This window comes from Actinomadura kijaniata NBRC 14229, from assembly GCF_001552175.1.
Taxonomy (GTDB): Bacteria; Actinomycetota; Actinomycetes; order Streptosporangiales; family Streptosporangiaceae; genus Spirillospora; species Spirillospora kijaniata.
The window spans coordinates 1-49,899 of record NZ_BCQR01000084.1; the positions used below are offsets into that span (position 1 = coordinate 1).

Annotated in this window: 48 protein-coding genes and 1 tRNA gene; 28 read left to right on the top strand and 21 right to left on the bottom strand. The window is 73.8% G+C overall.

Annotated features, from left to right (window positions below):
- Nucleotides 1-399, bottom strand: a 399-nt coding sequence (locus AKI01S_RS25620; RefSeq protein ID WP_281186143.1) for a nucleic acid/nucleotide deaminase domain-containing protein, incomplete at its 3' end; no start/stop codon positions are given.
- Nucleotides 400-530: 131 nt separating this feature from the next.
- On the opposite strand from AKI01S_RS25620, the gene AKI01S_RS25625 reads away from it, so the two are divergent.
- Nucleotides 531-1,481 (top strand): alpha/beta fold hydrolase, encoded by a 951-nt coding sequence (locus tag AKI01S_RS25625; protein WP_067823182.1) that lies wholly within the window; start codon nucleotides 531-533, stop codon nucleotides 1,479-1,481.
- Here AKI01S_RS25625 and AKI01S_RS25630 read toward each other — a convergent pair whose 3' ends face one another.
- Entirely contained in the window at nucleotides 1,482-3,104 is a 1,623-nt protein-coding gene (locus AKI01S_RS25630; RefSeq protein WP_067823185.1) for a protein kinase domain-containing protein, read from the bottom strand.
- 163 nt (nucleotides 3,105-3,267) lie between these two features.
- Here AKI01S_RS25630 and AKI01S_RS25635 point away from each other — a divergent pair, with 163 nt between their 5' ends.
- The gene (locus AKI01S_RS25635) at nucleotides 3,268-3,972 is read left to right on the top strand and encodes a helix-turn-helix transcriptional regulator (protein ID WP_067823309.1); all 705 of its coding nucleotides are present in this window, start codon (nucleotides 3,268-3,270) and stop codon (nucleotides 3,970-3,972) included.
- A 77-nt stretch (nucleotides 3,973-4,049) separates the two neighbouring features.
- Nucleotides 4,050-4,430 carry a VOC family protein gene (locus tag AKI01S_RS25640; protein WP_067823188.1) on the top strand — a complete coding sequence of 127 codons (381 nt, stop codon included), beginning with the start codon at nucleotides 4,050-4,052 and terminating at the stop codon, nucleotides 4,428-4,430.
- Between the two features lie 49 nt (nucleotides 4,431-4,479).
- Here AKI01S_RS25640 and AKI01S_RS25645 read toward each other — a convergent pair whose 3' ends face one another.
- Nucleotides 4,480-4,860, bottom strand: a complete 381-nt coding sequence (locus tag AKI01S_RS25645) for a hypothetical protein (protein ID WP_067823191.1) — start codon at nucleotides 4,858-4,860, stop codon at nucleotides 4,480-4,482.
- Nucleotides 4,857-5,435: a TetR/AcrR family transcriptional regulator gene (locus tag AKI01S_RS25650; RefSeq protein ID WP_067823194.1), complete on the bottom strand. Its 579-nt coding sequence runs from the start codon at nucleotides 5,433-5,435 to the stop codon at nucleotides 4,857-4,859. Before AKI01S_RS25650 ends, AKI01S_RS25645 begins: the two co-directional genes overlap by 4 nt.
- A gap of 85 nt (nucleotides 5,436-5,520) precedes the next feature.
- Between AKI01S_RS25650 and AKI01S_RS25655 the strand changes: the two genes are divergently transcribed.
- The gene (locus AKI01S_RS25655; RefSeq protein ID WP_067823197.1) at nucleotides 5,521-5,970 is read left to right on the top strand and encodes a nuclear transport factor 2 family protein; all 450 of its coding nucleotides are present in this window, start codon (nucleotides 5,521-5,523) and stop codon (nucleotides 5,968-5,970) included.
- A 329-nt stretch (nucleotides 5,971-6,299) separates the two neighbouring features.
- On the opposite strand, the gene aceE is transcribed toward AKI01S_RS25655, so the two are convergent.
- Nucleotides 6,300-9,080, bottom strand: coding sequence for a pyruvate dehydrogenase (acetyl-transferring), homodimeric type (aceE, locus tag AKI01S_RS25660; RefSeq protein WP_067823200.1), 2,781 nt, complete (start codon nucleotides 9,078-9,080; stop codon nucleotides 6,300-6,302).
- A gap of 277 nt (nucleotides 9,081-9,357) precedes the next feature.
- Here aceE and AKI01S_RS25665 point away from each other — a divergent pair, with 277 nt between their 5' ends.
- The 6 genes from AKI01S_RS25665 (at nucleotide 9,358) to AKI01S_RS25690 (ending at nucleotide 12,958) form a co-directional block, all read left to right on the top strand.
- Complete coding sequence (locus tag AKI01S_RS25665; RefSeq protein WP_067823203.1) at nucleotides 9,358-9,567, top strand: DUF1918 domain-containing protein; 210 nt, start codon at nucleotides 9,358-9,360, stop codon at nucleotides 9,565-9,567.
- Nucleotides 9,568-9,595: 28 nt separating this feature from the next.
- The gene (locus AKI01S_RS25670) at nucleotides 9,596-10,015 is read left to right on the top strand and encodes a secondary thiamine-phosphate synthase enzyme YjbQ (RefSeq protein ID WP_067823312.1); all 420 of its coding nucleotides are present in this window, start codon (nucleotides 9,596-9,598) and stop codon (nucleotides 10,013-10,015) included.
- A gap of 217 nt (nucleotides 10,016-10,232) precedes the next feature.
- Entirely contained in the window at nucleotides 10,233-10,661 is a 429-nt protein-coding gene (locus tag AKI01S_RS25675) for a DUF3052 domain-containing protein (RefSeq protein ID WP_067823205.1), read from the top strand.
- A 130-nt stretch (nucleotides 10,662-10,791) separates the two neighbouring features.
- On the top strand, nucleotides 10,792-11,253 hold the full coding sequence (locus AKI01S_RS25680; protein ID WP_067823208.1) for a peroxiredoxin: 462 nt from the start codon (nucleotides 10,792-10,794) through the stop codon (nucleotides 11,251-11,253).
- Nucleotides 11,254-11,311: 58 nt separating this feature from the next.
- Entirely contained in the window at nucleotides 11,312-11,662 is a 351-nt protein-coding gene (locus AKI01S_RS25685) for a hypothetical protein (RefSeq protein ID WP_067823211.1), read from the top strand.
- 204 nt (nucleotides 11,663-11,866) lie between these two features.
- Nucleotides 11,867-12,958, top strand: coding sequence for a potassium channel family protein (locus AKI01S_RS25690; RefSeq protein ID WP_067823215.1), 1,092 nt, complete (start codon nucleotides 11,867-11,869; stop codon nucleotides 12,956-12,958).
- Nucleotides 12,959-13,085: 127 nt separating this feature from the next.
- Here the strand turns inward: AKI01S_RS25690 and AKI01S_RS25695 are convergent, their stop codons facing one another.
- Nucleotides 13,086-14,054: a phosphoribulokinase gene (locus AKI01S_RS25695; RefSeq protein WP_067823218.1), complete on the bottom strand. Its 969-nt coding sequence runs from the start codon at nucleotides 14,052-14,054 to the stop codon at nucleotides 13,086-13,088.
- Nucleotides 14,055-14,211: 157 nt separating this feature from the next.
- Between AKI01S_RS25695 and AKI01S_RS25700 the strand changes: the two genes are divergently transcribed.
- Both AKI01S_RS25700 and AKI01S_RS25705 read left to right on the top strand, forming a co-directional pair.
- A complete protein-coding gene (locus AKI01S_RS25700; RefSeq protein WP_067823221.1) occupies nucleotides 14,212-14,868 on the top strand; it encodes a response regulator in 657 nt (218 codons plus the stop codon).
- Nucleotides 14,865-16,004 carry a GAF domain-containing sensor histidine kinase gene (locus AKI01S_RS25705; RefSeq protein ID WP_067823225.1) on the top strand — a complete coding sequence of 380 codons (1,140 nt, stop codon included), beginning with the start codon at nucleotides 14,865-14,867 and terminating at the stop codon, nucleotides 16,002-16,004. Before AKI01S_RS25700 ends, AKI01S_RS25705 begins: the two co-directional genes overlap by 4 nt.
- Here AKI01S_RS25705 and AKI01S_RS25710 read toward each other — a convergent pair.
- Both AKI01S_RS25710 and AKI01S_RS25715 read right to left on the bottom strand, forming a co-directional pair.
- Entirely contained in the window at nucleotides 15,979-17,151 is a 1,173-nt protein-coding gene (locus AKI01S_RS25710; RefSeq protein ID WP_067823228.1) for a saccharopine dehydrogenase family protein, read from the bottom strand. The genes AKI01S_RS25705 and AKI01S_RS25710 overlap by 26 nt on opposite strands.
- A 135-nt stretch (nucleotides 17,152-17,286) precedes the next feature.
- Complete coding sequence (locus AKI01S_RS25715) at nucleotides 17,287-18,156, bottom strand: LysR substrate-binding domain-containing protein (RefSeq protein WP_067823316.1); 870 nt, start codon at nucleotides 18,154-18,156, stop codon at nucleotides 17,287-17,289.
- Nucleotides 18,157-18,273: 117 nt separating this feature from the next.
- Here AKI01S_RS25715 and AKI01S_RS25720 point away from each other — a divergent pair, with 117 nt between their 5' ends.
- The 5 genes from AKI01S_RS25720 to AKI01S_RS25740 all read left to right on the top strand — a co-directional run bounded on the left by AKI01S_RS25720 (nucleotide 18,274) and on the right by AKI01S_RS25740 (nucleotide 22,396).
- Nucleotides 18,274-19,707 carry a form I ribulose bisphosphate carboxylase large subunit gene (locus AKI01S_RS25720; protein WP_067823232.1) on the top strand — a complete coding sequence of 478 codons (1,434 nt, stop codon included), beginning with the start codon at nucleotides 18,274-18,276 and terminating at the stop codon, nucleotides 19,705-19,707.
- Nucleotides 19,707-20,126 (top strand): ribulose bisphosphate carboxylase small subunit, encoded by a 420-nt coding sequence (locus AKI01S_RS25725; RefSeq protein WP_067823234.1) that lies wholly within the window; start codon nucleotides 19,707-19,709, stop codon nucleotides 20,124-20,126. Before AKI01S_RS25720 ends, AKI01S_RS25725 begins: the two co-directional genes overlap by 1 nt.
- A gap of 198 nt (nucleotides 20,127-20,324) precedes the next feature.
- Nucleotides 20,325-21,263: a CbbX protein gene (cbbX, locus tag AKI01S_RS25730; protein WP_067823237.1), complete on the top strand. Its 939-nt coding sequence runs from the start codon at nucleotides 20,325-20,327 to the stop codon at nucleotides 21,261-21,263.
- Nucleotides 21,264-21,327: 64 nt separating this feature from the next.
- The gene (locus tag AKI01S_RS25735; protein WP_067823239.1) at nucleotides 21,328-22,254 is read left to right on the top strand and encodes a proteasome assembly chaperone family protein; all 927 of its coding nucleotides are present in this window, start codon (nucleotides 21,328-21,330) and stop codon (nucleotides 22,252-22,254) included.
- 67 nt (nucleotides 22,255-22,321) lie between these two features.
- Nucleotides 22,322-22,396 (top strand) — tRNA-Val (locus AKI01S_RS25740).
- Nucleotides 22,397-22,553: 157 nt separating this feature from the next.
- Here the strand turns inward: AKI01S_RS25740 and AKI01S_RS25745 are convergent.
- From AKI01S_RS25745 to AKI01S_RS25750, 3 genes are all read right to left on the bottom strand, one after another.
- Nucleotides 22,554-23,258, bottom strand: coding sequence for an HAD family hydrolase (locus AKI01S_RS25745; protein WP_369688740.1), 705 nt, complete (start codon nucleotides 23,256-23,258; stop codon nucleotides 22,554-22,556).
- Nucleotides 23,259-23,321: 63 nt separating this feature from the next.
- Complete coding sequence (locus AKI01S_RS49445; RefSeq protein WP_084000243.1) at nucleotides 23,322-23,618, bottom strand: hypothetical protein; 297 nt, start codon at nucleotides 23,616-23,618, stop codon at nucleotides 23,322-23,324.
- Between the two features lie 681 nt (nucleotides 23,619-24,299).
- The gene (locus AKI01S_RS25750) at nucleotides 24,300-25,742 is read right to left on the bottom strand and encodes an aminotransferase-like domain-containing protein (RefSeq protein ID WP_067823245.1); all 1,443 of its coding nucleotides are present in this window, start codon (nucleotides 25,740-25,742) and stop codon (nucleotides 24,300-24,302) included.
- Nucleotides 25,743-25,851: 109 nt separating this feature from the next.
- Here AKI01S_RS25750 and AKI01S_RS25755 point away from each other — a divergent pair, with 109 nt between their 5' ends.
- On the top strand, nucleotides 25,852-26,205 hold the full coding sequence (locus AKI01S_RS25755) for a cupin domain-containing protein (protein WP_067823248.1): 354 nt from the start codon (nucleotides 25,852-25,854) through the stop codon (nucleotides 26,203-26,205).
- A gap of 302 nt (nucleotides 26,206-26,507) precedes the next feature.
- On the opposite strand, the gene AKI01S_RS25760 is transcribed toward AKI01S_RS25755, so the two are convergent.
- The gene (locus AKI01S_RS25760) at nucleotides 26,508-27,038 is read right to left on the bottom strand and encodes a hypothetical protein (protein ID WP_067823251.1); all 531 of its coding nucleotides are present in this window, start codon (nucleotides 27,036-27,038) and stop codon (nucleotides 26,508-26,510) included.
- A gap of 65 nt (nucleotides 27,039-27,103) precedes the next feature.
- On the opposite strand from AKI01S_RS25760, the gene AKI01S_RS25765 reads away from it, so the two are divergent.
- Nucleotides 27,104-27,433 (top strand): hypothetical protein, encoded by a 330-nt coding sequence (locus tag AKI01S_RS25765; protein WP_067823254.1) that lies wholly within the window; start codon nucleotides 27,104-27,106, stop codon nucleotides 27,431-27,433.
- Nucleotides 27,434-27,436: 3 nt separating this feature from the next.
- Here AKI01S_RS25765 and AKI01S_RS52530 read toward each other — a convergent pair whose 3' ends face one another.
- Nucleotides 27,437-27,817, bottom strand: a complete 381-nt coding sequence (locus AKI01S_RS52530) for a hypothetical protein (protein ID WP_174567417.1) — start codon at nucleotides 27,815-27,817, stop codon at nucleotides 27,437-27,439.
- A gap of 381 nt (nucleotides 27,818-28,198) precedes the next feature.
- Complete coding sequence (locus AKI01S_RS25775) at nucleotides 28,199-28,474, bottom strand: DUF5313 family protein (protein ID WP_067823260.1); 276 nt, start codon at nucleotides 28,472-28,474, stop codon at nucleotides 28,199-28,201.
- A 114-nt stretch (nucleotides 28,475-28,588) separates the two neighbouring features.
- Between AKI01S_RS25775 and AKI01S_RS25780 the strand changes: the two genes are divergently transcribed.
- Entirely contained in the window at nucleotides 28,589-29,425 is an 837-nt protein-coding gene (locus tag AKI01S_RS25780) for an NAD(P)H-binding protein (protein ID WP_067823263.1), read from the top strand.
- A gap of 8 nt (nucleotides 29,426-29,433) precedes the next feature.
- Here AKI01S_RS25780 and AKI01S_RS25785 read toward each other — a convergent pair whose 3' ends face one another.
- Nucleotides 29,434-29,847 carry an SRPBCC family protein gene (locus AKI01S_RS25785; protein ID WP_067823266.1) on the bottom strand — a complete coding sequence of 138 codons (414 nt, stop codon included), beginning with the start codon at nucleotides 29,845-29,847 and terminating at the stop codon, nucleotides 29,434-29,436.
- Between the two features lie 172 nt (nucleotides 29,848-30,019).
- On the opposite strand from AKI01S_RS25785, the gene AKI01S_RS25790 reads away from it, so the two are divergent.
- Both AKI01S_RS25790 and AKI01S_RS25795 read left to right on the top strand, forming a co-directional pair.
- Nucleotides 30,020-31,525: a trypsin-like serine peptidase gene (locus AKI01S_RS25790; protein WP_067823269.1), complete on the top strand. Its 1,506-nt coding sequence runs from the start codon at nucleotides 30,020-30,022 to the stop codon at nucleotides 31,523-31,525.
- Nucleotides 31,526-31,539: 14 nt separating this feature from the next.
- Entirely contained in the window at nucleotides 31,540-32,202 is a 663-nt protein-coding gene (locus AKI01S_RS25795; protein WP_067823273.1) for a hypothetical protein, read from the top strand.
- A 92-nt stretch (nucleotides 32,203-32,294) separates the two neighbouring features.
- Here the strand turns inward: AKI01S_RS25795 and AKI01S_RS52900 are convergent, their stop codons facing one another.
- Entirely contained in the window at nucleotides 32,295-32,936 is a 642-nt protein-coding gene (locus tag AKI01S_RS52900) for a hypothetical protein (protein ID WP_218009802.1), read from the bottom strand.
- Nucleotides 32,937-33,211: 275 nt separating this feature from the next.
- Between AKI01S_RS52900 and AKI01S_RS25805 the strand changes: the two genes are divergently transcribed.
- A complete protein-coding gene (locus tag AKI01S_RS25805; RefSeq protein WP_067823278.1) occupies nucleotides 33,212-33,721 on the top strand; it encodes a heme-binding protein in 510 nt (169 codons plus the stop codon).
- 27 nt (nucleotides 33,722-33,748) lie between these two features.
- On the opposite strand, the gene AKI01S_RS25810 is transcribed toward AKI01S_RS25805, so the two are convergent.
- A complete protein-coding gene (locus tag AKI01S_RS25810) occupies nucleotides 33,749-35,299 on the bottom strand; it encodes an SMI1/KNR4 family protein (protein WP_067823281.1) in 1,551 nt (516 codons plus the stop codon).
- A gap of 752 nt (nucleotides 35,300-36,051) precedes the next feature.
- Between AKI01S_RS25810 and AKI01S_RS25820 the strand changes: the two genes are divergently transcribed.
- Together AKI01S_RS25820 and glnII are read left to right on the top strand one after the other, a co-directional pair.
- Nucleotides 36,052-36,816 (top strand): aminotransferase class IV, encoded by a 765-nt coding sequence (locus AKI01S_RS25820; RefSeq protein WP_067823285.1) that lies wholly within the window; start codon nucleotides 36,052-36,054, stop codon nucleotides 36,814-36,816.
- Between the two features lie 174 nt (nucleotides 36,817-36,990).
- Nucleotides 36,991-38,010 carry a glutamine synthetase GlnII gene (gene glnII, locus AKI01S_RS25825; RefSeq protein WP_067823288.1) on the top strand — a complete coding sequence of 340 codons (1,020 nt, stop codon included), beginning with the start codon at nucleotides 36,991-36,993 and terminating at the stop codon, nucleotides 38,008-38,010.
- Nucleotides 38,011-38,092: 82 nt separating this feature from the next.
- Here glnII and AKI01S_RS25830 read toward each other — a convergent pair whose 3' ends face one another.
- Complete coding sequence (locus tag AKI01S_RS25830; RefSeq protein ID WP_218009803.1) at nucleotides 38,093-38,407, bottom strand: helix-turn-helix domain-containing protein; 315 nt, start codon at nucleotides 38,405-38,407, stop codon at nucleotides 38,093-38,095.
- A gap of 158 nt (nucleotides 38,408-38,565) precedes the next feature.
- Nucleotides 38,566-39,696: a serine hydrolase gene (locus tag AKI01S_RS25835; RefSeq protein WP_067823291.1), complete on the bottom strand. Its 1,131-nt coding sequence runs from the start codon at nucleotides 39,694-39,696 to the stop codon at nucleotides 38,566-38,568.
- A gap of 140 nt (nucleotides 39,697-39,836) precedes the next feature.
- On the opposite strand from AKI01S_RS25835, the gene AKI01S_RS25840 reads away from it, so the two are divergent.
- Nucleotides 39,837-40,424, top strand: a complete 588-nt coding sequence (locus AKI01S_RS25840; protein WP_067823293.1) for a DUF6069 family protein — start codon at nucleotides 39,837-39,839, stop codon at nucleotides 40,422-40,424.
- Here AKI01S_RS25840 and AKI01S_RS25845 read toward each other — a convergent pair.
- The gene (locus AKI01S_RS25845; protein ID WP_067823296.1) at nucleotides 40,421-41,191 is read right to left on the bottom strand and encodes a hypothetical protein; all 771 of its coding nucleotides are present in this window, start codon (nucleotides 41,189-41,191) and stop codon (nucleotides 40,421-40,423) included. The genes AKI01S_RS25840 and AKI01S_RS25845 overlap by 4 nt on opposite strands.
- Before the next feature lie 48 nt (nucleotides 41,192-41,239).
- Nucleotides 41,240-42,928, bottom strand: a complete 1,689-nt coding sequence (locus tag AKI01S_RS25850; RefSeq protein ID WP_245681775.1) for a RelA/SpoT family protein — start codon at nucleotides 42,926-42,928, stop codon at nucleotides 41,240-41,242.
- A 328-nt stretch (nucleotides 42,929-43,256) separates the two neighbouring features.
- Between AKI01S_RS25850 and AKI01S_RS25855 the strand changes: the two genes are divergently transcribed.
- A complete protein-coding gene (locus tag AKI01S_RS25855; RefSeq protein ID WP_067823305.1) occupies nucleotides 43,257-44,360 on the top strand; it encodes an alpha/beta hydrolase in 1,104 nt (367 codons plus the stop codon).
- A 291-nt stretch (nucleotides 44,361-44,651) separates the two neighbouring features.
- The coding region (locus AKI01S_RS25860) for a type I polyketide synthase (protein ID WP_157420139.1) at nucleotides 44,652-49,899 on the top strand (5,248 nt) is incomplete at its 3' end.

Sequence of the window (49,899 nt, forward strand, 5' to 3'; positions counted from 1 at the left end):
GGGCTCGGGCGGCGGCGGCTGCCCGGCGGCCAGCGCGGTCCGCGCGGCGTACCGGGCGACGGTGGCGACGGCGGCGGCCCGTTCGGCGCGGGTGGCGCCGTAGTCCTCGCTGTGGCTGAACTCGGCGTCGGGCGGGGCGATCCGCGCCAGGACCGCCTCGCAGTAGCAGCCGGGCAGGCGGCAGAACGCCAGCTCCGAGTGGACCGCGAGCACCGCCTCCGAGGGGACGCCGAGGCGTTCGAACTCCTCCCAGACCTGCCAGAACGGCGGCGGCATCCCCGGTCCCGACAGCCTGGCGAGGAACGCCTCGCCGCCGTCCGGCGTCCGGTACCGGACGGCCATGGAGTTGCCGGGGCCGACGACCGGCTCCCCCGCCGGAGCGTGGCCGCGCTGCTGCATCCGTTCCGCCTCTCACCTCGGGTGACGTTCTCCGGAGAAGTCTGGCAGGTACCCGCGTGCCGCGCGGACCGGAGCGGGGTGTTCGCTGGGACCGGACAACCCCTGCGCGGCGACTTCCGGGAGGACGACCGATGACCGACATCACGCACCGTTTCGTGGAGTCCGCGAGCGGGCTGCGCATGCACGTGGCCGAGGCGGGCGAGGGTCCGCTGGTGCTGCTGCTGCACGGCTTCCCCGAGTGCTGGTACTCCTGGCGGCACCAGCTTCGGGCGCTGGCCGAGGCCGGGTTCCACGCCGTCGCGCCCGACCAGCGCGGCTACGCCCGCACCGGCGGCCCGGCGGAGGTGGACCAGTACACGCTCCTGCACCTGGCCGGGGACGCGGTCGGCCTGATCGACGCGCTCGGCGAGGAACGGGCGGTGGTCGTGGGGCACGACTGGGGCGCGCCGGTCGCATGGGCGGTGGCGCAGCTGCGGCCGGACCGGGTGCGGGGCGTGGCGGGCCTGTCGGTGCCGCACCGGCCGCGGTCGTCGCGGCCGCCGGTCGAGACGATGCGCGAGCTGTTCGGCGACGGCTTCTACATGGTGCACTTCCAGCAGCCGGACGTGCCCGAGGCCGAGCTCGGCCGCGCCCCGGAGGCGACGTTCCGGGGGATGCTGTACGCGGCCTCCGGCGACGCGCCCGGCTTCCTGCCGGTCGTCCCCGAGGGCGGCGGCTTCCTGGACGTCTGCCCGCAGCCGGAGGAGCTGCCCGCCTGGCTGACCGAGGAGGACATCGCGACCTACGCCGCCGAGTACGCGGACTCGGGCTTCGCCGGGCCGGTCAACTGGTACCGCAACCTCGACCGCAACTGGGACCTCACCGCCGCCTGGCACCGCGCCCCGGTCACCCCGCCCGCCCTGTTCGTCGCCGGGGACCGCGACGTGGTGGCGGCCGGGGCCCGCGACGTCATCGACCGGATGCGCGACTTCGTGCCCGACCTGCGCGACACGGTCTGGCTTCCCGGCTGCGGCCACTGGACCCAGCAGGAACGCCCCGCCGAGGTGAACGAGGCCCTGCTGGGCTTCCTGCGCTCGCTGTGATCAGACCCGCCAGGTGACGGTGATCGGGGTCCCGCGCCGGGCCCGCTCCCCGGCGGCGGGCCGCTGCGTGTCGACCCGGCCGCCCTCGCTGGCGGTGTCGGGCAGCACCAGCCCGGCCCGCAGGGCGAGCCGACGCGCCTCGGTCTCGGTGAGCCCGACCAGGCTGGGCACGGTGACCTGCCCGTCGGAGGAGGGGGCGCCGGAGGGGGAGACGGAGCCGGACGGGGAACGGGGCGGCGGGACGGCCGCGGGACCGGTGGAGATCACCAGCAGGACGGGTGTCCCCTCGGGCACCTCGGACCCGCTGGTGGGGGTCATCGCGATGACCTGGCCCGCCGGCCGGTCCGACGTCCGTCGCCGCACGGAGTGGCCCAGGCCCTCGGACTTCAGGATCGCGACCGCGTCGCCCTCGGGGGTTCCGATGAGCTCGGGCACCCGCACCTTCGTCCGCTCCGCGGCGCCGGGGGTGGCGCCGGTTCCGGTCCCGGTGCCGTCGCGCAGGTTCAGGTAGCCGAGGTAGCCGCCTCCGCCGAGCAGGCCGATCAGGACGGCGGCCGCAAGCCCCTTGCGGGCCCGCCCGCCCGAGCGCCGTGGCAGGGGAGCCTGCGTCCTGTCGGTCGGCGGCGCGTCGTCGGGACGGGACGCGGGAACGCGCGGGGCAGTGGTCTGCGGGGCGGCCACGGTGGCCGGCGACGAGACGGGCGCGGCGGGCGAGGCGGGTGCGGCGTGGGCGCTGCCCTGTTCGAGGAGGCCCTCCTCCGGCCGGGAGGGGGCGGCGGCCCGCTCCGTGTCCGGCTCCGCCGCGGCGGGGGCGTCCTGGCCGAGCAGGTGGTGCAGCAGGCCCATGGCGGTGGGGCGCTCGGCGGGGTCCTTGGCCAGCGCCCGCGCCACCAGGTCGCGCAGCGGCCCCTCCAGCGCGCCCAGGTCCGGCTCGGCGTTCAGGATGCGGCCGATCACCGCCGGGATGCTGTCCTGGCCGAACGGCGGGGCGCCGCTGGCGGCGAAGCAGAGCGTCGCGCCCCAGGCGAAGACGTCGGCGGCGGGGCCGACCGGCGTCCCGCCGCCCATCTGCTCGGGGGCCATGTACGCCGGGGTGCCCACCACCCCGCTGGTCACCGTGGCCGCCGCGTCCAGGGCCTTGGCGATCCCGAAGTCGATCACGCGCGGGCCGTCGCCGCCCAGCAGCACGTTGTGCGGCTTGAAGTCGCGGTGGACCAGGCCCGCGCGGTGGATCGCGACCAGCGCGGTGGCGGTGCCGATCGCCAGCCGCTCCAGCGCTCCGTCGCTCAGCGGGCCGTTGTCGGCGACCGCCCGGTTCAGCGGCGTGCCCTCGACGTACTCGCTGACGATGTAGGGGCGGTCCCCGGCCATGTCGGCGTCCAGCACCTGGGCCGTGCAGAAGCGCGCGACCCGCTTGGCGGCGGCCAGCTCCTGGACGAACCGCCTGCGCCCCACCGAGTCCTGCTCGGGCTGGGTGTGCAGCAGCTTCACCGCCACCCGCCCGCCGTCGGCGTCCTCGCCCAGCAGCACCACGCCCTGGCCGCCCTGGCCGAGCCTGCCGAGCATCCGGTACGCGCCCAGCCGCTCGGGGTCCTCCGGGCGCAGGGGGGAGGGAGTCGTCAAGGATGGCTCCTGGGGGCGAGCGTGTCCCGTCCGGGGCCGGCGCCGGCCGGCCGGACGGTGCCGATCGACATCGGCGGTCCGAATTATGCCTTCCGCTGGGCCGGAACCGGAGCCACCGGGCGGACCAACGGGAATGTCGGAGGCGGGGCGTACGGTCGGCGGGGTGAACCGTACCGACCGGCTGTACGCACTGGTGGAGGAGTTGCGGGCCTGCGCGCCGCGCCGTCGCACCGCCCGCGAGCTGGCCGCGCGCTTCGAGGTCAGCGTCCGCACCGTCGAACGCGACATCGGCGCGCTCCAGCAGGCGGGCGTTCCCGTCTACGCCGACGTGGGCCGGGGCGGCGGGTACACGCTGGACAGGAGCCGCACCCTGCCGCCGCTGAACTTCACCCCCGCCGAGGCCGTCGCGGTCGCGATCACGCTGGGGCGGGCGGAGGGGTCGCCGTTCGCGCGCAGCGCCCGCACCGCCCTGCACAAGATCGTCACCGCGATGTCGGCCGCCGACGGCGAGGCCGCCCGCGAGCTGGCGGGCCGCATCCACTTCCTCACCGCCCCGGACGCCGCGGCCCCGGCCTCGGTCCCGGCGGTCCTGGAGGAGGCGATGGCGGCCCGCCGGGTGGTGCGCATCGGCTACGTGGACGCGGCGGGCGCCGAGACCGAGCGCGACGTGGAGCCGGTGGCGTTCACCTCCGGGGCCGGGGGCTGGTACCTGATCGGCTGGTGCCGGCTGCGCGGCAGGGCCCGCGTCTTCCGCACCGACCGCGTCCGCCGCGCCGCCCTGCTGGAGGAGGCGGTCCCCGACCGGGACTTCGACGGCTTCGGGGACCTGCCGGACTGGCTGGAGGCGCGCGCCCTGGAACTCCTCTGAAAACACCGACACAGGGTTGTCGTACAGGTGTTCGAGTATTCCGGGGACGTCAGGAACCGACCCAAGGAGCGACACCCATGAGCACTCCCGCCTTCAACTCGGTCGCGTGGTTCGAGATCGGCACCGACCGGCCCGCCGAGGTCGAGCGTTTCTACGGCGAGCTGTTCGACTGGACCTTCCGAGTGGACGAGGGCGGGGAGCTGACCTACCACGAGGTCACCACGCCCGGCGCGGACGCCCCGAGCGGCGGCGTCTTCCCGTCCGGGGGCCGCTTCCCCGACTACGCGGTGCTCTACGTGGTGGTGAAGGACGTGGCCGCGACCGTGGCCAGGGCGGAGGAGCTGGGCGGCAAGGTGATCGTCCCGCCGACGACCGCCGGCAGCGGCCTGGTCTTCGCCCAGCTGCACGACAGCGCGGGCCACCACTTCGGCGTCTTCTCCCCGCCCCCGGTGGACTGACGCGCGGCGGCCCCTCCGGCGAACGGCCCGGAGGGGCCGCCGGCCGGCGTCAGTCCTCGCCGTAGCGTTCGTAGGCGTCGAACTCGCCGAACCCGTCCTCGATCCACCCCTCGTTCCGCCACGTCCCGGTCCCGTCGAGCGGGCCCTGATGGACGAGCACGAGATAGCTGCCCCGGTGACCGGCCAGGCGCACCCGCTCCCCGTGGCTGAACAGGAACAGGTAGGCGCTGACGTCGGGCTCCCCCGCGAAGTGCTGCATCCCCAGCACCCCTTCCCAGGCCGTCCGGAAGGCCGTCCCCGAGGGCGGCCGGCTCCGGATCCGGCAGGAGAACGCGTCGTCGGCCACGTCGAGGTCGACCACGGCCACCTCCTGGCCGAGGTACCGGCCGAGGCTCGCCACCAGCGCCGGAACGTCCGCGCCTCCGCTCACCGGTCCGGCCCCGACGGCTGGACCAGGGCCCTCAGGGCGGGACGCAGCAGGGCCGCGACGCGGTCGGGGGACGCGTCGCGGAGGGCGGGGAGGCCGAGCAGCCGGTGACCGATGGCCGCGCCGAGGATCGTGGTCAGGGCCAGGGCGGCGCGCAGCCCGGCGTCCTCACCGGGGATCGCGGCGCCGACGCTGTCGATCTGCGTGCCGAGGGCCCGGCGCGCGTGCTCGGCGGCGTCCGGGTCGGTGAGCATCGAGCGCATCGTGGCCAGCGTCCCCTCGGGGAGGCCGCCGAGCTTCAGGCCCAGGCCGGTCAGCAGGTGCTCGACGAGCGCGTCCCCGTCCAGGCCGGCCGGGCCCGGCGGCGGCGCGGGAACGCGCGCGGCCCGGGTGAACAGCTCGCGTTTGGTCCCGAAGTACTGCATCACGAGCGCCGGGTCCACGTTCGCCGCGGAGGCCACCGCGCGGATCGTGGTCCGGTCGAAGCCGTGTTCGGCGAACAGCGTGCGGGCGCTGTCGAGGATGCGCGCCTCGGTGGCCCGGCGGCGCTCGGCGCGGGAGGTGGGAGGGCCGGTCACGGCTTCACTCTACAGGCGTTGACCGAACGGGGAGGGGCGGCGTACGGTCGTTCGGTCAACAACCGTTGAGCGAAGGAGTGCGCCGATGCCACGGCCGCCCGCCGCCCGCACCCCGCGCGAGGTGCTGGCCCGCTTCCACCAGGCCATGCGCGACAAGTCCGCCGACGACCTGGCGGACCTGTACGCCGAGGACGGGGTGCACGAGTTCCCGTTCGCCTTCCCCGGCTTCCCGGAGCGCTACGAGGGGCGCGAGCGGGTACGTGAGGGCTACCGGGCGACCTGGGGATCCTCGCCGGTCCGGGTGCGGGAGGTCCGGAGCGTCGCGGTACACGAGGACCCCGGCGCGGGAACGCTCGTCGCCGAGCACGTCGTGGTCGCGGAGACGCCGGGCGCGGACGGGACGTTCACCATCCCCGGCCTGCTCGTGCTGCACGTACGGGACGGGCGACTGGTCCGGGTCCGCGACTACATGGACGGCCTGGGCGTCGCCCGCGCCCGCGGCCTCCTCCACGAGGACGCCACGACGCCGAACTGACCCATCGCGGCAGCGAGCCGCCACGCTCCGGCACACGCCGTGGCAGCGGGTCAACGCGTCGTTGGAAGGCCGGATGCTCCTTGCGGGTGCGCGTTGTCGCGCTCCGACGCAGAGACGCTGTGATGGCGGGCCGACGCGTTGGCGGTAGGCCGGTGCTCGTCGCGGCGGGTCAGCGCGTTCCCGCGAGGTCGAACGCCCGTCGTGGCTGTGTCCCGTGCCGTCATCGGTGGGATTCGGAGCGGTCCCGGAACGTCGAAGGGCGCCCCTCCGGGGAGGGGCGCCCTTCGCGGGGATCACGGCCTACACCTCCGTGATCCCCGTGGGGAACGTCAGGCGTCGCCGCCGGTGTTGCTCTCGCGGGTCTGGACGCCGCCCGCGAAGACCGTGCTGACGTCGGCATTGAGCTGGTAGCGCTCGATCGCCTCCTTCAGCGCCTCCGGCTTCATCTCGCCCGCGCGGACCAGGCGGGTCAGCACCGCCAGGACGATCGACGCCGCGTCCACGTGGAAGAAGCGCCGCGCCGCCGCGCGCGTGTCGGAGAAGCCGAAGCCGTCGGTGCCCAGCGACGAGTAGTCGCCGGGGACCCAGCGGGCCACCTGGTCGGGGACCGCGCGCATGAAGTCCGACACCGCGACGATCGGGCCGGGGACGTTCTCCAGCGTCCGGGTGACGTAGGGGACGCGCTGCTCGGCGTCCGGGTGGAGCAGGTTCCACTCGTCGCAGGCCACCGCGTCGCGGGCCAGCTCGTTCCACGAGGTCGCCGACCACACGTCGGCCGCCACGCCCCACTCCTCGGCCAGCAGGCGCTGCGCCTCCAGCGCCCAGCGCAGCGCCACGCCGGAGCCGAGGATCTGCGCCTTCGGGGCGTCGCCGTTGACCTCGGGGGCGCCCTGGTAGCGGTACAGGCCCTTCAGCAGGCCCTGGACGTCCAGGCCCTCCGGCTCGGCGGGCTGCTGGTACGGCTCGTTGTAGACGGTGAGGTAGTAGAAGACGTTCTCGCCGTTCGGGTGCTCCTCCGACGAGCCGTACATGCGCCGCAGGGCGTCCTGCGTGATGTGGGCCAGCTCGTAGGCCCAGGCCGGGTCGTAGTGGACGCAGGCCGGGTTCGTCGCCGCGATCAGCGGGGAGTGCCCGTCGGCGTGCTGGAGGCCCTCGCCGGTCAGGGTGGTGCGGCCCGCCGTCGCGCCGAGCAGGAAGCCCCGGCCCATCTGGTCGCCGAACGCCCACATCTGGTCGGCGGTCCGCTGGAACCCGAACATCGAGTAGAAGATGTAGACCGGGATCATGTGCTCGCCGTGCGTGGCGTAGGTGGTGCCCGCCGCGATCGTGGAGGCCATCGACCCGGCCTCGCTGATGCCCTCGTGGAGCATCTGGCCCTGCGGCGACTCCTTCCACGACAGCAGGAGCTTGCGGTCCACGCCCTCGTAGGTCTGCCCGTGCGGGGAGTAGATCTTGGCGGTCGGGAACAGCGAGTCCATGCCGAACGTGCGGTACTCGTCCGGCGCGATCGGCACGAACCGGGCCCCGATGCTCTCGTCCTTGATCAGGTCCTTGAGCAGCCGGACGAACGCCATCGTGGTGGCGACGTTCTGCTTGCCCGAGCCCTTCTTCAGCTCGCTGTAGACGGCGTCGCCGGGCAGCTTCAGCGGCTTGGCCCGCACCACGCGCCGGGGCAGGAAGCCGCCGAGGGCCGCGCGGCGCTCGCGCATGTACTGGATCTCGTCGGAGTCCTCGCCCGGGTGGTAGTAGGGCGGCAGCTCGCCCTCCAGGGCCGAGTCGGGGATCTCCAGGTACAGCCGGTCCCGGAACTCCTTCAGCTCCGCCTTGGTGAGCTTCTTCATCTGGTGGGTGGCGTTGCGGGCCTCGAAGTCGGTGCCCAGCGTCCAGCCCTTGATCGTGTGCGCCAGGATCACGGTCGGCTGGCCGACGTGCTCGCGGGCCGCCTTGAACGCCGCGTACACCTTGCGGTAGTCGTGCCCGCCGCGCGACAGCTTGCGCAGGTCGTCGTCCGACAGGTGGGCGACCATCTTGCGCAGCCGGGGGTCGTCGCCGAAGAACTTCTCGCGGATGTAGGCGCCCGACTCGACGGTGAACGTCTGGAACTGCCCGTCCGGCGTGGTGTTCATCTTGTTGACCAGCACGCCGTCGGCGTCCTGCGCCAGCAGCGGGTCCCAGTCGCGGCCCCAGACGACCTTGATGACGTTCCAGCCCGCGCCCCGGAAGAACGCCTCCAGCTCCTGGATGATCTTGCCGTTGCCGCGCACCGGGCCGTCGAGCTGCTGGAGGTTGCAGTTGACGACGAACGTCAGGTTGTCGAGCTCCTCGCGGGCGGCCAGGCCGATCGCGCCCAGCGACTCGGGCTCGCCCATCTCGCCGTCGCCGAGGAACGCCCACACGTGCGACCGCGACGTGTCCTTGATCTTGCGGTTGTACAGGTAGCGGTTGAAGCGGGCCTGGTAGACCGCGTCGATCGCGGTGAGGCCCATGGACACCGTGGGGAACTCCCAGAAGTCCGGCATCAGCCGCGGGTGCGGGTAGGACGACAGGCCGCCGCCCGGATGCGAGATCTCCTGCCGGAACCCGTCGAGCTTGTCCTCGGGCAGGCGGCCCTCCAGGTAGGCGCGGGCGTAGATGCCCGGCGCGGCGTGCCCCTGGAGGAACACCTGGTCGCCGGACTCGCCGTGGTCCTTGCCGCGGAAGAAGTGGTTGAACCCCACCTCGTAGAGCGAGGCCGCGGAGGCGTAGGTGGCGATGTGGCCGCCGACGCCGAGTCCCGGCCGGTTGCCGCGGGAGACCATGACCGCCGCGTTCCAGCGGATGTAGGCGCGGATCCGGCGCTCGACGTGCTCGTCGCCGGGGAACCAGGGCTCGTGCTCGGGCGGGATGGTGTTGATGAAGTCGGTGCTGCTCAGCGCGGGAACGCCGACGTGCTGCTCGCGGGCCCGCTCCAGCAGGCGCAGCATCACGTACCGGGCCCGGCCGGGCCCCTCGGTCTTGATGACCGTGTCCAGCGACTCCAGCCACTCCCGGGTCTCGTCCGGGTTGATGTCGGGCAGCTGGCTCGGCAGCCCGTCACTGATGATGGAAAAGCGTTGACGTCCGGAAGCCACGGGGTCCCCTCTGTGCTTACCGTCAGGTGGTCGGAACGACTGTTCGTCGCCGTGGTTCGTGATCCATCGTCGCCGTTCGCGACGGCGGGCGCATCTCTACCAACCGGTAATCATTCTCGCCGGTCAACGTCGCTCTACACAGGCGTGTGGCCCGATTTTTCCGGACTCGTCCCCAGACCTTGCAAACCCCTCTCGACGCGGCGCGCCGGACGTACGAAGGTAGGACGTGAACACGCCCGGACGACCTTGGCGAGAGGCCGTACGCCTGGGGGAGCTGATGAACGCATCCGTGGGAGACCGGCTGCACGTGCACGGCAACACCGTGGGGCAGCCGGACAGGGCAGGCGAGATCATCGAGGTGCGCGGGCCCGAGGGCGGGCCGCCGTTCGTCGTCCGCTTCGACGACGGGCACACCGGCCTGGTCTTCCCCGGGCCGGACGCGGTCGTGGAACCGCGGGCCGGTGAGGGGGTCCCGACCGAGCGTTAACCCCGGCCGACCGGGTAGACCTGTGATCATGAAGAGCACCGTGATCCAGGTGACGACCGGAAGCCGGGAGGCCGTGCACGACCTGACGTCCGAGTGCGAGCGGTTCGCCTCGGAGGCCGCCTCGGAGACCGGCGGTGACGGGCTGCTGCACGTGTTCGTGCCGCACGCCACCGCCGGCGTCGCCATCCTGGAACTGGGCGCGGGCAGCGACGACGACCTGCTGAGCGCGCTGGGGGACCTGCTCCCCGCCGACGACCGCTGGCGGCACGCGCACGGCTCGCGCGGGCACGGCCGGTCGCACGTCATGCCCGCCCTGATCCCCCCGTACGCGACCGTCCCGGTGCTGTCGGGGAGGCTGGCGCTGGGGACCTGGCAGTCGATCGCCCTGGTCGACCTGAACGTCGACAACCGCGAACGCCAGGTACGGTTGTCCTTCCTTGCGGGATGAGCGTGGGTTGTTACGCTCTGTTGATGACGGGTCACCGGGATCCGGTCGATCGGAGCGACGAGCCGAGCAAAAGCCGAGAAGACACTTGCGCAAGGGGCCCTTACTTGTGTGGACTGTCCCGCAAAACACGCGACGGAGCGGGGACCCGGCCACCACGTTCGGGATGGAACACGACGACCCCGCCACCGGGCGGACTATCGACCATGGGAGGACTTTCGTGAGCGCGACCGCGGGCCAGGCGCAGTCTGAGCGCAGCCTGGCCGAACGGCTCGGCTTCAAGCCGGACCAGGTGGTGCAGGAGATCGGCTGGGATGACGACGTCGACGAGGACCTGCGCGACGCCATCGAGGCCGTCACGGGCAAGGAGCTGGTCGATGAGGACTACGAGGACGTGGTCGACGTCGTGCTGCTGTGGTGGCGGGAAGAGGACGGCGACCTGTTCGACGAGCTCACGAACGCCATTGTCCCCCTGGCCGACGGCGGCCACATCTGGCTGCTGACGCCCAAGGCGGGCCGGGACGGGCACGTCGAGCCCAGCGACATCGGCGACGCCGCCACGTCCGCGGGTCTGACCCAGACCAAGAGCATCAGCGCCGCCAAGGAGTGGTCCGGCACGCGCCTGGTCTCACCGAAGGTCCACAAGTAGCCGAACGGCCCGCCGCCGCGGGCCGCCCGGACATCCGCCCGTCACCCGGGGGTGGCAGACTGACGGTCGCCCCCACGCTCGTGGGGGGAACGACCCCCGCCCCGGGCGGGGCCGATCCGCGGGAGAGGCATTGGCGGTCAACGTAGGCGACGTCGCACCGGACTTCGAGCTGAAGGACCAGCACGGGACCCCGGTGAAGCTGTCGGACTTCCGGGGGAGGAAGAACGTCGTCCTGGTGTTCTACCCCCTGGCGTTCAGCGGCGTGTGCACCGGCGAGCTCTGCGCGATCCGCGACGAGCTGCCGACGCTCGTCGGCGACGACGCCACGCAGGTGCTGGCCGTCTCGGTCGACTCGGTGTTCGCGCTGCGCGCCTGGGCCGACCAGGAGGGGTACCGGTTCCCGCTGCTGTCGGACTTCTGGCCGCACGGCGGTGTGGCGCAGAGGTACGGCGTGTTCAACGAGGAGAAGGGCCTGGCGAAGCGGGGCACCTTCATCATCGACACCGAGGGCGTCGTCCGCTGGAAGGTCGAGAACGACCTTCCCGACGCCCGCGACCTCGACGAGTACCGCAAGGCGCTCGCGAACCTCTGAGTGATCCGGGCCGGGTCCGGCCACCGCCGGCCCCGGCCCCGCACCTTTTGGAGGTGTGATGCCCTGCTTCCGCTGCGGGGCGCGGCAGACCGACCCGGCAGGCGGCGCGAGCCCGTGGAAACGCGGCGTCCGGGCCGACCACCAGGTGTTGGTCTGCCCTCTCTGCCAGACCGCCCACGACTGGACCGCCGACCTGGACCGCTGCGAGGACTGCGGCTCCACGGCGCTGCTGTGCCGGCTGGGCGAGGTCGAGTGCCGCGACTGCGGCCACACCCGCGAGGCGGTCCGGGAGCCGGCCGACGGGGACCGCCCCCTGGTCCACTCGGGCGGGCCGTCCTCGGACACCGCCCTGGCCGAGGAGGTCGCGGCGGCCCTCAGCCGCGTGCTGCGGCGCGGCGTCGCGGGCTGACCGCCCTCCCGCGGTGACCGGAACCGGCCAGCGTTCCGGCCACTGATCCGGTCACCTCCGGTCACCGCCACGGCGTCCGCGATGTGGCCGTTGCCACAGATTTGTCGCTGAATAGCAGTGACGTGGCCTTTTGCGGGTTGACGGCCCCGGCACGCGCTGGAACGTTGTATCGCAACATTCGGCGGCGACGGACGGGAGGGTGCCATGCCGTACCTGCTCCTGCGGTTGATCAACCGGGTCGCCGACCGTGCCTGGCGCGTCCCCGCGGCGGTGCTGCTGGTGGCCGCGGTGGGCGGCTGGGCGCTGATGACGGCGTTCGAACCGGCGGACTCCAAGCTCAGGGACCCGCTGCACTACCTGTGGTACTTCTTCGTCAGCGGGACGACCACCGGCTACGGCGACCTGTACCCCACCACGACGGGCGGCCGGATCGGCGGCGCGATGGTGATCGTCGCCGGGCTCACCGCCGGGCTGGTGCTGTTCGCGGAGCTGACGCTGTGGATGGCGAAGGGCAGGACCATGAAGGCCACCGGCCGGGCGCAGTTGCACCACCGTGACCACCTGGTGGTCGTCGGCTACCACCGGGAGGGGCTGCGGGCGATCATCAGCCAGCTGCGCGCCGACCCGGCCTACGTCCGCGTGCCGGTCGTCACGGTGTTCTGGCCGGACCAGCTGAGCGGGGAGAACCCCGACCCGGAGCTGTACGACGTGGTGCTGCGCGACGAGAGCGCCTACGCGCGGGCCCGCCTGGAGGCCGCCCGCACCGTGCTGGTGGTCGGCCGCGACGACGACGAGACCGTGCGGGTCATGCTCGGGGTGCACGCCCACCTGCGCCGTTCCGGCGGGTCGGTGCCGCACCTGCTGGCGGGCGTGCACGAGGGGGTGCGCCGCGCCGAGTTCGCCGAGGCGCTGGAGCTGATCGACCCCGACATCGAGCCGGTGGACGTGGACGACCCGGCCGTGGTCGCGGTGGCGATCCGCAACCCCGGCGTCGCCTCGATCTACCACAACCTCGCCAGCACGCTGGACGGCGACTCCTCGCTGTTCCGCCTGGACGTGCCCGAGGACGCGGGCGAGTGGCCGCGCGTCGAGGTGGCGATCTTCCTGCTGCGGCGGGGCTGCACGCTGCTGGCGGTCGGCGACTCGCACCGTCCCAACGCCCGCTTCCGGCTGTCGTCCACGCCGGACGAGACGGTCCGCGGCGGCCAGTCCCTGGCGGTGGTGGCGGCCGAGCGCCCCGAGATCCGCTGGAAGGAGCTGGCGGCCGCGGTGCCGCCGGTCTCGGCCGCCTCCTGAGGGCGTCCCCGCGCGGGGAGAGGCCGGGAGGCCCCCGGCGCCCAGGCGGGGGGTCCTCCCGGCCGTGACGGAGCCGCGCGGCCCGGTGTCCCGGGGCCTCCCCGCGCGCCTCGTGGCCGCTACGCCGCTACGCCGCCTGCTGCCGGCGGTCGGCGTCGAGCAGGTGGTACAGCAGCAGGAGCTGGGTGATGGCCAGCGGGTCGCTGGCGCCCGCGTCGCCGTACCGGCCCAGCGCCGCCGGATCGAGGTCGGCGTGGCCCGCTAGCCGTTCCCAGATCGCCCTCTTGACGGGCCCGGACTCCTCGGGGGAGACGTAGCCGTGGACGTGCAGGGCGTCGACGGGACGGCCGTCGGTGTCGCGGTGCAGGCGCAGGTGCATGGCCGTGTCGCCGCCGGGCGGGGCCGCCTCCGCCAGGACCGGGCCGAGCTCGGGGTGGTCGATGGTGGGGCGCAGCAGCAGCTCGGCCGACAGCGGCGTGTCCGGCGGGTCGGCGCGGCCCGCGACCGGCGCGAACCGGACGACGATGTCGGCCCAGCGGCGCTGCGGGCGGATGTAGGCGGCGCTCTCGGGCTCGCGGCGGGCCAGCTCGGCGCGGACCTGCCCGGGGGTGTAGCCGCGGTTGGCGCAGTCGCGGCGGACCTTCCAGGCGTGGCGCAGCGGCTCGGGCGGGTCCAGGTAGACGGTGATGTCGAAGCAGGCGCGGGCCAGGCGGGTGTGCAGCGGCAGCAGCCCCTCGACGATCACGAAGTCGCGGGGCCGGACCAGCTCGGGCCGGACGAGCTCGCCGGTGCCGTGGTCGTAGACCGGTTTGAGGATCGGCTCGCCCAGCGACAGCAGTTGCAGGTGCTGCTCCATGACGTCGACGTGGTTGCAGTCGGGGTGCAGCGCCGTGAACGGCTTGCCCGCCCGTTCCCGCCGGTCGAAGCGGTGGTAGTCGTCCACGCAGACGGCGGTCATCCGGTCCGCCCCCAGACACCGCACCAGCCCCCTGGTGAGCGTCGTCTTGCCCGCCGCGCTGTCCCCGGCGATGGCGAGCATGACGGGGCGGCGGCCCGATCCGCGCGCCCGGAGCATGTGCACGATCCGATGGGGCACCTGGCCTCCTAGCGTGCCGACGTCGTCCGGTGCCCGGACGGTAGAACGGGCGGCGGGCCGCGGCCTCACCCGAACGGGGGAGAGCACGGGTGAAACCCGGGAGAAGCCTTACGCCACGGGGCTACTGGCGGGTAGCAAGGGTTGTTATCGTGCCGGGATGGGCGTGCCCGTACGCGTCGTCCTGGTGGACGACCACGAGATGATCCTGGCCGGGCTGAAGGCGATGCTGGCCGGGTTCGCCGGGCGGGTGCGGGTGGTGGGGCAGGCGGGGACGTCCGCCGGCGCCGCCCGGCTCGTGGCGGCGCTGCGGCCCGACGTGGTGCTGCTGGACGTGCGGCTGGGGCCGGAGAGCGGCCTGGACGTGTGCCGGACGCTGACCGGCCTGGCCCCCGAGTCGCGGGTGGTGTTCCTGTCGGTCTACGACGACGAGCAGTACGTCTTCGAGGCGCTGCGCGCGGGCGCCGGCGGCTACCTGCTGAAACGCGTCGACGGCCCGGAGCTGGTGCGGCGGCTGGAGGAGGTCGCCCGCGGCGAGACCGTCGTCGACCCCACCCTCGCCGGGCGGATGGCGGTGACGGCGGCGCGGCTGCGGCGCGGCGAGTTCTGGCCGGGCGCCGACCGGGGACTCACCCAGCGCGAGAGCGAGGTGCTGTCGCTGCTGGTCGGCGGGTTGTCGAACAAGGCGATCGCGGCCCGGCTGGTGGTCAGCGAGGAGACCGTCAAGAGCCATCTGCGGACCCTGTACCGGAAGCTGGAGGTGGCCGACCGGTCCGCGGCGGTCGCGCTGGCGCTGCGGGAGGGGCTGTACCGGTGACGGCCGCGCTGGACCTGCTGGCGGGCCGGGACCGGGACCTGCTGGTCCGGGTCGTCGCGGTCGCGTGCTCGGGGCGGACGCTGCCGTCGACGGCCGAGGAGCTGGCCGGGCTGGTGGTGCGGTCGGGGGAGGCGCTCGTGTTCTGCGACGTGTACGTCCTGGACGAGTGCGGGCGGGTCATGGAGGGGGCGGGCCGGGCCGTCCCGCTGGGGGAGGGGGACGTCGGGTGGGTCGCGGCGCACGGGCGGGCCCGGCGGCACCGCGACGGGCGCGGCGTCGCGGTGCCCGTGCACAGCGGGCCCGCGGTCATCGGGGTCCTCGACGTCCGGTCGGCGGGCCCCTGCCGGGAGCCGGACGTGGCGCTGGTCGGGGCGCTGGCCGAGCTGTTCGCGCCGGTGCTGTGCTCGTGCCGCCGCCTGCGCACCGCCCGGGAGCGCGAGTTCGCCGCCGAGCGCTTCGCCGAACGCGCCGTCCAGGTCCAGGAGGCCGAGCGGTCCCGGCTCAGCCGCGAGATCCACGACGGGGTCGCCCAGCACCTGGCCAGCCTGGGCTTCCACCTGTCGGCGGCGCAGGCGGCGCTGGAGGGCCCCGGGCCGGACGGGCCCGCGCCGTCCGGCGCCCGCGCCCAGATCGCCCGCGCGCGCGAGCTGTGCGACCTGGCCGCCGCCGAGACGCGGGCGGCGATCGGCGGGCTGCGGCCCCCGGTCCTGGACGACCTGGGGCTGCCCGCCGCGCTGGCGACGCTGGCGCGGGAGGCGGGCGCGCCCACCTCGCACGGGGCGGTGGACGTGACCGTCACCGTGACCGGGGAACTGGAGGAGCCGCTTCCCGACCACGTGCAGACCGCGCTGTACCGGATCGCGCAGGAGGCGGTCGGCAACTGCCTGCGGCACGCCGCCGCCACCTGCGTCGACCTGCTGCTGGAACACGACCGCGACCGCGTCCGGCTGACCGTCGCCGACGACGGGGTGGGGTTCGCGCCGCGGCAGGGCCACCGGTCCGGGGCCTACGGGCTGCGCGGCATGGCCGAACGCGCCGAGCTGCTGGGCGGCCGGTTCACGGTCACCAGCCGCCCCGGCGCCGGCACCACCGTCGAGGCGGTCGTCCCGATCAGGAATGGATCACCCGGAAGGTGATCCCGGCCTTCTGGAGACGGTCGACCAGCGCGTCGCCCATCGCGACCGCCGTGGTGACCTGGCCGGAGCTCGGCGGCAGGTCGTCGAAGGCCAGGCACAGCGCCGACTCGGCCAGCATCTTCGCGGTCTCGCCGTAGCCGGGGTCGCCGCCCGCGACCTCGGTGACCACGCGCCTGCCGCCGCCCTCGCCGACGAACTTCACGCTGAACCACGCCTTGGCGCGCTTCTCCGGCGGCGGGCCCTCGCCCGCCCCGCGCACCCGCAGCAGCAGCGCGCGGGTCGGCGGCAGCTGCGCCAGCGCCGTCACGGCCGTGGCGCCGGCGGCCAGCCCGACCGCCGACGGCAGCCGCCTGGTCGCCACGTAGGGGCCGTAGGAGAAGTCGGGGCCGTACCGGTCCAGCGCCGCCGCCGACCGCAGCACGATCTGCGGGTCGATGGTCGGCATCGGCAGCGTCCAGCCGTTCACCCCCGAGCGGGGCACGGGCCGCCGCGAGATCCGCACCCGCCGTCCCTCCGGCCTCGGGGCGGCGCGGTGGTACTCGCGCTCGGCGCGGACCATGCCGGGGATGTCGGCGAAGATCCCGACGGCCGAGTGCAGGGTGCCGCCGGAGAAGTCGCCCGAGCCCCGCACGAACCCCTCCACGCGCAGCGGGACGCCCGCCGGGAGCCGCTTGACGGTGAAGTACACGCCCAGGTCGTGCGGGATCGAGTCGAACCCGCAGGCGTGCACGATCCGCGCGCCCGACCGCACGGCCTCCTCGTGGTGGCGCACGTACATCCGGTTCACGAACGTCGGCTCGCCGGTCAGGTCCACGTAGTCGGTCCCGTTGCGGGCGCACGCGGCGACCAGCGGCTCGCCGTGCTTCACGTACGGGCCGACGGTGGTGATGACGACGCGCGTCCGCGCGGCCAGCTCCTCGACCGACGCGGTGTCGGCGGTGTCGGCGTGCAGCAGCGGCAGGTCGGCGCAGGCCGGGTCGATCGCGGCCAGCCGGTCGCGGACCGCCGCCAGCCTCTCCTGGTTGCGCCCGGCCAGCGCCCACTTGGCGAAGGGCGGCGCGTGCCGCGCCAGGTACTCGGCGGTCAGCCCGCCGGTGAAGCCGGTGGCGCCGAAGAGGACGATGTCGTACGGGCGTTCGGCGGTCATCGTGGACCCCTTTCGCGTGGTCGCGGATGCGGGCGCCCTGCCCCCAGGGTGTTCCGAATCCGATTCTGTCGTGTCGTGGCGGCTCCGGCGCGCTCCGGCGCGCGATGTGACCGACCCCACGCGCCGGGCGGGGCGTCAGCGGGGCCGGGACCAGCCGGGGGCGTCCAGGAGATGGTCCACGAACAGCCGGGTCGTCGGGGTCGGGTCGGGCCCGCCCACGGCGTGCCAGGGGCGGTGCAGCGGCGTTCCGGGCGCGTCGATCTCGACCAGGGATCCGTCCGCCAGGTGGCCGCGGACCGCGTCGCGGGACAGCAGGGCGGCGCCCAGCCCCGCCGCCGCGCCCGCGACCACCGCGCCGTTGGAGCCGAGGACCAGGCGGGGCGGGGCGACGTCGCGTTCGGTCAGGTACGCCTCGGCCGTGGCGCGGGTGCCCGAGCCCGGCTCGCGCATCACCCACGGCGTCGTGGCCGGGTCGAACGCCGCCGCCAGCGCGGGCGCGCCCACCACGACCAGGACGTTGGGCCGCCGCGCCAGCACGGTCGCCGCGACGCCGGCGGGCGGCCGCCCGGCCAGCACCAGATCGGCCCGGTGGGCGGCCAGGCTGCTCCACACCTGGCGGCGCGGCCCCACCTCCAGGGCCAGGTCCACCTCCGGCCAGCGGGCGCGGAACGAGGCCAGCAGCTCCGGCAGGACCTGGTCGGCGGCCGTGGTCACCGCCGCCAGGCGCAGCGGGCCGCGCGCCGGGTCGGCCGCGCCCCGCGCCGCCGCGCGCCCCTGCTCCAGCAGGCCGAGGACCCGGCGGGCGTAGGAGGCGTACACCGTCCCGGCGGGGGTGAGCGCCAGGCCGCGCCCCTCGCGGCGGACCAGCGCGACGCCGAGGTCCCGGGCCAGCGCCGCCAGCGCCGCCGACACCGCCGACTCGGTCACGTACAGCCGCCGCGCCGCCTCCCGCACCGACCCGGCGTCGGCCACCGCCACGAACGTCCGCAGCCGCGCCTCGGTCACGGCGACCTCCTGGTTCAAGCCTTCGCTCAGGTGTGGGCCGGAAACACTTGATGGACGATGCGAGTATCGCCGGGCGACGCTCGGGACGTCCACGAACCCCGACCCGAGCGGAGGGCCATGAGTGCGGGCAGATGGTCGGCGGGTGTGATCCCGTACGCGGAGATGGGCTACTGGCGGCCCGACTACCGGCCGAAGGACAGCGACGTGCTGGCCGCGTTCCGGATCACGCCGCAGCCGGGCGTCCCGCCGGAGGAGGCGGGCGCGGCCGTCGCCGGGGAGTCGTCCACCGCCACCTGGACGGTGGTGTGGACCGACCGGCTCACCTCCTACGAGAACTACCAGGCCAAGTGCTACCGGGTGGAGGCGGTGCCGGGAAGCGAGGGGCAGTTCATCGCCTCCATCGCCTACGACCTGGACCTGTTCGAGGAGGGCTCGATCGCCAACCTCACCTCCTCGATCATCGGGAACGTCTTCGGGTTCAAGGCGCTGCGGGCGCTGCGGCTGGAGGACATGCGGATCCCGCCGCACTACGTCAAGACGTTCCAGGGCCCGGCGCACGGGATCGTGATGGAACGCGAGTACCTCGGCAAGTTCGGGCGCCCGCTGCTGGGCGCGACGGTCAAGCCGAAACTCGGGCTGTCGGCGCGCAACTACGGGCGCGTCGTGTACGAGGCGCTGCGCGGCGGCCTGGACTTCACCAAGGACGACGAGAACATCAACTCCCAGCCGTTCATGCGCTGGCGCGACCGGTTCCTGTACTGCATGGAGGGCGTCAACCGGGCCGTCGCCGCGACCGGCGAGGTCAAGGGGCACTACCTCAACGTCACCGCCGCCACGATGGAGGACATGTACGAGCGCGCCGAGTTCGCGCGCGACCTCGGCAGCGTCATCGTGATGATCGACCTGACCGTCGGCTACACCGCGATCCAGTCGATGGCCCGGTGGGCGCGGGCCAACGGGATGCTGCTGCACCTGCACCGCGCCGGGCACTCCACCTACACGCGGCAGAAGACCCACGGCGTCAGCTTCCGCGTGATCGCCAAGTGGATGCGGCTGGCCGGCGTCGACCACATCCACGCCGGGACGGTCGTCGGCAAGCTGGAGGGCGACCCCCACAGCGTCGCGGGCTTCTACGACACCCTGCGCCTCGACAGGATCGCCGCGGATCCGGTGAAGGGCCTGTACTTCGACCAGGACTGGGCGTCGATGCCGGGCACGATGCCGGTGGCGTCCGGCGGCATCCACGCCGGGCAGATGCACCAGCTGCTGCACCACCTGGGCGAGGACGTGGTCCTCCAGTTCGGCGGCGGGACGATCGGGCACCCGATGGGGATCGCCGCCGGGGCCGCCGCCAACCGCGTCGCCCTCGAAGCGATGATCAAGGCGCGCAACGAGGGCCGCGACTTCCTCGCCGAGGGCCCCGACATCCTGCGGGCCGCCGCCAGGCACAGCCGTGAGCTGGAGGTCGCGCTGTCCACCTGGGGCGACGTGACGTTCAGCTACGAGTCCACCGACACCCCCGACGTCGTCGAGACCCATGTGAGCCTGTGATGCGCGTGACCCAAGGGACGTTCTCCCACCTGCCCGACCTCACCGACGACGAGATCGCCGCGCAGGTCGCCTACGCCCTGGAGCGGGGCTGGCCGTGCTCGGTGGAGTTCACCGACGACCCGCACCCGCGCAACGCGTACTGGGAGATGTGGGGCCTGCCGATGTTCGACCTGGCCGACCCCGCCGGGGTGCTGTACGAGGTCAACGAGTGCCGCCGCGCCTACCCGGGCCACTACGTCCGGGTGAACGCCTACGACGCGGGCTACGGGCGGCAGACGACGGCGCTGCAGTTCATCGTGCAGCGCCCGGCCGTCGAACCGGGGTTCCGGCTGGATCGGGAGGAGACCTCCGACCGCCGCGTCCGCTACCGGATCCACCCCTACGCGCTGGACCGACCGCAGGGCGAGCGCTACACATGACCCCCTTCACCGCCGGGCCTTCCCGCGTCGCTCGCGAGCTCCCGATCGTGATGCTCCTCAGCCCGGGCCGGGCGGCGCCATGACGTGCACATTGTCGCGCCTCCGGCACGACGGGTCCTGGCGCTTTGACGCCGGGTCCTCCCGCGTCGCTCGCGAGCTCCCGATCGTGACGCTCCTCGGTCCGGACCGGGCGGCGCCATGACCGGGCGGCCCGCCTTCGGCATGCGTTCGGCGGACAGCTCGGCGGACGAGACCCCCGCCGAGCCGTTGCCCCCGGACGCCCGCGTGGACCTGGCCCGCGAACGCGCCGAGTCCCAGGCCGACGAGGTCCTGGACTCCCTGGACCGCGACCTGGTCGGCCTGGCCCCGGTGAAGACCCGCGTCCGCGAGATCGCCGCGCTGCTGCTGGTCGACCGCGTCCGGGCGCGCTTCGGCATCGACTCGGGCCGCCCCAACCTGCACATGTGCTTCACCGGCAGCCCCGGCACGGGCAAGACGACCGTCGCCGTCCGCCTCGCCGAACTGCTGCACCGCCTCGGCTACGTCCGCAAGGGCCACCTGGTGCCGGTCACCCGCGACGACCTGGTCGGCCAGTACGTCGGGCACACCGCGCCCAAGACCAAGGAGGTCCTCAAACGCGCCATGGGCGGCGTCCTGTTCATCGACGAGGCCTACTACCTGTACCGGGCCGAGAACGAACGCGACTACGGCCAGGAGGCCATCGAGATCCTCCTCCAGGTCATGGAGAACCAGCGCGACGACCTGGTCGTCGTCCTGGCGGGCTACAAGGACCGCATGGACGCGTTCTTCGCCTCCAACCCCGGCATGAGCTCCCGCATCGCCCACCACATCGACTTCCCCGACTACGAGCCCGCCGAACTGGAGGAGATCGGCCGCCTGATGATGGCCCGCGAGGGCTACCGGCTCGCCCCCGAGACCGTTCCGGTCTTCCGCGACTACCTGCGACGACGCCGCGCCCGGCCGCGCTTCGCCAACGCGCGTTCGGTCCGCAACGCGATCGAGCGCGCCCGCCTGCGCCACGCCAGCCGGCTGCTGGCCGCGCCCGGCGAGGTGGACCTGGCCGCCCTCACCACCCTGCTGCCCGAGGACTTCCTGGCCAGCCGCGTCTTCGAATGAGACCGCGATCACACACGGGCAAGGGATGCCCCCGCCCATGTCCTAAGGTTGAAGGGCTCAAGACATGAATGTGGGGGAGACGGTGCTGAACCCTGAGGATCTGTACGAGCTGGACGCCGACCTGCCGGAGCTGACGGGCCCGGTCCTGCTGCACAGCATCGACGGGTTCGTGGACGCCGGATCGGTCGGGCAGCTCGTGCGCGAACACCTGCTGGACGCCCTCGACCACCGCGTCATCGCGCGGTTCGACGTGGACTCCCTGATCGACTACCGGGCCCGCCGCCCGACGATGATCTACGACCGCGACCACTGGGCCTCCTACGACGCCCCCGAGCTGGTCCTGCGCCTGCTGCACGACGAGGTCGGCACGCCGTTCCTGCTGCTGACCGGGCCCGAGCCCGACCGGATGTGGGAGGGCTTCGTCGCCGCCGTCCGCTCGCTGGTGGAACGCCTGAACGTCCGCCTCGTCGTCGGCTTCCACGGCATCCCGATGGGCGTTCCGCACACCCGGCCGGTGGGGATGACCTCGCACGCGACCCGGCCGGAGCTGATCACGCGTTCCTCGTGGTTCGACAAGGTCCAGGTGCCCGGCAGCGCCGCGGCCCTGCTGGAGTACCGGCTGGGCGAGTCCGGCCACGACGCGCTCGGCTTCGCCATCCACGTCCCGCACTACCTGGCCCAGACCACCTATCCGACCGCCGCCGTCGCCGCCCTCGACGCGGTGATCGCCGCCACCGGCCTGGTGCTGCCCTCCGCCGCCCTCCGCGAGGCCGCCCTCACGACCGACGCCGAGATCACCGAGCAGGTCAGCGGCAACGAGGAGGTCGAGAAGGTCGTGCGCGCCCTGGAGCAGCAGTACGACGCGTTCGCGGGCGCCGCCGACCGCGAGAGCCTGCTCGCCGAGGCCCGGGACATGCCGACGGCCGAGGAACTGGCCGCCCAGTTCGAACGCTTCCTTGCCGAACAGGACGGCGGCGACCCCCAGCCATGATCCGTTTCGCGCACCCACCCCGGAACCGGGTACGCTTTCCCGGTCACCGAGGCACGAACGTGCCCACGGGCGCGTAGCTCAGGGGTAGAGCACTCGCCTTACAAGCGAGGGGTCGCAGGTTCGAAACCTGCCGCGCCCACCACCCAAAAGACCCCGTTTCCGATCACGGAAACGGGGTCTTCACGCCATCAGCGCACACCAGGCAGCGGCAGCGTGACTTCCCCTGGAAGCAAGCCCTTCCGCACATCTGAGATGCCGTTGGCTCAGGTGCTTGACCGCCAGTGAAGGGAACCAGGGCGTCAGAGCAAGGTCGCCTCAGCGTTGAACCGGGCGATACGCCCGGGAAGTTCGGACAGCGAGTCGATCCGCATCGTCGGAAGGCTGTCGGCTTCCGGAGCGTCCTGCTGGATAATCCCCCACGGCCCCCGCCGGATCAGCGCCGTCCTCAGGCCCATCGTGACCGCAGGCGCGATGTCGTTGTCCAGCCGATCACCCACGTACAGGATCTCTTCGGCCTCACACGGAGCGTTCTCGACCACACAACGGAAGAATCCCGGATCCGGCTTGGACACGCCCCAGTCGTCCGAGGTGGCGATCATGTCGCACGGCAGGTCCAGCGACCGCAGGACGCCCCCGGCCCGCACCGTCTGGTTGCCCGCGATCCCGACCCACAGCCCGTCATCGCGAAGCTTGCCCAGCGCCGGACGCACGTCCGGGTACAGGTCCTCCTCCCCGAACCTCTCGGCCTGCCCGACCTCGGCCCGCTTCTCCCGCTGCTCGGTCAGATCGAAGCCGGGCGCGAACACCTGGAACGTCTCGCGGTAGTCCAGCCCCCGCGCGATGACCGCCCCGAACATCGCTGAGAAGGTGTGACGCGGCACGCCGAGCCAGTCAGCCCACGTCCCGTACTCGGTCGTCTCGTTAACCAGGCACTCGCCGACATCGAACACCACAGCCCGGATCATGCGGCTCAGCCTATGAGGGCCCGTTCCCGTCGACGTCACGTCTCATGCGCCCGCGACGACGGCAGACGAGAGGATCAGGCAGGGTGTCGCGTCTTCTGGTCTCTAGAGACCCCGGAGGGCTTCGCGGAAATTGGTTCCATAGGACGCCCAGCAGGCGATGGCGCCGTCTGGATTTCGAGTCCCCATGTTCCACTCACCTTCGATGCTGACGAGATAGAGGTCGTGAAACTGGAGGATCGTGCCGACCAGATCAGGAGATACGGGCTCGTAAGTCGGCTGACCTGCAGTTGACTCAAGGCTCAGCACGGGTGGTTTCGTTGGCGACACTGCCGCGCTGGCATCACCGGACACGATGCGGACTTCTTCGATCGTCCATCCCATGGGCAACGAGGTGGCCATCCGCGCATGATTGCAGGTAACGCGGGTTTCCGGTCCAGGACGGCGGCGCTCGCGTCGTCGCCGGTCGTTACCGTGCTGTCGCGCGGCCGACTCCGGAGCGTCCAGCATGGCAAAGAGACGGTCCTCTTGGTCTGCATGAGGGCGGCACACGTGCCTGATCACGCGTCCAGGCATCAGCAGGGAGCCGAAGCGGCCCGCCAGAGTCAGCCGCGTCTCCACTTCGATGTGGGTTGAGCGAGTCCGAACCAGGGGCTGCGCCGCCTCTTGGACCTCCGCGTCCCGGAACACTCGTTCGCGTGGTTCTCGCCGTCCGCGTGAACGAGCACTCCGGCATGCCGCCGCGTCTGTGCGGGTCGTCGTGCCATTCGCGTGCCATTAGCGGCGGTCTGGAGGTGGGGTGCTCCCGGTGACGGCAGGTTCGAAACCTGCCGCGCCCACCACCCGGAAGGCCCCGCCCAACTCGTCCGGCGTGAAGAAGCAGGTGCTCTCGCTTGGGTCGGCGCTGCTCTTCGGTCTCCGGCGTCGATCTCGGGTCGCTGGTGGCTTGCCTGTGCCGCCGGGGTGGGGAGGTCACCGACACGCTGGTGGAACTACCGGTCGAGCGGTGGGAGGGCTCTGTCCACGGTCGTCGATCTCGCCACCTTCAGGGAACGTCACCAGGTCGATCCTCCAGGGCCCGTGTCATACCGCCATGGATCGGGGCGCGGTCGTGCCCTGGTCGCGGCCGTCGCCGTAGGCGTGCCATGCCGTGGCCAGGCGGCGCACCGCTTCGGTCAGCGTGTCGGGGGCGGCGAGGAAGTGGATTCGGATGAACTCCCTGCTGCCTCCTGAGGCGTCCAGCCCGCTGCCGGGCAGCACGGCGACGCCGTGACGGAGGGCTGTCTGCGCGAAGGAGTCGCCGTCGCCGTGGGGGAGGCGCACCCACAGGGTCTGACCGCCGGTGACGGGTGGGGCCTGCCACTGCGGCAGCCGTCGTGCCAGTTCCGCGCGCAGGTGGTCATGGCGGGCCCGGCGGTCCGCCGCGATGTCCTGGCACAGGGTCTCCATGTGGGGCAGCAGCTCGGCGGCGGCGAGCTGCGCGGTGACGTTCCCCCCGAGATCATGAACCGCCCGGAGCCTGGCGAGGCGGTCGATCACGGGTCGCGGGGCCCGTACCCAGCCGATGCGCAGCCCGCCCCAGACGCTCTTGCTGAGCGAGCCCACGGAGATGACCGTTTCGCCGAACGCGGCGAGTGGAGGCGGTGTCTCCTGCCCGGGAAAAGCCAGGTGGGCGAGGACTTCGTCGTCGATGAGCGGCACGTTTGCCGCGGCGGCGGCAGCGGCGAGCCGTCGGCGTGCCAGCGACGGCAGTACCGCACCGGTCGGGTTGTGGTGGGTGGACGTGAGGTAGGCGAGTTCCAGGCGGCGGTCAGAGGTTCGAACCCTCGTTTCGAAGCCGTCCAGGCCGACGGGGAGCGTCTCCAGAGACGTGGTCTGTTCACGGAAGGCCTCAAGCGCACCGGGGTAGGTGGGAGTCTCGACGAGCACCGTGCCGCCGGGCTCGACGAAGGCGCGGGCGAGCAGGGAGAGGGCTTGCTGACCGCCGTTGGTGACCAGCACCTGTTCGGGTCCGGTCGGCACCCCACGCCCCGTGTAGTGGTCGGCGACCGCACGGCGCAGTCGCCAGTGGCCCGACGGGTGGTAGCCGATATCGCTCGTGACCGTGGCCAGCCGGGACAAGGCCCGCTCGTAGGCCGTCAACAGCATCGCCGGTGGCGCGGCGGGGGCGGCGCACGCCAGGAGGATCACGTCGTCGTCCCGGGGTTCGAGCAGGTGGAGGAAGACCGGCGCGCCCGTGCTCTCCCGGGGTCCAGGGCGCGGTGGCCCGGCCACACGGGTCCCGCTTCCCTGGCGTCGGCTGATCCGGCCTTCCAGGCGTAGCTGGTCGTACGCGGCCACGACGGTCCCGCGTCCTACCGCGAGCGCGGACGCGAGGGCCCGGTCGGGTGGCAGCGTGGTGCCGGGCGGCAGTTCGCCCTCGTCGACGAGGCGCCTCAACCGCGCGGCGAGCAGGAGGTACAGCGGTCCGCGACCGGCGGACCACCGGCCCAGACGGTCGGCCAGCTCGGCCGGGTCCATCGACATGATCGAGTTCTTCCGATCCGGACACCATCGAGGTGATTGGTTCATTCAACGGACCAATTATGGCGCATTGGCTCTGTCGGCGGACCACGAGGACGGCGAGGATCGCGACATGACCACACAACACGAGGACCTGCGGCAGCTCGCCGCGGTATCGGTGCCCGAGGCCATCGCCGAGCTCCCGGGACCCTTCCAGCAGCACGACCTGGCAATGGTCAACGACACCACCGTCGTCCGCCTCGCCCGTCTGGAAGGCGAGTTCCCCTGGCACCACCACGATGAGGACGAGCTGTTCCTGTGCTGGGACGGCACCTTTGAGATCCAGCTGGAGGAGCGGGACCCGGTGGTGCTGAAGGCGGGCGAACTCTTCGTCGTCCCCAAGGGGGTACGGCACCGCCCCGTCGCCGAGAAGGCCGCCCACATCCTGCTGATCGAGCACCCGGACACCAAGCAGTACGGAAGCTGACCCCGAGGGCTTCACCGCCCCGCCGACACCCACGCACCCGGCGTGCCGTGCCCGGTCCCGGGGCGCTCGTCACCGAACGTCGGCTTGCCGCATGGTCCGGGAACGCGGCAAGCCGACGCTCCGTCCTTGCCCGTCGGCGTCCGCGTAGCTCCGGCTTCCCGACGGGCCGCCGTCCCTGTCCGAGCGAGAGCCCGTCTCGGGTTTGTGCCCGTTCGACTTCCCGCTCCCACACGCGATCGAGCACTCCGGCATGCCGCCGCGTCTGTCCGGGGAGCGCCGTCCGTCCCTCGGGCGCCGAGAGGTCAGGACGGGAGGGTGGTGCGTAGGGCTGCTATGCACTTGAGGACTTCGGGGCGGTTGTCGGCCGCTTTCATCCAGGCGGGTAGGCGTTCCAGGAGGCTGCCTGAGCCTGTCCAAGCTCCTCGTTCGCGTAGGCGGGCGGCTACGTAGGCTTCCAGCAGGTCCAGGTGCCGTTGGTTGTAGGCCCACAGGACGTGGCCGCAGCATGGGCGTCGCAGCCACAGCGGCAGGTCGAAGTAGGGGTCGTTCGGGCCGGTGAAGTGGGGGACCAGCAGGGGGCCGCCGTGGGTGAAGTAGGGGTCTCCCTCGCCGCGTTGCCAGCCGCGTGGCGTCCACTCGGCGGTGTGGCCGCATCCCGTGCAGCTCAGCCGGTGCGGTGCCATCAGGAAGCCCATCGCGTAGCGGTGGCCTTCGCGGTGGTCGGGGTGAACGACCACGACGGCCCGTGCGTCGCAACGGGGGCAGCGGACCAGGATCTCGTCGCTGAAGCGCCAGAGCCGCCATCCCGGGTCCTGGAAGCGCTCGTCGGTCATGCTTGATCTTTCCATGGCGGCCCCGAACGCAGGACAATGCTCGGGTGGCCCAGGATTCCTCTCGCATGGTCGGCGCGTCGCCCGGTGAGCTGCTGGCCTGGCTGGTCGATGAGGAGCCTCATGTCCGAGGGTTGGCGGCTGCTTACCTTGGGGACCGGCTCGTTCAGGACTGCCGGGCGGGACTTGAGGCTTCGTCGGTCGTGATGCCGTTGGTCGAGGCTCTGTCGCGGGAGACCGATCCCGCGGTGCAGGAGGAGATCGCCCACTCGCTTGGGTACCTCGTCGAGTACGGCACCGTCCCGCGAAGCATCGTCCAGCCGCTTCGAGAGTGTCTGCCGCGGCTTCACGCCGGGGCCGCCGAGCATGTCAACGACGTTCTTGAGGCTGACTGGTGACGTTCAGTTCGGGGACGGGCCGGCGAGCTCCTGGAGCAGGTCCAGCGAGCGGACGGGTTCCGCGCCCATCCTCGACGACGCGACCTCCAGCCTCGCCTCGGTGACCGAGGCGCGGGCGGCGGCCGCGCCCGCGGAGACTCCGCGACCCGTACCCGGCTGGTGGTCGCGCACCGCGCCGGGACCGCGGCGCGCGCCGACCTGGTCCTGTGGCTGGACTCCGGCCGGGTGCGCGCGCTCCGCCCGCACCGCGAGCTGTGGGCCGATCCGGACTACCGGCGATGTTCGAGCCGACGTCGGCGGCGTGCCGCTCGCCGAGACCGATCCCGCCTGGAGGCGCCGGTCCGTCGCGATCATCCCGCAGGAGGCGTACGTCTTCGGCGGCACGCTCGCCGAGAACCTCGCCTACCTGCGCCCGGACGCCGCCGAGGCCGATCCCGACGCCGCCGCGCTGGGCCTGACGCCGGGGGAGCGGCAGCTCGTCGCGCTCGCCCGCGTCCGGCTCAGCCCCGCGCGGATCGTGGTGCTGGACGAGGCGACCTGCCACCTCGACCCCGCCGCCGAGGCCCGCGTGGAGCACGCCTTCCGGGGCCGGCCCGGCACCCTGGTCGTCATCGCGCACCGGCTCGGCTCGGCGCGCCGACCGTGTCCTGGTGATGGACGGGACCCGCCCCCGGCTGGGCACCCACGGGGAACTCCTCCGGGACTCCCCGCTCTACGCCGACCTGGTCGGGGCCCGGACCGTTCACCCCGCGGCGCGGTAGCCGCTCAGCCGGGCGGTTCGAGCCCGTGCTGCCGCAGCCGCGCCCGCCGCAGGTCATCGGCGCTGATCACCACCGTCAGCGTGCTCGCCACCAGCACCAGCAGCGCGACCGCCACGCGCGCCCACCCTTCGGCGGGCAGCGCCGCGAACGCCGCGCAGACCGGCGCCATCAGCCCCAGGTGCCGGAGCAGGATCCGCCCGCGCCATCCGGCGTCGGTGAGGTCGTGCCGCACCCACTCCCGGTTCTCCGGCGGCAACCGGAAGCCGAGCGCGTAACGCACCCTTCCCCCCACTCCCGGATCCCCGGGCAGCCGACCCATACCGCTCTCATTCCCCGGCCGGAGGGTCCCGCGCTTAGGACATGAAGCGTCCTAACGCCCGGTTACCTTCCCCGCATGACCAACACCAGCGACACCTTCCTCGTGACCGGCGCCACCGGGACCGTCGGCCGTCAGATCGTCCGTGAGCTCCTCGAACGCGGCCAGGCCGTCCGCGCGCTGACCCGCGACCCCGCGAACGCCTCCCTTCCCGAGGGCGTCGAGGCCGTCCGGGGCGACCTGACCGACCCCGCGAGCCTGGCGCCCGCCCTCGACGGCGTCGCCGGGCTCCACCTGATCACCTTCGGCGGCGGCTACGAGCCGCTGGAGACCGGCCCGGAGATCGTCGAGCTGGCCCGCGGGGCGGGCGTGCGCCGGGTCACCGTCCTCAACGGCGGCGGCCCCACCCCGCTCCAGGACGCGGTCCGCGCGAGCGACCTGGAGTGGACCGTGGTGGCGCCGGTCGAGTTCATGGCCAACGCGCTGGACTGGGCCGAGTCCGTCCGCGCCGAGGACACCGTGCGCGCGGCGTTCGTCGACCGCCACAGCGCCATGGTCCACGAGGCCGACATCGGCGCGGTCGCCGCGACGGCCCTCACCACCCCCGGCCACGCGGGCGAGGAGTACGTGGTCACCGGCCCGCAGGCCCTGACCGTCCGCGACCAGGTCGCGGCCGTCGCCGCCGCCCGGGGCCGCGAGATCCGCCTCGTCGAGCTGAGCGAGGACGAGGCCGTGGCCCGGTGGCGCGCGGAGGGCCACGACGAGGAGACGATCGCCTGGTTCGTCGAGACCTTCAAGAACACCCCGCCGGTCGGCTGGACGGTCGTCGACACCGTCGAACGCGTCACCGGCCGCCCGGCCCGCACCTTCGCCCGGTGGGCCGCCGAGCACGCCTCGGCGTTCACCGCCTCCTGACCGGGCGGTCAGTCCCGCGCCGCGGCCTCGATCGCCCGCTTCATCTCCACCGCGCCGCGTTCGACGCGGATCCGGATCTCGGAGGCGAGCGCGTGGGGCAGCACGTCGGTGGTCCAGATCAGGCGCCCCGCCCGCGCGCCCTCCGGGCGGACCTCGAACGTGGCGTGGTGGCGCTCGACCGGTGGCCGCGCGCCCTCGACCACCGCGTAGGCCAGGCGGCGCGCCTCGTCGTCGACGTCGAGGATCAGCTCGCGGATCACGTGCCCGTCGGGAAAGGTCAGGAACCGCTGGTCGCCCTCGATCCGGGTGTCGGCGACACGGCCGGGCAGCAGCCGCTCGTGCACGGCGCCGACGTCGCGCAGCACGTCCCAGACGTGCTCGGGGGACGCGTCGATCACGATCTCGTGGCGGATGGAGGCCAAGGCGCCGGGGCTCCTCTCGGGCGGAACGGATCACCGGCGCCCAACCTAGCCGGAAGTGTCCGGCTCCGGACCGGGAGTGGAAGATCACCCGAAACCTGTGGAGACCGCCCTTGGACGGTGCCGGAGCGCCTAATGTGATCTTGTCTTGTGAACCAAGAGGAAGACGGTGCGCATGCGCTCATCTCTCGGGCTGGCCTGCGGGCTGGCGATGACCGCGGTCCTGCTGCCCGCGCCCGCGTACGCCGCCGAGCCGTCGGCGCAGGTCATCGAGGCCGCGACGGGGACCAAGGGGGTCGTGCGGCCCTCCGGCGGCGGCGCGGACGAGGTCGGGGCGGTCACGACGCGTGACAAGGCGTGGGGCACGACGACGACGGTGCGGATCCCCCGGGACGCCCGGCGCGGGGTGGCCGTCGCCGACAGCGGCTCGGGCTCGGTGGTGCTGGGCCTGCCGGGCGGCGGCCGTCCCACCGTCAGCGCGAAGGGGACGGTCGTCTACCCCGGATCCGGGTTCCGGTCGGCGGTGCAGACCACGACCGACGGGACCGTGCGAGGCCTGGTCGAGGCCAAGGGGCCGGGGACGTTCCGGTTCCCGCTGACGGTCCCGCAGGGCGCCCGGCTCACGCGGAACGCCGACGGCAGCCTCGACGTCATGCGGGAGGGGACGCCCGTCGGTCACATCGACGCGCCCTGGGCCAGGAGCGCCAGGGGCGGGAGGGTCCCCGCCTCGTTCGGCGTCGAGGGCACCACCGTCGTGCTGACCCTCGGCCGGGGCGGCGCGTCCCCGGTCGTGGCGGGCCTGGCCTACCACGCGGCCCCCGGCAAGGGCGGCTACCGGGGCGCGGAGACCATCGACGCCACGAAGAGGACCAGGATCTGGACCGGGAAGGAGATGCGGCAGGCCCAGCCGCTCGACGCGCCCGCGGTCGCCCCCGGGCGGGCCGACCGCTCCGGGGCCGGACGGACGGCGCCCGCGACCGCCGCCGCCACCGACCCCGCCGTGGGCGCGATGTTCTTCAGCTTCCTGGGCATCAAGAAGCGCTGCACGGCCACGATCGTCCACCGCAACCTGATCGCGACGGCGGCCCACTGCATCCAGCAGGGCGGCGTCATCTTCAACCAGTGGACCTTCGCCCCGCAGTACGACAACGGCGCCACCCCCTACGGCTCGTGGAAGATCAAGACGATCTACTACGACCAGCGGTGGGGCAAGCTGAACAACAACCCCGACTTCGACTACGCGTTCATCTCCCTGCAACCGCGGAACGGCAAGTACGTCGGGGACGTGGTGCCGTGGGGCCGCGCGAAGATCACCGACCTGTCGTGGCGCGGCGCCTGCTCGGGCGACAGCTGCCCGGAGATCCCCACCCACGTCACCGGATACCCCAAGAACCTCACCACCCCTCTGGAGTGCTTCACCCGGAGCCGCCTGGTCTACATCTCCGAGAACGGTGAGAAGGGGAGCTACTACTACACCTTCCCGTGCAAGGGCTACGCCGAGGGCGTCAGCGGCACGGCCCTGGTCGGGCAGTTCCCCGAGCAGGGCCACCCCGGCTACGAGGTCATCTTCGGCGTGCTGGGCGGGTACCAGGGAGGTGGCGACACCGACGACGTCTCGTACGCCTCGTACTGGGTCGACGGCAAGGTGCTGTTCGACGACGCCAGGAGCAAGGCCGTCTAGGTCCTGAGGGCCGGATGCCGAGGGTCCCGCGAGCCGACGGCTCGCGGGACCCTCGTTCGTCCACGGGCCGTGGCACCATCGACCGAGGGGACCGTGCCGAGGAGGTACCGCTGAACGCCGCGCCCACCGGACACCGCGCCGAGCTCCACGAACTGGCGGCGATCCTCGCCGACGTCGCCCGCCGTCTCGCCTCCGCCGACCGCGCCATCGACCGGGCCCTGCGCGAGCGCACCCGCGCCGTCGGCCTCATCCGCCCCCGGGTCCGCGCCGCCGCCCGCGCCCGCGCCCGCCTCCGCGCCGTCGACCGGGCGCTCGACCGCGTCCCCGACCTCGTCCCGGCCGGCTCCGGCGACCCGCCCTTCGACGCCGCCCTCCTCTCCTTCCGCGTCGACGTCCTCGCCCGCGCGCTCTGCTCCGTCCCCTCCTACGAGCTCCCCGCCGACCGTTCGGAGATCCGCGGCTGGATCCGCCTGCTCGGCCGGGCGCTGGGCCTGGACATCGGTCTCGTCCCCCGCTTCGGACCCGACGGCGTCCGCGGCCTCCAGGGCGATCTCGCCGAGGCGGTGCAGCACGCGCGGGCCCGCGTGGAGGCGCTGCTGAACGCCCGGGACGAGCCCGGCCACGAGGACGGGGAGAACGGCACCGCCGGACGCCGACCACGCGGGGAATCGCGGTAGGCCCCCGCCGGTTCCCCGTCGGGGGCCTACCGCCTCTCCAGGCCCTGGCCGGAAGGCCCGGTCCCCGGGCGCCTCGCCGACCGTGGCTCGGGCTAGGTCAGGGCCTTGGCCATGTTCGAGGCGAACTTCTCCCATGTGCTGTGGGCGCCGGTCCTGTTCGCCCAGTCCGGGACGGACGGGTTGGCCACGTAGGCGTAGACGTGCAGGCGCAGGACCTTCTTCCTGTCCTGGTACCAGCGGAAGTAGACCGTGGAGCCCTTGCCGTCGAAGTGACCCTTCTGCGCGACGAAGTACCAGCCGTACTTTCCCCGGGGGTAGAACTTGACCGGGGCGTTGCACACCTTCTTGAACCAGCAGGCCTTGAGCGGCAGCTTCTGGTCCCTCTTGGGGTACTTCCTCGGCGCTCCTGAAACCGGGAAGGTGCAGTTGAAGCAGCTCTTCAGCTTCTTCATCGCCTTGGACGGGTGCTTTTTGGCGACCGTGTACGTGATGCATTTGAAGGTGGAAGGAAAGCAGTGGCCCGCGGTGAAGGTGTAGCTGTAGAGCTTGCGCAGCTTCTTCGCCTTGACCTCGGTCGCCACGGAGGCCGGTGTCGGGGCGGCGGCAGGCGCCGCCTGCGCGATCGCGGGGGCGGCCGGCTTCCGCGCCTGGGCGGCGGTGCCCGCGCCGGGGGTGGCGAGCACCAGCGCGCCGGAGGCGACGGTCGCCACCAGGATCTTTCTCAAAAGGCTCATGCGACCTTCCTTACGAGTGGAGTCTTCTTTCCGGGAGGGAGAGCGTCCGGACCGGACCGTTCGACGTGACCCGAGCCTCCCCGCACGTGGTTGGGGACGGGTTGGAATCCGGTTGGAGCGCCGTCGGCCGGCGCACGCCTTCCGAGTGCCGGGCGAGGGCAATGCCGTGATCAAGGTTGTTCCAGGTTCGTCGCCCGGCGGGTCGGATGCCCCGGGATGTGGGGAAAAACGGCACGGGCCGATCACGCCCATTCTCGATATTCCAGGGGGAATCGATGCTGCCCAGATTCACGGCCGGCGCGGCCGCCGTGCTGTGCGCCGTCACGGTGGGGCCCGTGCTCACGGCGGGGAACGCCGCCGCCCACACCCGGCAGGCCGCCCGGACCGCCCGGGCCCCGTACGACCGGGTGCTGTCCAACGCGTCGCTCGCCCGCGCCACCACGGCGTTCGTCAGGGCGGCGGCGCGGCAGCGGCAGCGGGTGACGATGGTCATCATGGAGCGGTCCGGAACGGTCCGGCTGGTCGTGCGCACCCGCCAGGCGGGGCCGCAGACCTACGAGTCGGCCAAGCGCAAGGCCTACACCGCCGTGGCGTTCGGCCAGCCCACCAGTCGGCTCGTCGGCAACGTCACCATCAGGCAGCTACCCGGCACCCTGACGCTGCCCGGCGGCGTTCCGGTCAAGCGCCGCGGCTTCCCGATCGCGGGCATCGGGGTGGGCGGCGCCCCCGACGGCCGGATCGACGAGGCGATCGCCCGCACGGTCCGGGCGGCCCTGCGCGGCTGACCCCGCGGCACGCCCGGACCGGGCCGGTCATCCGGTCCGGCCGTCCAGTGGCGACCACTCGCCGGTGCGGCGGAGGGGAGGGCAGCCCGTCACGGACGTCCAGCCGGTGCGGGGCGGCCACTCCCCTCGGGGCGGCTCCGGCCGGACGCCGACGACGGCCAGGGGCGGCAGGTCGTCGCGGTGCCACAGCTCGCGCCACTGGTCGCGGGTCACCACCAGGTGGCGGAGCCCGGACAGGTCGGCGATCGTGGCGAGATCGACGGTCGCGGACGAGACGTCCAGCGCCCACAGGCGGGGAGCGGTGCGCAGCGGGGCCAGGTCGACGGGGGTCCCGGACGCGACCGTCAGGGAACGCAGCTCGGCGTGGTCGGCCAACGGCGCCAGATCGACCGACTCCAGTGCGAGTTCCAGGACCTCGACCGGCAGGGCGCGCAGCGGGGCCAGGTCAGGGCGGCCGGGACCGGAGAGGACCGCCCTGCGTACGTTGGGCAGCGCCTTGAGGAAGCCGAGGTCCTCCACACCGGTCACCCGGAGGTCCTGGACGCGGGGGCGGACCTCGGACGCGTCGATGCTCCGCGCGTCGGTGTACAGGGTGCGCGCGTCCTCCACCCTCCTCTGGGAGGGCAGATCGGGCTTGCTCCTGAGGTCGTCGCCACGGTGCGTGTGGTCCCCCCGCTCCAGCGCCTCCACGAGCCGCCGCAGGAACGTGGTGACCGAGTCGGCGACGTACAGGGGCGCTTTCCGGAAGTCGACGCCGATCTTGATGACCTGTCCGGGACGCCCGCCGGCGGCGGGGTCCATGTCCACGGCGAGCCAGTTGCCACCGGTGTCGTGCGCGAACCGGATCCACCCGGGCCGCAGGAGTGAGCGCCGCACGGTGTGCGCGGGAACGGCGTCGAGCACGGGCGCGCGTTGCGGCTCGTGCTCCCATTCCCGGTCGGCCCACTCGTCGTCCTCCTCGCCCACCTCCTCGGCGCGGATCCAGGGCTTCCGGTCGAACAGCGGGGTGACGAGGGTGTCGTCGCCGTCGGCGACGCGGTAGAGGGCGCGCAGGTCGGCGGGCAGGGCGACACCGAGCCTGTCCTCCAGGTCGTCCAGCTCCGCGTCGTCGGCGGGCGGCGGCAGCCGTTCCTCGTGGCCGAGGATCTCCGCGCGCCGCCGCATGAGCTCGCGCAGGAGCCGCACCGCCTCCCGCGGATCGCCGGCCGGCGCGGCGGACGCCGGGACGTCCTGCTCGTCGCCCCGGTTGGGCGGAACGAAGTCCTCGTCGCAGACGTAGAGGGTCGGCCGCTCGTGCTCGACGGGCTCGCCGACGGTCGCCTCGAACCGGCCCGTCGCCTCCACGTCGAGCACCAAACGGACCGGCCTGCGGCCCACGATCCTGACGACGTCCAGGGCCCGGTCTGACAGGTCGAGCGCGACGCGGCGGCTCTCGCCGCCGGTGAGCGTGAAGGCGGGTTCGCCGTGAACGGCGCCGTCGTCGCGGACGTGCCAGCGCAGGTGCGCGCGTTCCCAGCCGGGGGGCGCGGCGGCGGCGATCCTCGCCGCGAGTTCGTCCAGGACGGGGGGAGCTGTCATGCCGCCGCAACCTAGCGGACGACTCCGACACCGCCCGCCCGGTGGGCCCGGGAATGGTAGAGGAATCTTGAACAACTTCGGCTGTCGCAGGGGGCCAAGGGAAAGGGAGAACGGGAACCCGGCGTGTCCTGGTACCCCTTTCTGGCTGGCCGGTCATTGTCCTCGGGCAAACGTGCACCCCGGTGAAGATGGCCAAGACGATATTTAGAAATGTCTATGTGATCCTCTCTGTCGAGAGACACGAGAACTGCTCTTGATGAGCTTTCGTTCACCGATGCGAACGCTGTCGGTCGGTGACGCTCCGCGCGGGGGATCATGTGCTCAGCATTCACTTCACGGCGGACGACCTCGCCCGGATCCGGGTGTCGGACGCCCGCCCGGCATGGGAGACGGTCCTCGGCGCGCGGTCGCTGCGCGACCGTTCGCGCCACCCCGTGCTGGGGAGCTGGCGTGCGCGGACGCTGGAGGTGATGCCGACCGCCAGCCGGATGCTGCTCGTGCTGTGCCCGCCCGCCGGAAGGTTCGCGGAATCCCTCATATCCGAGAGGGGTGCGCGCGAATGGGAGGGGGACCTCGACGCGATCCTGGAGACCCGCCGGACCGGACCAGAGGTGATCTTGTCGGGCTCGGGTGGCGGGGCCGCCCGCCCGAATGGGCCGCCGCCCTCGCGGCCGGGGAGAAAAGGCGCTGCACGCCCCCGGCCGGTGAGTCCCGCGGGCCGGGCGCCCGGGACGCGCGCCAGACTGTCGGGTATGGCGGAACTGGATGGGGAACCGGTCGGGGTCGAGCAGCTCGCGGCGTTGGCGCTGGTCAACTACGGGCACTTCACCACGATGCGGGTCGAGGGCGGGGGCGTGCGCGGGCTCGCGCTCCACCTGGACCGGCTCACGCGCGACTGCCGGACGCTGTTCGGCGTCGAGCCGGACGTCGAGCGGGTGCGGCGCCTCGCGCGGCGGGCCGTCGCCGGAGCCGGCGCGCCCGTCGTCGTCCGGGCCACCCTCTTCGACCCCGGGCTGGACATCGGGCGGCCCGTGAGCAACGGCGAGCCCCGCGTGCTCGTCACCGCGCGGGCCGCCGGGGAGCGGCCGGTGCCGGGGATGAGGGTCGGGACCGTCCGGTACTCGCGGGACCTGCCCGCGGTCAAGCACGTGGGGCTGTTCGGGGCCGTGCGGCGGCGGAGGGTCGCGCAGGCCGAGGGGTTCGACGACGCGCTGTTCGTGGACGCCGGCGCGTCCGTCACCGAGGGGACCACCTGGAACGTCGGCTTCTTCGACGGGCGGGAGGTCGTGTGGCCCGACGCCGAGGTGCTGCCCGGGGTGACGATGCGGCTGCTGCGAGGGAGTGTCCGGCCGGCGGGGGTCGCCGACCTCGCCGGGATGGAGGCCGCGTTCGCCACCAACGCGGCCGTGGGGGTGCGGGCGATCACCGCCGTGGACGGGCGGGCGTTCCCCGCCGACCATCCCGTGCTCGACGCGCTGCGCCGGGAGTACGCGGCGGTCCCGCTCGACCCGCTCTGACCCCGCCGGAGGTCCGAAAAGTGGGAGTGTGACCGGCTTCTCATCGACGTTCGGCCTGGTCAGGGTCCGTTTAACGTGCCGTTCACAAATGGGCAACAGGTCCGAAATGCCGTATTGCCACTCTCATCACGGCCGAGACGACGGACCGGCCGCGGGAAGACTAAGGAGTCGACGATGAGCTACAAGGCCGAATACATCTGGGTCGACGGCACCGAGCCCACCGCGCGGCTCCGCTCCAAGACCAGGATCCTCGCCGACGGCGCCGAGCTGCCCGACTGGGGCTTCGACGGCTCCAGCACCAACCAGGCCCCCGGTGACAACTCCGACTGCGTGCTCAAGCCGGTCTTCGTCGTACCGGACCCGCTGCGCGGCGGCGAGAACAAGCTGGTGCTGTGCGAGGTGTACCTCGTGGACGGCAACCCGCACCCCACCAACAACCGCGCCAAGCTGCGCCCGGTGGCCGAGAAGTACGCCGCCCACGACGCCTGGTTCGGCATCGAGCAGGAGTACACCTTCTTCCAGGCCGGCCGCCCGCTCGGCTTCCCCGAGACCGGTTTCCCCGCCCCGCAGGGCCCGTACTACTGCGGCGTGGGCGCCGACGAGGTCTTCGGCCGTGAGATCGTCGAGCGTCACCTGGACGCCTGCCTGGAGGCCGGGATCAAGGTCTCCGGCATCAACGCCGAGGTCATGCCCGGCCAGTGGGAGTTCCAGATCGGCCCGGCCGGCCCGATCGAGGTCGCCGACCACCTGTGGGTCGCGCGCTGGCTGCTCTACCGCATCGCCGAGGAGTACGACGTCGCCGCCACCCTCGACCCCAAGCCCGCCAAGGGCGACTGGAACGGCGCCGGCGCGCACACCAACTTCTCCACCAAGGCCATGCGCGAGGGCTACGACGCCATCCTCACCGCCTGCGACGCGCTCGGCGCCGAGGGCAAGGTCGAGGAGCACATCGCGGGCTACGGCGCGGGCATCCAGGAGCGCCTGACCGGCCAGCACGAGACCGCCCCGTGGAACGTCTACAGCTACGGCGTCTCCGACCGCGGCGCGTCGGTGCGCATCCCGTGGCAGGTCCAGGTGGACAAGAAGGGCTACATCGAGGACCGCCGCCCGAACGCCAACATCGACCCCTACAACGTCACCCGCCTGCTGGTGAACACCTGCTGCGAGGCCCTGGAGAAGGCCGGCCAGGTCTGATCCGGCCCGCCGAGGGCATGCGCCGCGGCCCGGTCCCCCGCCCGGGGGCCGGGCCGCGGCGCGTTCCCGGGTGCCGGTGTCCTCAGGAGCCGGTGCCCGCGGTGATGTCGAACGAGGCCGCCAGCAGGGCCAGGACGGGGAAGACGACGCGCGGCGGCATCCGGTAGGTGGCCCGTTCGGACTGCTCCACCAGGCCCGCGGCCGCCAGGGCCTTCAGGTGGTGGTAGAGCTGCCCGGTCGAGCCCAGGTTCAGCTCGGCCTGCAGGTCCGTCACCGTGCGGGGGCCCGCCAGCAGCAGGCGCAGCAGTTCCAGGCGGGCGGGCTGGCCCGCCGCCTGGAGGACCGCCGCCAGCGGGGCCGACGGGGTCTCCAGCAGGGCGGCGGGGGAGCGGGACACCTGCCAGGCCCACTCGTAGCCGCCCAGGCGGGCCTCGCCGCCGTAGGTGACGTGGCCCGACTCGTCCGGCTCGGCGGGCGCGGGCGGGGGAGAGCCCTGGAGGCGTCGTTCCAGCTCCGCGACGCGGGCCTCCAGGGCGGTCAGCCGTTCCTCGGTGCTCAGGATGGTGCCTTTCGTCGGGTCAGGGCCGTGCGGACCCGCTCCGGGTAGCCCGGGGTGTCCGACAGTTTGATGACGAACTGCTGGTGAGCGTAACTCCGCAACGCCTCGAACCAGAGCGCGGGTGGCATGCGCCGCATGCTGAGGACCGTGACGCGGACCGTCCCGTCCGCGGCGACGGTGTAGACCGCCTCGGCGAGGACGCCGGGGAGCGAGCCGCCCTTGGCCCCCATGCGGACGATCCGGTCGTTCAGCGGGCCCCGGCGCGTCGGCCACTCCAGGTGGCGGCGGGCCACGGCCGACGCCTTGGCGGAGACCAGCCTTCCCGTCGCGATGCGGCCCATGAGACCGGCCAGGGTCGCCGGGGCGATCGGCTCGGTCGTCTCGGTCCAGGCCGCCTGCACGTCGATCCCGGGCAGCGTGGTCGGGGGCCGCCGGTGGACGGTGTAGTCGCGCATGCAGCGCTCGGCACGGGCACGGCGTTCCCGGGCGGGGAGGGCCGCCAGCCTCCGGATGCCGTCCAGGGAGTCGAACTCGCCGTTGCCGCAGGGGCCGAAGGCCAGCAGCATCTGCCCGCCCAGGGAGGGGATCGCGGCCGGCGGCCTGCCGCCGAGGGCCGCCGCCCTGAGCAGGGCCCGCTCGCCCAGGCGGTGGCGCAGGTAGTCGGTGGCCGCGTTGTCGCTGTACTCGATCATCGCGGTGACCAGCTGACCGAGGGTGGCGGTGCGCCCGATGCCGAGCTCCTTCACCGCCCGCGGGTGCGCGCCGCCGTCGGTGCCCGGGATGTAGTACGCCTCCCAGGCGCGGAGGCTGACGCGTTCGGCGGGGTCCAGGCGGCCGCGGGCGACCGCCGTCGCGTAGGCCGCCAGATGGACGATCTTGATCGCGGAGGCCACGGGCGCCGGGGCGCCGCCCCGGTGGGCGACTTCCGGCGGGCGGCCCGGACGGTAGGTGACCAGGGATGTGTCCCCGGGGTGCGCCGTCAGGTGGCGGAGGACGTCCTCGGCGGTGCCGAAGTCCTCGGTCGCGCCGGCGGGGCCGGTGGTGTCGGCGGCGTGCACGGTCTGCTGGTGGGCTGCGCAGCCGGTGGCCAGAACGGTGGCCAGGGCCGCGGCGAGGAAGCGCCTCATGGCGGCACTGTATCCGGAAATCCGTAATTACGGAATCTCTTAATTCCGGAGGGTCGCCAAATCACCGCAAAGTGTTGCGAGCGCGCGCGTCCCCGGGAACGTCGCCGGGTAGCAACCCTGCATCGCATCGGGGAGGGGACATGGCCGAGACTCCGTTCGAGCCGTTCTTCGACGGTGGGTCCGCCGAGCCCCGGCGCGAGCGCAGCCTGGGACCCCGTTACGGGCGGTCGTTCCGGTGCCGCTCGGCCGCGCGGCGCGACCTCTGCGCCGAACGGTTCATCGCCCTGCACGAGGCCGCCGCCGACGACCCGGCGGCGGACCTCCGCCGGGTGTGGGGCGGGGGACTGCTCACGGCGGCGGGGGCCGGAGGGCTGGCCGCCCTCGTGGCGGTGATCGCGCGGGGCACCGCCGAGCTGCCCTTCCCCGCCTTCCTCACCGCGGAGGCCGGGCCCGGGGCGGCGGGGTTCGCCTACGGGGTGTGCGCGACCGCGGCCACCCTGCAGGCCACCGCGCTGCTGCACGTGCTGCTGACCACGGCGGCGCGCCCGGTGCGGGCGTTCTGCTGGATCGGCGGGATCGTCGTCGTGCTGCTGACGCTGCTGCCGCTCACGCTGCACGCGCCGCTCGACGCCGTGCTGCTCACCTCGGGGATCAACGCGGTCGGCGGATCCGGCGTCGTCGCGCTGCTGGCCGCCGTGGCGCGCGCCGCGCGGGACGGGTTCCCCTAACGGCCCACGCTGATCGTCAGGGGCTCGGGCGCGCGGGCCGTGCTGACCCGGACCGGGACCAGGCGGCGGCGGACGTGCAGCTCCACCGGGTCGGCGGGGGCGAAGACCAGCAGGTCGCGGTGCATCCCGGCGAAACCCAGGACCAGGTGGGCCGCCCAGGTGCCGCGGGGCAGCGGGTCGTCGACGAACGCGCGGGTCAGCGGGACCGCCGCGGTGTAGTCCAGCCGGTCCGGGCCCGCCTCCAGCATCGCGATCACCTCGTAGGTCGCGCCCCCGCGCTCGTGCAGCACCAGCGTCGCCGAGACCGGCGTCTCGGCGGCGGGCACGGCGAGGTGGCCGCGCACGACCAGCTCCTCGTCGTCGGCGTTCCAGGCGAGCGCGTCGGCCGTGGTCGACCCGGCGGGATGGGGCGCGCCGCCGACGTCCAGCGCCAGCCCGCCGCCCCGGAGGGCGAAGTAGGCGATCACCATGGTCGAGTCCGGCAGGAACCGGCGCCGCGGCATGCTGTCCAGACCGGGGTGGTAGGCGAGCGGCGCGGTGGCGGAGCCGGTGCGCAGGGACACGTCCCACAGGCCCCGGGGGAGGGCGTCGGCCGCGACGGCCGCGGCGAACCCGGCGTCCCGGACCTCGGCGGGCAGCTCGTGGACGCGGTCGCCGTCGCGTTCGCGCAGGACCAGCCCGGCGTCCGTGGCGGGTCCGGGCAGCGTGCCCCGCAGCCGCAGCGTGGTCCCGTCCCAGCGCACCTCGTCCAGAAGCGGATCGGACATCAGGCCCCCCTGCCTCGTCGTTTCCGCGGACCATCCTGCCGCACAAGATCAGGAACGCGTGAAGCGGGGCAGCAGGTCGGCCAGGTCGAGCGCGCCCGAGCCGACCGCGGCGTACAGCTGGTCGACGTCGGCGTAGCCCAGGGCGCGGGCCACCGCCAGGGAGTCGCCGTGCGCCTCGGCCGACAGCAGGTCGACCCGGCCCGCCAGGGCGCGGACCAGGCGGCCGCGGCCGGTCTCGGCCGCCTCCTCGGCGCGGCGCCGGGCCAGCCACCGCTGGACGTGGACGCGCGCGGGGGCGGTCACCGCGAACGACAGCCACTCCTCGGAGGGGACGCCCTCGGGGTCGGTGAGGACCTCCACCACGTTCCCGCTGCGCAGCTCCGCCGACAGCGGGACCAGCCGCCCGTTGACCAGGGCGCCGATGCAGTGGCCGCCGGTGGCGGCGCCCAGCGCGTAGGCGAAGTCCAGCGCGGTCGCCCCGTCCGGCAGCGTGATCACCTCGCCGGTCGGGGTGAACACCGCGACGCTGCCCTCCGCCAGGTCGGCGCGCAGGCCGTCCAGGAACTCCGCCGACGGGACGCCCGACTGCCAGGCCAGCAGGCGGCTCAGCCACACCAGGTCGCGCCGCCCGGCCACGGTGCTGGTCGCCTCGTCGGGCGCGGACCGGATGTGCGCGACGATCCCGTACTCGGCGACCGGATGCATGTCCCGGCTGCGGATGATGACCTCGATCGGGTCGCCGTCCGGGGTGATCACGCGGGTGTGCAGCGACCGGTACATGTTGTACTTCGGCAGCGCAATGAAGTCGCGGACCTGGCCGGGGATCGGGTGCATCGCCGCGTGGACCGCGCCGAGCGCGACGTAGCACTCCTGCTCGGCGCCGTCCACCACCAGCAGCAGCCGCGCCGCCTCGCAGGGGCGCAGCCCGGTCACGTCCCCGTCCAGGGCCCGGTGCACCGCGTACAGGTGCGAGGGGCGGATCTCGACGCGCCCGGTGACCCCGTGCTCGGCCAGCGAGGCGCGGACGAGCCGCCGCGCGGGGGCGAACGCGGCCGGCGCCCCGCGCAGCGCCAGGGTCACGGCCCGCTCGGTGGCGGCGTGGGCGGCCGGGTCGGCGGCGGCGAACGCCAGGTCGTCCATCTCCCGCTTCAGCACGTGGATGCCCAGCCGCTCGGCGAACGGCACCAGCAGCTCGTGCGACGCCTTGGCGATGCGCGCGCGCTTGTGCGGCGGCTGGAAGCCCAGGGTGCGCAGGTTGTGCAGCCGGTCCGCCAGCTTGATCACCAGGACGCGCAGATCGTCCGCCGCCGCCAGCAGGATCTTGCGGAACGTCTCGGCCTCGGCGCGCTCGCCCCACCGCTTCCCGTCCAGCTTGGTGACCCCGTCCACCAGCACCGCGACCCGCTCGCCGAAGTCGGAGCGGACCTCGCCGAGCGTGTAGGGGGTGTCCTCGACGGTGTCGTGCAGCAGCGCCGCCACCAGCGTGGTGGTGTCCATCCCCATCTCCGCCAGGATCATCGCGACCGCGAGCGGATGGGTGATGTAGGGCGCGCCCGACTTGCGGCGCTGGTCCCGGTGCAGGCGCTCGGCGACCTCGTAGCCGCGCAGCAGCGCGGCCTCGTCGGCGCCGGGGTAGGCGGCGCGGTGCGCGGCCAGCAGCGGCGCGACGGCGGGGCGGACCGGGTCGGGGGCGCGGCGGCGTAGTGGGAGCCGGCGGCGGGTGACCGGAACGGTCACCCCCCGAGGTGCGCCTGCCGGATTGAGGGTCGCCATCACGCCCACCTGCCCGCCTGACCGGTAGCACCGCTGCTACTGGCTGTAATCACCATTATGCGCGACGCCCCCGGCGGCGCGCGAGCCGGGCCCGCGACCCCGACCGCCCGGTCATCCCGGGCGATGACCATTCCCGGCCATACCGGCGTTCGGACGGCTATTTAACACGTACTTCACAGGGCTGTGATATTGGTCTCAACCCGCCCGGCATGGGAAAGTCTTGTACAAGCCAGACCGGCTTTGGACAATACGGCACTCACCGGTTCCCTGAATGGAGATGGATAATAACGAAATGATTCTCTTCCCCCGCAACCTGCGCGACGCCGCGTCCAACGCCGCCCACCTGCTGGTGTACGGCCACATCGCCGACCTGCGCCCGATGCCGACCTCGCTCGTCGACGACGGGCCCAAGCGTTCGGTCTACCGCTACCGGTCCCCCGAGGGCGTCGTCCCGGCCGGGCCGCCGGTGCTGTTCGTGCCGCCGCTGGCGGCCCCGGCCCGCTGCTACGACCTGCGCCGGGGATGCAGCCTGGCCGAGCACGTGGTGACCGCCGGGCGGCGCAGCTACCTGCTGGACTACGGGCCGATCGGGTTCGCCGACCGTGACCTGGGCTTCGCCGAGTGGGTGGGGGAGGTGCTGCCCGGCGCGATCCGCGCGGTCAGCCGGGACGCCGGGGGACAGCCGGTCCAGCTGGTCGGCTGGTGCCTGGGCGGGATCTTCTCGCTGCTGGCGGCCGCGGCCGATCCGGGGCTGCCGATCGCCTCGGTCGCCGCGATCGCCACCCCGGTCGACACGCGGCGGATCGGCCTGGTCGCGCCGCTGCGGCCGATCGCCCGGCTCACCGGGGGCAGGGAGGCCGACGTGGTGAACGCGGTGTTCGGGGGACTGCCGCAGCCACTGGTCAAACGCGCCTACCAGCTCGTCGGGCTGGACAAATACCTGCTGCGCCCTTACAAGGTGCTGACCAACCTTGACAACGCCGAGTTCCTTGCGCAGATCGAGGCGGTTGATAATTTCACCAACTCGATGCTGGCGTACCCCGGCCGCACCGTCGCGCAGATTTATCGCGACCTTTTCCGGAACAACGCGCTGACCGGGGACGGCATCGACGTCGGCGGCGAGCGGATCCGGCTACGGGACGTGAAGGTGCCGGTTCTGGCCATCGCGGGGCGGGGCGACGGCGTGGCCCCGGTCGCGGCGGTGCGGCCGCTCATCCGGCTGCTGGAGAACGCCCCCGAGGTGCGCTTCAAGGTCGCGGCGGGCGGGCACCTGGGGGTGCTGACCGGCCGGTCGGCGACGCGCACGACCTGGCGGCACCTGGACGCGTGGCTGGACGAGGGCACCGTCCGGCACGGCATCCGCCCGCAGCGCCGCGAGGTCCTCGCCGAGATATAGGCACCGGCGCCTGGAGTGGATCAAGGCCCGCCGCCGTCCGGGTCAAGGAAGCCTCCAGGAAGCCTCTGGAGTCCCCCGCGATGAGCGTGCTCCCTGGTGTGTCGCCTCCGTGGTCGGAGAGTCGCCGACCGTAGTGTTGCGCAGCGTCGCGGGCCCCGGCCCGCGCTCCAGGGTTTCGCCCGCCGCCCGCCGGACCCGTCCCCCAAGGGGGTACGGCGGGCGCGGGCCAGGGTTTCGAGCCGCGCGGCGGAACGGGTCAACCACCGCGCGGGACGTCGGGGGGCAGGGTCAATGACGGCAGGGTCGGGCCGTACGGCTGTCGCGAACGGCACAGTCCGTGCCAGCGGCGCGGACGCGGCGAACGGCGCACTCCGGGCGGGTTTCCGAGGCCGCCCGCGCGCCGAGATCATCGGGGTCGGGCCGTTCGGTCGGCCCGCCCCGCACCTGACGGTCGCGGTCGCCCGGGCCGGGGGCCTCGGCGTGCTGGACCTCGGCACCGACGCGGCGTCCGCCCGCGCCGCGCTCGCCGACGTCGGGCGCTGGTGGAACGGCCCGTTCGGGGTCCGGGTGGCCGCCGGGTGCGCGCTGCGCCCGGAGGAGCTGCCCCCGGCCGTGGACACCGTCCTGGTCGACGCCGCCGCCCTCGACCCGTCCGGGGAGCCCTCCGGCACGGCCGGGCCGGACGAGCGGTACCCGGACGTCGTCGCGTTCGCGCGGGGCCGCCGCCTGCTGGTGGAGGTCGTGGACCCCGCCGAGGCCGTCGCCGCGCTGCGGGCGGGCGAACGCGTCGCCGCCGCGCACGGCGGGCCCGGCCTGCACGGGCTGGTCGCCCGGGGCTGCGAGGCGGGCGGCCGGGTCGGGGAGCTGACGACGTTCGTGCTGCTCCAGCACCTGCTGTCGGACCCGCGCGTGGACGTGCCGGTGGTGGCGGCGGGCGGCATCGGCCCGCACACCGCCGCCGCGGCCGTCGCCGGCGGCGCGGCGGGCGTGCTGCTGGACACGCAGCTGGCGCTGGTCCGGGAGACGGACCTGCCCGCCGACGTGGCCGCCGCGCTGCGCGCCATGGACGGCGGCGAGACCCGCGTGGTCGAGGACGCCGACGGCCTGCGGTACCGCGTCTACACCCGTCCCGACCTGCCGGAGCCGGAGCTGGCCGGTCTGGACGCCGCCGCGGCCGCCGCCCGGCTGGGCGCCTCGGGGCTGCGGTCGCGGCTGCTGCCGGTCGGGCAGGACGGGGCGCTGGCCGCCGCGCTCGCCGACCGGTACAAGACCGCCGGGGGCGTCGTGCAGGCGGTCCGCGAGCAGATCGCCGCGAGCCTGCGCGCCGCCGTGCGCGCCGAGCCGCTGTCGCCGCGCGACAACCCGCCCGGCGCGGCCATCAGCCGGGACTACCCGGTCGTGCAGGGCCCGATGACGCGGGTCAGCGACCGGTCGGCGTTCGCCGCCGCCGTCGCGCAGGAGGGCGGGCTGCCGTTCCTGGCGCTGGCGCTGATGGGCGGCCGGGAGGTCCGCGAGCTGCTGACCGAGACCGCCGACCGGCTCGGCGACCGGCCGTGGGGCGTGGGCGTGCTGGGGTTCGCGCCGCCGGAGCTGCGCGAGGAGCAGCTGGCGGCGGTGCTGGCGGTGCGGCCGCCGTACGCGCTGATCGCGGGCGGGCGGCCGTCGCAGGCCGCGCCGCTGGAGGAGGCCGGGATCGCCACCTACCTGCACGTGCCGTCGCCGGGACTGCTGGAGCGGTTCCTGGCCGAGGGCGCGCGCCGGTTCGTGTTCGAGGGCATGGAGTGCGGCGGCCACGTCGGGCCGCGCGCCAGCTTCCCGCTCTGGGAGGCGCAGGTCCAGCGGCTGCTGGACTTCGCCGACGCCCACCCCGGGGCGGCCGCCGGGATGTCGGTGCTGTTCGCGGGCGGCGTCCACGACGAGCGCTCCGGCGCGATGGTCGCGGCGCTGGCCGGGCCGCTGGCCGAGCGCGGCGCCGACGTCCGCGTGCTGATGGGCACCGCCTACCTGTTCACCTACGAGGCCGTCGCGGCGGGCGCGATCCTGCCGGGCTTCCAGCGCGCCGCCGTCGAGTGCGACGGGACCGCGCTGCTGGAGACCTCGCCGGGGCTCGCCACCCGGTGCGCGCGGACCCCGTACGTGGAGGCGTTCGAGCGGACCCGCCGCGAGCTGGAGGAGGCGGGCGCCCCGCGCCAGGAGATGTGGGCCCGGCTGGAGGAGCTGAACCTCGGGCGGCTGCGCGTCGCCAGCAAGGGCCTGCGCCGCGCCGGGACCGACGGCGCCGACGGGGTTGGCGGGGCCGACGGGGCCGACGGGGCCGGGGACGCGCTGGAGACCGTCGGGCCCGAGGAGCAGCACCGCGAGGGCATGTACATGATCGGGCAGGTCGCGGCGCTGCGGTCGGCCACCACCAGCATCACCGGCCTGCACGAGCAGGTCACCACCGGCGCGACCTGCTTCCTGGCCGCCCGCGCCGCCGCGCTCGGCGTGGCCGCCGGGGACGACGGGCCCGCCGCCCGGTACTCGGCGGAGGCCGCGCCGCTGGACATCGCGATCGTCGGGATGGACTGCGTGTTCCCCGGCGCCCGCGACGCCGACGAGTACTGGGCCGCGATCGTCGCGGGCCGGGACGCCGTCACCGAGGTCCCCGCCGACCGCTGGGACGCCGGGGTCTACTACGACCCGGCCGCCACGCGCGACGGCGCGGGGGAGCGGACGCCGTCCAAGTGGGGCGGGTTCCTGCCGGACGTCCCGTTCGACGCGCTCGCCTACGGGCTCCCGCCCAACTCCCTGTCCAGCGTCGAGCCGGTGCAGCTGCTCGCGCTGGAGGTCGCGGCGCGGGCGCTGCGGGACGCCGGGTACGAGGACCGGCCGTTCGACCGCTCGCGGACCTCGGTGTTCTTCGGTGTCGAGGGCGGAACGGACCTGGGCGCCGCCTACAGCGCCCGCGCGCTCCTGCCGGGCTACTACGGCCGGGTCCCCGAGGGGCTGGACGAGCAGCTCCCCCGGCTGACCGAGGACTCCTTCCCCGGCGTGCTCACCAACGTCATCGCCGGGCGCATCGCCAACCGCCTCGACCTCGGCGGCGCGAACTACACCGTGGACGCCGCCTGCGCCGCGTCGCTGGCCGCGCTCGACGCCGCCTGCAAGGAACTGGTCACCGGCACCAGCGACATGGTGCTGTGCGGCGGCGCGGACGTGCACAACGGCATCTACGACTACCTGCTGTTCTCCTCGGTGCAGGCGCTGTCGCCCCGGGGCCGCTGCGCCCCCTTCGACAGCGACGCCGACGGGATCGCGCTCGGCGAGGGCGTGGCGTGCGTGGTGCTCAAGCGGCTGGCCGACGCCGAACGCGACGGCGACCGCGTCTACGCCGTCATCAGGTCGGTCGCCGGGTCCAGCGACGGCCGCTCCCTCGGCCTGACCGCCCCGCGCGCCGAGGGCCAGCGGCTGGCGCTGGACCGCGCCTACTCCCGCGCCGGGATCTCCCCGGCCCGGGTCGGCCTGGTCGAGGCGCACGGCACCGGCACCGAGGTCGGCGACCGCACCGAGCTGGCCGTCCTCACCGAGACCTACACCGCGGCAGGGGCCGCGCCCGGCTCGGTCACGCTCGGGTCGGTCAAGTCGCAGATCGGGCACACCAAGTGCGCCGCCGGGCTCGCCGGGCTGATCAAGACGGCGTACGCGCTGCACACCGGGACGCTGCCGGGCACGCTGCACCTGACCCGGCCGAACCAGGCGTGGGACGCCGGCTCCAGCCCGTTCGTGTTCGGCCGGGCCGCGCGGCCCTGGGCCGTCGAGCCGGGCCGCCGGTACGCCGGGCTGAGCGGGTTCGGGTTCGGCGGCGCGAACTTCCACGCCGTCCTCGGCGGCTACGACGGCGCGCCCGAGCCGGTGTCGGGGCTGGCCGAGTGGCCCGCCGAGCTGTTCCTGATCCGGGGCGCCGACCCGGCCGCCGCCCGCGCCGAGATCGACCGGCTGGACGCGCTGCGCGCCCGCGGCGCGGCACGGCTGCGCGACCTGGCCCGCACCTGCGCCGAGAGCACCGGCGAGGTGCGGTTCGCGCTGGTCGCCACCGACATCGACGACCTGGCGGGCAAGCTCGCCGCCGCCCGCGAGGGACGGTCCGCGCCGGGCGTGTTCGTCCGCGACGAGACGCGGGAGAGCGGGCAGATCGCGTTCCTGTACCCGGGGCAGGGCAGCCAGCGGCCGGGGATGCTCGCCGACCTGTTCGTGGCGTTCCCCCGGTTGCAGCGGCTGCTGCGGCTGGCCGGGGGCCGGTACGCCGAGCCGATGTTCCCGCCCGCCGCGTTCACCCCCGCCGAGACCGAGCGCCGGCGCGCCGCGCTCACCGACACCCGCGTCGCGCAGCCCGCCCTCGGCATCGCCGGGCTCGCCGCGCACCGGCTGCTCACCGAGCTGGGCATCCGCCCCGACCTGGCCGCCGGGCACAGCTACGGCGAGCTGGTCGCGCTGTGCGCCGCCGGGGTGTTCGGCGAGCAGGACCTGATCGAGCTGTCGGCCGCCCGCGCCGAGGCGATCCTGGCGGCCGCCCGCAACGGCGCCGTCGCCGACCCCGGCGCGATGGCCGCCGTCACCGCCACGCTGGACGAGGTGCGCGCCGCGCTGTCGGGGATCTCCGAGGTCGTCATCGCCAACCACAACGCGCCCCGCCAGGTCGTCATCTCCGGTTCGGCGTCCGGGCTGGCCAACGCGCTGCGGTCGCTGTCGGGCCGGGGGCTGTCGGCCGAGCGGATCCCGGTCGCGTGCGCGTTCCACAGCCCGCTGGTCGCCGGGGCCGCCGCGCCGCTGCGCGCCGAGCTGGCCGCCCGCGACCTGCGGTCCCCGGCGTTCCCGGTATGGTCCAACACCACCGCCGCGCCCTACGACACCGACCCCGCCGAGCTGGCCGCGACCCTCGCCGGGCAGGTCGCCGCGCCGGTCCGGTTCGTCGAGCAGGTCGAGGCGATGTACGCGGCCGGGGCCCGGGTGTTCGTGGAGGCCGGGCCGGGCCGGGTCCTCACCCGGCTCGTCGGCGCGATCCTCGGCGACCGGCCGCACACGGCCGTGGCCTGCGACGCCCCCGGCGAACGCGGCCTGGAGCGGCTGCTGACGGCGTTCGCCGAGCTCGCCGCCGCCGGGGTCGCGGTGGACGCGCTGCCGCTGTTCGCCGGGCGCGACGCGCGCGTCCTGACGGCCGCCGACGCCGAGCGGCGGCCCGGCTGGATCGTCAACGGGCACGTCGTCCGCACCGCCGACGGCGAGTACCCGGCCAACGCACTGCGCCCCGCCCGGCGGGTCGCGCCGCCCGCCACGGGCACCGCCGGCACGGTCGTGCCCGAGACGCCGGACCCGCGCGGCGTCGCCGAGCAGGCGGTCCTGGACTACCTGCGCACCAGCCGCGAGCTGGTCGCCGCCCAGCGCGACGTCGTGCTGGGCCTGCTGGGCGCCGCCGGGGCCGGGGAGGCGGAGCCGCCGCCGGTGCCCGAGGCCGGACCGTCCGCGGCGGCCCGGACGCCGAAGGTGCCCGCGCCGCGCCCGG

Bases quoted from the DNA above. Each gene is read 5' to 3' on its own strand.
- cbbX (WP_067823237.1), top strand. From the start codon at position 20,325: ATGACCGGGCGGCCCGCCTTCGGCATGCGTTCGGCGGACAGCTCGGCG.
- AKI01S_RS25835 (WP_067823291.1), bottom strand. From the start codon at position 39,696: ATGAGGCGCTTCCTCGCCGCGGCCCTGGCCACCGTTCTGGCCACCGGC.
- AKI01S_RS25710 (WP_067823228.1), bottom strand. From the start codon at position 17,151: ATGACCGCCGAACGCCCGTACGACATCGTCCTCTTCGGCGCCACCGGC.
- AKI01S_RS49445 (WP_084000243.1), bottom strand. From the start codon at position 23,618: ATGGCCACCTCGTTGCCCATGGGATGGACGATCGAAGAAGTCCGCATC.
- AKI01S_RS25625 (WP_067823182.1), top strand. From the start codon at position 531: ATGACCGACATCACGCACCGTTTCGTGGAGTCCGCGAGCGGGCTGCGC.
- AKI01S_RS25840 (WP_067823293.1), top strand. From the start codon at position 39,837: ATGGCCGAGACTCCGTTCGAGCCGTTCTTCGACGGTGGGTCCGCCGAG.
- AKI01S_RS25750 (WP_067823245.1), bottom strand. From the start codon at position 25,742: ATGTCGATGGACCCGGCCGAGCTGGCCGACCGTCTGGGCCGGTGGTCC.
- AKI01S_RS52900 (WP_218009802.1), bottom strand. From the start codon at position 32,936: ATGAGCCTTTTGAGAAAGATCCTGGTGGCGACCGTCGCCTCCGGCGCG.
- AKI01S_RS25670 (WP_067823312.1), top strand. From the start codon at position 9,596: ATGAAGAGCACCGTGATCCAGGTGACGACCGGAAGCCGGGAGGCCGTG.
- AKI01S_RS25640 (WP_067823188.1), top strand. From the start codon at position 4,050: ATGAGCACTCCCGCCTTCAACTCGGTCGCGTGGTTCGAGATCGGCACC.
- AKI01S_RS25685 (WP_067823211.1), top strand. From the start codon at position 11,312: ATGCCCTGCTTCCGCTGCGGGGCGCGGCAGACCGACCCGGCAGGCGGC.
- AKI01S_RS25755 (WP_067823248.1), top strand. From the start codon at position 25,852: ATGACCACACAACACGAGGACCTGCGGCAGCTCGCCGCGGTATCGGTG.
- AKI01S_RS25765 (WP_067823254.1), top strand. From the start codon at position 27,104: ATGGTCGGCGCGTCGCCCGGTGAGCTGCTGGCCTGGCTGGTCGATGAG.
- AKI01S_RS25845 (WP_067823296.1), bottom strand. From the start codon at position 41,191: ATGTCCGATCCGCTTCTGGACGAGGTGCGCTGGGACGGGACCACGCTG.
- AKI01S_RS25735 (WP_067823239.1), top strand. From the start codon at position 21,328: ATGAATGTGGGGGAGACGGTGCTGAACCCTGAGGATCTGTACGAGCTG.
- AKI01S_RS25780 (WP_067823263.1), top strand. From the start codon at position 28,589: ATGACCAACACCAGCGACACCTTCCTCGTGACCGGCGCCACCGGGACC.
- AKI01S_RS25655 (WP_067823197.1), top strand. From the start codon at position 5,521: ATGCCACGGCCGCCCGCCGCCCGCACCCCGCGCGAGGTGCTGGCCCGC.
- AKI01S_RS25790 (WP_067823269.1), top strand. From the start codon at position 30,020: ATGCGCTCATCTCTCGGGCTGGCCTGCGGGCTGGCGATGACCGCGGTC.
- glnII (WP_067823288.1), top strand. From the start codon at position 36,991: ATGAGCTACAAGGCCGAATACATCTGGGTCGACGGCACCGAGCCCACC.
- AKI01S_RS25665 (WP_067823203.1), top strand. From the start codon at position 9,358: ATGAACGCATCCGTGGGAGACCGGCTGCACGTGCACGGCAACACCGTG.
- AKI01S_RS25795 (WP_067823273.1), top strand. From the start codon at position 31,540: ATGCCGAGGGTCCCGCGAGCCGACGGCTCGCGGGACCCTCGTTCGTCC.
- AKI01S_RS25855 (WP_067823305.1), top strand. From the start codon at position 43,257: ATGATTCTCTTCCCCCGCAACCTGCGCGACGCCGCGTCCAACGCCGCC.
- AKI01S_RS25820 (WP_067823285.1), top strand. From the start codon at position 36,052: ATGGCGGAACTGGATGGGGAACCGGTCGGGGTCGAGCAGCTCGCGGCG.
- AKI01S_RS25805 (WP_067823278.1), top strand. From the start codon at position 33,212: ATGCTGCCCAGATTCACGGCCGGCGCGGCCGCCGTGCTGTGCGCCGTC.
- AKI01S_RS25760 (WP_067823251.1), bottom strand. From the start codon at position 27,038: ATGACCGACGAGCGCTTCCAGGACCCGGGATGGCGGCTCTGGCGCTTC.
- AKI01S_RS25810 (WP_067823281.1), bottom strand. From the start codon at position 35,299: ATGACAGCTCCCCCCGTCCTGGACGAACTCGCGGCGAGGATCGCCGCC.
- AKI01S_RS25725 (WP_067823234.1), top strand. From the start codon at position 19,707: ATGCGCGTGACCCAAGGGACGTTCTCCCACCTGCCCGACCTCACCGAC.
- AKI01S_RS25690 (WP_067823215.1), top strand. From the start codon at position 11,867: ATGCCGTACCTGCTCCTGCGGTTGATCAACCGGGTCGCCGACCGTGCC.
- AKI01S_RS25720 (WP_067823232.1), top strand. From the start codon at position 18,274: ATGAGTGCGGGCAGATGGTCGGCGGGTGTGATCCCGTACGCGGAGATG.
- AKI01S_RS25700 (WP_067823221.1), top strand. From the start codon at position 14,212: ATGGGCGTGCCCGTACGCGTCGTCCTGGTGGACGACCACGAGATGATC.